Here is a 57,671-nt window from a genome sequence, read left to right as displayed (position 1 = left end):
TGTGATGAGTATGATCTGTTTCAGTTTGCCATGATGGGGAGTGCGATGGCTGGCGTGATGCAGAATAAGGCTTCCCCTTCAGTCGGATTGCTGAATGTAGGTGAGGAGGAGTTGAAGGGGACTGATCAGATTCGACGTGCGGCAGCGCTCTTCTCCAGTAGTCCGCACATTGAGTATAAGGGCTTTGTTGAAGGCAGTGATATTTTTACTGGTGATGTTGATGTAATCGTTTGTGATGGTATTTCTGGTAATACAGCATTAAAAACCAGTGAAGGTGTTGTGCGCTTTTTATTTCAGCAGATACGGCAAGCTTTTAACCGGAGTTTATATAGCCGTTTTATCAGTTTACTGGCCCGCCCTGTGCTAAAACGTTTACGGCGTTCTTTGAATCCGGAGCAATATAACGGAGCTGTACTTCTTGGCTTGCAGGGTGTTGTTGTCAAAAGTCATGGGGCTGCTGAAGCTGAGGGCTTTTATCGGGCTATTGTGCATGCGCAGCGTGCTGTAAAGGCCGATTTATGTCAAAAAGTAGCAGAAAAGATTCAGGCACAATAGTGCCTTGCGTGTTAAGTAAAGCAATAGATTAATTTAGAAATTGAGCCTCGATTTTTTTTCTGTTGTGCTATAATCGCGCGCTGTTCTGGCCTGGTGGTCAGTCTATTAAGGATTTAAAAGGGTTTCGGTAACCCGAGACTTAAATGTCCTGGTCTGAAGCCAATTAATAATAACAGTGTAAAGGGTTTGCTATGACACAGTCCCTGGCTTTTGTATTTCCTGGGCAGGGTTCTCAGGCAGTTGGCATGTTAAGTGAGCTGGCTGATCGTTACTCAGTTGTGCGTACCACGTTCGAAGAAGCTTCTCAAATTCTGGGGTATGACCTCTGGCAACTGGTTCAGGAAGGTCCCGCTGAAGCACTGAATCAGACTGATAAGACCCAGCCTGCAATTCTGACTGCCAGTGTAGCTATATGGCGTGTCTGGCAAGAGCTTGAAGGTCCGCGCCCGGATGTTGTGGCAGGACATAGTCTGGGAGAGTACAGCGCACTGGTTTGTGCTGGAGCTATCGGTTTTGCTGATGCTGTCCGTCTGGTTAAACTGCGTGGTGAGTTCATGCAGGACGCTGTGCCAGAGGGAGTAGGCGCTATGTCTGCTATTCTGGCGCTGGACGATGAAAAGATTGAAGAAGCCTGTCGATCCGCTGCTGAAGATGAAGTGGTTTCCCCTGTTAACTATAACTGTCCGGGGCAGGTTGTTATTGCCGGTAATAAAGCGGCGGTAGAGAGGGCTGGTGCTAAGTGTCAGGAGATGGGCGCTAAGAAAGTAGTTCCTCTGGCTGTCAGTGTACCTTCTCATTGTGATCTGATGCGTCCTGCCGCTGATCGTCTGGCTGCTGAGCTGGAGAAGATTGCTATCGAAGAGCCGCGTATTCCTGTGGTTCAGAATGTTGATGGTTTGCCACAGACGAATGTGGATACGATTCGTGAAAACTTACTGGCTCAGTTGTATAGCCCGGTTCGTTGGGTGAGCTGTGTTCAGTATATGCTGGATCAGGGTGTTGATACCACAGTAGAGTGTGGCCCTGGCAAAGTACTGGCGGGTTTGAATAAGAAAATTCAACGTAGCCTCAGGGTCCTGGCTGTTAATGACCCGGATGCCCTGACATCTGCTATTGATCTGGTTAAAGGCGACTGATCTTTAACCATGTCCGGAGAATGTAATGAGTATTGAAGGTAAAGTTGCTCTGGTTACCGGAGCAAGCCGTGGTATCGGTCGTGCAACGGCTTATGCACTGGGTAAAATGGGTGCTATTGTTGTTGGAACTGCAACCTCAGAAGGCGGTGCAAACAGTATTTCTGAAGGCCTGGCAGAACAGGGTATTCAGGGTAAAGGTATGGTATTGAATGTGACTTCTCAGGAGTCCGTTGATAGTGTGCTGAAAGAGATTAACGCAGAGTTTGGTGCCCCTCTGATTGTGGTTAACAATGCGGGTATTACTAAAGACAACATTCTGATGCGTATGAAAGAAGACGAATGGGATGATGTGCAGGATACCAATCTGAAGTCCGTGTTCCGTGTGTCTAAAGCTGTTCTGCGTGGTATGACTAAAGCCCGTTGGGGGCGTATTGTTAATATCAGCTCTGTTGTTGCCACTATGGGTAACATGGGGCAGACCAACTACGCTGCGGCAAAAGCCGGTATGGAAGGCTTTACCCGTGCAATGGCCCGTGAAGTGGCTTCCCGTAATATTACGGTGAACTCTGTTGCTCCGGGTTTTATTGCAACGGATATGACCGATGCTTTGCCTGAGGAGCAGCATGACATGCTTAAGAAGCAGATTCCTCTGGCTCGTCTGGGCCAGCCAGAAGAGATTGCCAATGCAGTCGCCTTCCTGGCGAGTGAAGGTGCAGGTTACATCACAGGTGAAACTCTGCAAGTTAATGGCGGCATGAATATGCGCTAAAGCTGGTTTTGAGTAATGGCTTGCGCCACTCAATAACCCTCTATAAAATACCGACCAGTTTTTTGAATTATAAGACTGTTCGGATTTGTACCCACAGGAGAATTGTTTAATTATGAGCACTATCGAAGAGCGTGTAAAAAAGATCGTAGGCGAGCAGCTGGGTGTTAAAGAAGAAGAAATCACCAATGCTTCTTCTTTCGTTGACGATCTGGGTGCAGACTCTCTGGATACTGTAGAGCTGGTTATGGCTCTGGAAGAAGAGTTTGAGACTGAAATCCCGGACGAAGAAGCTGAAAAGATTACAACCGTTCAGGAAGCAATCGATTACGTAGTTGCTCATCAGTAATCTGGGAGCGTAATCAGTCCTCAGACTGACTACAAGGAAGCCGCTTTCTGCTCTGCAGGGCGGCTTTTCTTTTTTGTCATTTCTTTTTATCGTTAAAGACTCCGGATCTTATCTGAATAACTGTTTATTCAGAAGATTGCTCTTTATCTCGTAATTGGAGGAAGCACAATGCCTCGCAGAAGGGTCGTTGTTACTGGCCTGGGTTTGGTTACGCCCCTCGGTAATAATGTAAAAGATAGCTGGGATGGTATCCTGGCCGGCAAAAGTGGTATTGGTCCTATTGAGCACTTCGATACATCGGGTTTCAGCACCCAATTTGGCGGCTCGGTAAAAGGCTTTGATATCTCTGAATATATGCCGACAAAAGATGCCCGTAAGATGGATACTTTTATCCAGTACGGTATGGCTGCGGCTATTCAGGCGGTGGCTGATTCCGGTCTTGAATGTGCAGAGGAAAATGCTGCCCGTATCGGTGTTGCGATTGGTTCCGGTATTGGTGGTCTGCCAATGATTGAGGCGAATCACAGTGTGCTGAATGAGAAAGGCCCTCGCCGTATTTCTCCTTTCTTTGTACCGGGCAGTATTATCAATATGATTTCTGGGAACCTTGCCATCCGGTTTGGTTTTCAGGGACCTAACATAGCGATCACAACAGCCTGTACAACAGGCACACATAACATCGGTTACTCTGCTCGTACTATTGCTTACGGCGATGCAGATGTCATGCTGGCCGGTGGTGCTGAAATGGCGACAACACCTCTGGGACTAGGAGGCTTTGCTGCTGCTCGCGCCTTATCGACGCGTAATGATGACCCTCAGGCAGCCAGTCGTCCATGGGATGCTGATCGTGACGGTTTTGTACTGTCTGATGGTGCCGGGGTACTGGTTTTGGAAGAGTATGAGCATGCTAAAGCCCGTGGTGCAACCATTTATGCTGAGTTGACCGGTTTTGGCATGAGTGATGATGCTTATCATATGACCTCGCCACCAGAAGACGGTCGGGGCGCTGCTGCTTCTATGGCGAATGCGATTAAAGATTCAGGTCTGAACCCTGAGCAGCTGGACTACATCAATGCGCATGGCACTTCTACGCCTGCTGGCGATGTAGCTGAAAGCCGTGCCGTAGAGAAAGTGCTGGGTGATGCCGCCAGCTCCGTTGCTGTCAGCTCGACCAAATCTATGATTGGCCACTTGTTAGGGGCTGCCGGTGCTGTAGAAGCAGTATTTTCTATACTGGCTATCCGTGATCAGGTGGCTCCGCCAACGATTAATCTGGATAATCCGGCTGAAGGCTGTGTGCTGGACTATGTGCCTCATACTGCTCGTGATATGAAAATTGATCATGCGCTGTCCAACTCCTTTGGATTTGGTGGTACGAACGGCAGTCTGCTGTTCTCCCGTATCTGATCTGATAAGGGCTTCTTTTTACAGAAGCCCTTTCTCCTTTCTCTGACTTTATAGCCTGCGGAATCTGTTGTGCCATTTCAGACCCTGATAAACGGCAAGCCTGGTGATACCTTACCTGTTACTGATCGTGGACTTGCTTACGGCGATGGTTTGTTTGAAACCTGTCGTGTCGTGGATAATCAGCTGATGTTTGCAGAATTACACTGGCGGCGATTGTCTGATTCTGCAAGCCGTCTGGGAATTGTTCTGCCTTTTGACGCCGGAGTATTCCGGCAGAGTTTGCTGAGGGTAGTGCCTGGCTCAGGACTGGCTAAGCTCATCGTAACCCGAGGTAGTGGCGGTCGGGGCTATGCTGTGCCTGAGAGGCAAGAGGTACGATGGCTGGTTCAGGGAATGCCTGTACCGGTTACACCTGCACACTACTATACTCGAGGCGTGACGGTCAGGAGCTGTAATATAAAGCTGGCCTCACAGCCAGTGCTTGCAGGAATGAAACATCTGAATCGTCTGGAACAGATCCTGGCTCGTAATGAATGGACGGACCCGGATATTTTTGAAGGTTTATTGTTCAGTCAGGACCGCCTTCTGATCGAAGGGACGGTCAGTAATCTGTTTCTGCTGAAAGGAGATATCTGGTATACACCCCGATTAGATACATCTGGTGTTGCCGGGGTGATGCGAGCCTTTATTTTGCAGTATTGTCAGCAGAATCATTTGTTTGTGGAAGAATCTGTTCTGACTGCAGACGACTTGATGCAGTCAGAGGCTGCTTTTTTATGTAATAGCGTCAGAGGTGTTATTCCAATCAGAACCTGGCTGGAAAATAATCAGATCAGGAAACAGTGGGATATTGCCGGTCAGCTGATTGAGTTAATTTCTTCTTTGCACAGGCAATCGGGCTTGCCTGATCCGGCTCAGGCTGTTTAACTCACTGAATTATCGTGATTTAAGTTCAACGAATATGGGTTATCGGATGGCATTCTTTTACAAACGCAGCGTACTAATTCTGTTGTCTGTTCTTTTGTTTCTGGCAGTATCGGCTCTGGCTGGCTTTCTTTACTGGAAGAAAATGCTGGCCGCGCCTTTGCCAATACAGAATAGTGTGATCTTTGAACTGCAAAAAGGTGCAGGTGTTAATCAGGCGCTGCGTGCACTGAAGCGTGAGGGTATTCTGGAACACCGCTGGCCCCTGAGGCTCTGGTTAAAGTTGTATCCGCAGAAGTATGTACTCAGGGCAGGTGAATACCGGATACCAAAAGGAATTAATGCTCATGCGCTGCTTGATATTCTGACATCAGGCAAGCCGGTTCAGTATCAGATCACTTTGCCCGAAGGGCTGTCATTTAAAGAAGTACTGGCTCTTCTGCAACAGCAGGCCAAACTGGATGTCAGAACTCATGATATGAAAACTGGTGATATTATGCAGGCTGCAGCGGGTAAAGATTATCGTGACTTGCATCCGGAGGGGCAGTTTTTCCCGGATACCTATCAGTTTCATAAAGGTGTCACTGACCTGCATATTCTGAAGACAGCATACAGTAAAATGCAGCAGGTGCTTAAGGAAGAATGGGATCAGGCCGATCAGAAAAAGTTACCTTATAAATCCGCTTATGACGCTCTGATAATGGCTTCGATTGTGGAAAAAGAAACCGGTGTTCCTGATGAGAGAGCCCGGATTGCCGGGGTTTTTGTTACCCGCTTGCAGAAAAAAATGCGGTTGCAAACTGATCCTACGGTGATTTATGGACTGGGAGAGCGTTTTAAGGGCAACCTGACCCGGACCCACTTGAAAGAAAAGACGGCATATAATACTTACCGTATTAATGGTCTGCCGCCAACGCCTATTGCCATGCCCGGCAGGGGGGCAATTCATGCTGCGCTGAACCCGGAAAAGGATGGGTCTTTATATTTTGTGGCCAAAGGGGATGGCAGTCATGTTTTTAGTCGTACACTGGCCGCTCATAACCGGGCAGTACGGGAATATCAGATTTATAAGCGTAAACAGAATTATCAATCGAGCCCTGACCGGGCTGAGCAGTAGTGTGCTTTCTGATTGATTATTCCGTCAATAAGGCATCTTTGGGAATCGTTTTAAGGGGCTGCTTGTTTCTGCAAGTAGTACTCCGGATAGAAGAAAAGGTTTGATCTGTGCAAAATAAAAAGGGTGTTTTTATAACACTGGAAGGTTCTGAAGGCGTTGGTAAAAGTACTAATCTTGCATTTATTCAGCACTGGCTTTCAGAGCGGGGATTGCAGCCTGTTATGACCCGTGAGCCTGGTGGCACGCCTATGGCCGAAGAGATCAGGACGTTGTTGTTGCAAAAGCGTCAGGAAACCGTTAGCGATAAAGCAGAACTTCTGCTGATGTTTGCTGCACGGGCTCAGCATCTGGATACGCATATTATTCCTTTGCTGACAGAAGGGCGCTGTGTTGTGTCTGATCGTTTTACCGATGCAACATATGCTTACCAGGGCTATGCCCGTGGAGTTGATATGAGCTGGATTACTCAGCTGGAAACTCTGGTTCAATCTGATCTCAGGCCTGATCTGACTATTCTGCTGGATCTGGATATTGAGACAGCATTTAAACGCGTGGCCCGACGTGGTGAAGCCGATCGTTTTGAACAGGAAAAAACAGATTTCTTTGATAAAGTTCGATCGGGGTATCTGGACAGGGCGCGTCAGGAGCCAGACCGCTTTGCTGTAATTGATGCCAGTCAGTCGATTGAAACTGTGCAGCACTCTATAGCCGATGTGCTGGCAGATTTTTTTGATACCAGGGCTGAACCATGACGGAGTCTCAGTCTTCTTCTTTGGTGACAGAGCCTTTACTCTGGCAGCAGCAGGAGTGGAAACGTCTGATTGAACGCTATCAGGCCGGACGTTTGCCCCATGCTTTACTTATTTCTGGTGGAGAGGGTATCGGTAAATCCCATCTGGCCCATGCTCTGACGGCTTATCTGCTTTGTCGAACGCCTTCTGATACCGCGTGTGGTGACTGTGCTTCCTGTCAGTTGCTGGCTGCCGGATCTCATCCGGATCTGGCAGAAATATCTCCTGAGTCAGCCGGTAAGCAAATTCGTATTGAGCAGATCAGAGCCTTACAGAGTTATGTTGGAAAAACCGCTCAGCAAGGTGGTTTCCGTGTCGTTATCATGCAGCCTGCTGATGCGATGAATCAGAACTCTGCCAATGCTTTGCTGAAAAATCTGGAAGAGCCAGGAGAAAATGTTCTGTTTGTTTTGCTGACACATCGCATTAGCAGTGTATTACCAACCATTCGTAGTCGCTGTCAGCAAATAGCTTTACCTGTACCGCAGCATGATCTGGCTGTGCAATGGCTGCACGATAATCTGGAAAGTCATCAGGCTCTGCATACTGAGAAATTATTGAAGATGGCAAATGGCAATCCTCTGATGGCCAGGCAGCTGGCATCAGATTCGATGCATGAGCAAAGAGATAAACTGTTCTTGCTGATGGAAAGTCTTACCCGTGGCGCTGAGCCGGTTGAGCTGGCACCTTCATTTCAGGAGGGAGACCTTCAGTGGACGCTGCGCTGGATGCAGCAATGGCTGGCTGACTGGTCATCCTGGTGTTTGTTGCAGCAGGATTCTGAGGTGCGTTTTCCGGAGATGATGCCTTTATATCGACACTGGCATAAGACAGCCAGTCTTGATGCTGCGCGGGAACTCTATCAGAGAGTAGGAGAGTTACGCTCTCAGCTGGCTTCCGGAGGCAATCCGAATATTCAGCTGGCTATAGAGGCATTACTGATTAACTGGTCCGGGAAAATGCTGGTATAGGTGGTTTCAGCAGGATAACTGATTATGATGACAAGGAGGTGTGTTGCTAATGGAGACAACAAAACAGTTGCAACCCATTACGGATGGGGCAATATCAGATAGCTTAGATCTGGAATTTAAAACCCCGGATGAGTTATTTAAATCTTATATGCCTTTTATCAATGGCGGTGGTTTATTTATCCCCTGTACTGATGAGTTTTCTGCAGGTTGCTGGTTGACTCTGCAGCTCCGGTTACCGGGAGATATTACCTTTACTCAGGTTTTCGGCAAAGTCGTCTGGATTACCCCGGCTTATGCTCAGAATCAGAAGGTACAAGGAGTAGGTATTCAGCTACCAGCGGATGCTGCTGCTTTAAATAAAAGGATAAAGGTTCTTCTTGAGGGCTTTGATCTGACTCACTGCCCGACTTATACGTTTTAACAGGATCTCTATGTATTTAATTGACTCTCACTGCCATCTGGATCGACTGGATCTGGAAGCCTGGCAGGGTGATCTTTCAAAGGCTCTGGATGCCGCTCATGAACGTGGTGTAAGTCACTTTCTTGCGGTCAGTGTTACGCTGGATGATGTGGTAGTACTGAAGGATTTTGCCCGACAGTATAGCAGTGTGTTTGCTTCGGCTGGCGTTCATCCTTTACAGGATATGGCTCATGAGCCTTCCGTTGATGACATCGTTAAACAAGCAGAAGATGACCTGATTGTTGCCGTAGGTGAAACAGGTCTGGACTATCATTATGCATCGGATAATCGGGATATTCAGCTGGAACGTTTTCGTCGCCATCTGATAGCGGCTCAGGAAGTAGACAAACCCGTCATTATCCATACCCGAGAAGCGAAAGAGGATACTCTGGAGATGCTTCGGGAGTATGGCCCTGATGCTAAAGGTGTTTTACACTGCTTTACTGAAGATCTGGATATGGCCAGAGAGGCTATCAGAATGGGGTATCTGGTATCTGTCTCAGGTATTGTGACCTTCCGCAATGCTGATCAGGTACGCCTGGTAGCGCAGTCAATACCTCTGGATTCACTGCTGGTTGAAACCGATGCACCTTATCTGGCTCCTGTGCCACATCGGGGAAAGAAATGTCAGCCAGCCCATGTCCGTGATGTGGCTGAATTTATTGCTCAGTTACGTGGTATCTCGTACGAAGAGCTGGCAATGCAGACAACAGTGAACTTTTTCCGGCTGTTTAAAGGTGCACGTCCTCAGGTGGATAGCTAAAAGCGGTTATCTTCCTCTTGCACGATATTATTTCTGGCCCGGGATAATCTGCCCAGAAGAAGAGGAAGGCATATTATAAAAGTCTTCGTCTATCTGGGGGGACGGGATATGAGCCGGGCTGAATGCTCTGGGCTCAGTTTTTTCTGGTGGTAAGTGACTGGTGTCATCTGACTGGAGAGCCTGCTTGTTTTCACCATGATTATCATACTTTTTATGTTCAGATGACCTGTATTGCCCGGTGTTTGACTGATCAGGGCTACGGGTTTCCGGGGAGATATACATTGATGCTTCTTCTCCGGATAAAACACCTTTTCCATGCCAGGGCAGCAACCGATAGTCACTGTGTTCTGAGAAATCCATAAAGGGATATTTAATAATTTCGAAGTAAGGTGAATAATCAAAATCTCTGGGGGTACAGAGCTTAGGATTGCGCCGGAATAATTGAATATCATCCTCTCCGGCTTTTTTTACCAGTGGCAGAATAGGGAACTGGATGAAGCCAAAAGCTTCTGCAATCATAGTTGAGCAAACGGTTCTGGTGGCTGTTCCGGGGTTGTGCTGAAACAGAGATGAGCGCCATCGCCTTGGCATAATCCACCAGGGAAATAAAAATCTGGCCAGATCGAGAATCTGTCTGACATCATATTCTTTTCCCAGCTGACTGATGGTGTAATGGATCATCTGCTGGCTGTCTTTGCGATTGAGTCCGCGTGGGCGGCAGATGCGGATATGGTCCTGTTTATAGCTGGCCAGATCTCTGATCACAGTCCCCAACCCCAACTCTGACTCCACAATCAACTGGGTATCAGGAGGAAAAGGGAATAGCTCATTCACGGTTTCTCTGAGTTCCGGATCTTCGATATCATGCAGTCTTCCCAGATACAGTGCCGCATGTGACCAGCTGCTTTGAGTAATCATTTTAATCACTTCGCTGACTCGGGTCCGGCCTTCTACCAGAATGACATCGCAGGGGCGTAGTTCATATCTGATGCGCTCAAAGTCGGACAGAGGGAATTCGGGAGCGGGACGAGAGTGTATCAGCCAGTTAACCAGAGGCCGGGTAACCTTTGTTACTTTCATAGCTGGCTCCTTGTAAAGGGACTGACGGTGGCAGAAAATCGATCAGATTTCCCCCTCATCTTTTTCGTGGTAACTATCAATAAGCGTATGCTATTTTTTCCATTGCTGCATGGGGCATGGAATGTGATTCAGATCAAAAAAATAACCTGGGAGTATCAGAATTAACTGAATTGTAATAATTCTGGGGGGCGACAAGAGTACACTGAAATTATGACGTAAGGGTTAAAAAAATATTTAAATGCCCGGAGGGATTCGCCATGAAAACATATCATGTGGAACAGTTTGAAGTGATTGCTCGTCCAGAGTTTAATCGTGTACTACTGCCTAAGCTGGCTCCGGAGTTTGATCTTGAAAGTGCAAAACTCTACCTGACACCGGATGGTCGTTTGAGTATCAAAGATCGTGAATGTGAGTTTATTTTCTCTGACATCAGTGAAAAAAGTCTTCAGTTTATTCGTGAAGCTGGAGGTGTTTCTGTAATGAACCCATCTTGTAAGCAGCATCCAAAGTTAGCGCATATCCCACTGACTCATTGAGCGTTTTCTGAGAGGGTCTGGTCAGGCCCTCTGCTCTGGTATTCAGATTTCCTTTCCTACTGATTTGTTTTCAAATCGTAATATCAAACAGCCTGTTTTTCCTCAGGCATTCTGAGGGAGCTGAAAGAGACTATTTTCTCTTCTCTTCTCTTCTCTTCTCTTCTCTGTTTTTGTTCTGGTCTATTCTTTACCGGATTGAATTCTGGTTCAGTCCACTGTGTTGCCTTCCTGTATTTTCTGAATAACTGTCTTATTTTTATAGTGTGACCAGGTAGAGATGATTTGATCTGTTTTTGTGACTAAAAAAATAGATCTGGTCAGAAAGTGCTGCTTTGTGGTATTATGTGCGGCGCAGCAAATGGGGTTGTATCAGCTGCTGGTTAAGCTGGCAAATCGAAAGCTCAGGCTCTCAACAGGTAGAAAATATTATGACGTTATCAGCAGTAGAAAAGCAGGCCAGAAAAGTTCAGGAGTTTCGTCAAAGAGAGATGAATATTCTTGATGCTGCTCTGGAATTATTTCTTGAGCATGGTGAAGACAGAGTCACCGTAGAAATGATTGCTGATCATGTAGGTATTGGTAAAGGAACAATATATAAGCATTTCAGAAGTAAATCTGAAATTTATTTAAGATTAATGCTGGATTATGAAAAAGATCTGGCCGATCTTTTTCAGTCACCTAAAATTTCAGAAGATAAAGAAGCTCTGTCACGAGCCTACTTTGAATTCAGAATGCAGGATCCCGGAAAGTATCTTTTATTTTCCAGGCTGGAAGATAAGCTGACGAAGTCAGCTGCTGAGCCTGAAATGCTGGAAGAACTGCATCGTTTCAGAGCGCGCAACCTGGAAAGTCTGACAGACCTGATTAAAGCAAGGGTTGATGAGAATAAGCTGGAAGATGTTCCGAGCTATTTTCATTATTGTGCTCACTGGGCGCTTGTTCATGGCGCTGCAGCCCTGTATCAGTCACGTTTTTTTCAGGAGGTTATTCAGGACAAGGATGAGTTCTTTACATTCCTGATGGAAATTGGTGTGCGCATGGGCAACAGAGGGCAGAGAGGGAGAAACAGAGAAGAGCCCTGATATGTTTTATAACGATGATTTCCCCATTCAGTATATTGATCCTGTTTACCGGCCTCCTAGTGAGGCCCGGTCTTTAATTATACCTGTAACCAATGGTTGCAGCTGGAATAAATGCTCATTTTGTGAAATGTATACTGATGAGCAGAAAAGATTTTATGTGCGTAAGGAGCATGAAATTCTTGAAGAGATAACAAAATCAGGACAGGTTTTACAGGACGTTAACCGGGTTTTCCTGGGGGATGGTGATGCTATGGTGCTTTCTTTCAGAAGGCTGAAGACTATCCTGCTTGAATTAAATAATGCTTTTCCGGATCTGAAGCGTGTCTCTGCTTACTGTTTGCCCGGGAATATAAAAAATAAAACTATCAAAGAGCTTGAGGATTTAAAAAATCTCGGTTTATCAATGCTTTATGTTGGTTTTGAGTCAGGCGATGATGAAGTATTAAAACGTATTAATAAAGGAGAAAGTTCATTGTCCATCTTTGAGGCAATGGAAAAAATTAAACAGGCGGGAATAACCAGCTCAGTGATGATTATCAATGGCCTGGGTGGAGTGGATATGTCTGAGCAGCATGCAGTTAATTCAGCGGCTCTGGTTAATAAGATACAACCCGAATACTTATCGTCGTTGGTGCTGACTTTTCATAAGGGGCCACAGCGATTCCGAAAAGAGTTTGGCACTGTATTTCAGCCATTAAATAGTGTTCAGCTATTACATGAAATGCATTCATTTATAAAAGAACTGAACTTGCGAAAAACCATCTATCGCTCAGATCATGTTTCAAACCTGTTGCCTTTAAAGGGAACTTTAGGCAAAGATAAAAACAGATTATTATCTGAAATTGAGTTGGCTGAGAAGCAGTTGGGGTATCGCTCACTGATTAACCTGAAACAAATCTGAATCTATTACTAATATTGATATAGAATTTACATTTAGCTAACTTGTATTTTAAGTTATCTGGTATTAGTATTCATGGTAAACCTGTACCCGGTACTAAGCATCTGAACAAACGCTTTTTCTGAAAACAGTCATATTCTGCTGCCACAGGCTGAAGAATATCTGAATACTTTTGTTCAGGTATGTACTATTCGAATTTCCTCCCCACATGCCGTATGAGTGAGAAATATGTTAATCAATGAATACCGCCAGAAAGAAAAATTACTTCGCCAGCTTCAGGAAGAGCTGTCGGCACTATCTGAGCGTGAAGACCTGAAAAAAGAGTTAGAATTTAAATCGGCTATTGATGAAGTTCTGGCTAAGTTTGGTAAAACAGAAGCTGATCTTCTGGAGTTATTCGCTAAATCAGAAAGTGCAGAGGCTGCGCCAGAGCAGAAAGCTCGCCGTAAGCGTACTCCATCTAAGTACAAGAATCCTGAGACCGGAGAAGTGATTGAGGTACGTGGTGGCCGTCAGAAGAATTACCAGGACTGGATTGAACAGTATGGTAAAGAGCGTGTACAGAGCTGGAAAATCGGTTAATTCCGGTACGATCTGTACAGAATTAAAAAAGCAGCGTTACGCTGCTTTTTTTTTTGCCTGCAATATCCTTTTTCATCAGATAAAATCTGCTTTATATACCTGAACTGAAGTATTCCGATACTCTATAGCTAACGGCTGGAGAGTTCGGCAACTTTGAGAAAGGACGCATTTGTTCAGGGGGTGTCTTATTACTTAATATCCTTGTGATTGAAAAGGGATATTATTCTCCGGGTCATGATAATGAATAATCAGTTCTCACCTTTGAGTCTGGCACACCAGATAGAAGCGAATACAGGAGAATCAGGCCTGCCACCTGTTGAGCAGTGGAACCCTGAATTTTGTGGTGATATTGATATGAATATTGCCCTGGATGGTCAGTGGTATTACATGGGGTCTCCTATTGGCAGAGATAGTCTTGTCAGAATGTTTTCGACAATTCTGAGAAAAGAAGGTGATAAGTATTACCTGGTTACTCCTGTAGAAAAGATTGGTATTCAGGTTGAGGATGTCCCTTTTATTATTACCCGAATTGCAGAAGAGTCTGATGGAGCTATTATTTTTCTGACCAATACGGGGGATCTGGTACCTCTGGATGCAGAGCACCCTTTGATTGTTCTTCATGGGGATAATGATGAGCCCCGTCCCTACCTGACTGTTCGTGGCGGGATGCAAGGGCGTCTGCACAGGAATTTATTTTATCAGTTGGTCAGTGCCGCAGTAGAGAACGAGGTGAATGGGACCATGCATCTCGGGGTGTTCAGTGCAGGGCAGTTCTGGTCACTGGGTGAGCTGCCTGAAGAGTGATACAGTTAACAGAACAACAAGAGAACGTTATTCAGCATCGCACTGGTCATGCCAGAGTGATGGCGGTCGCTGGCTCAGGTAAAACAACGACCCTGGTTCACCGTGTCCTGCATCTGTTAGCGCAAGGTGCGAATCCCCGACGGATTCTGGTTTTAATGTATAACAAAGCTGCCCGCGAAGATTTTGCCCGTAAGCTCCGGCTATCTGCTGCTGATAGCAGTATGGGGGGGCATCCTCTGCCTGATGTTCGGACCTTTCATTCTATTGGCCATAAGCTGTGTCAGAGTTTGCAGCGCTGGGGTGTTTTGCCTGGCAGACAATTGATTCAGGAGGGCTGGCCGTATGAAAAACTGGTCAGAGAAGCGATTCATCGATCTCTTAGTGATGCCTCGGATCAATTGCAGCGTAAAGCACTGGACAAAGACTATCTGGAAGCTTTTTTGCAGTTCACTGAGCGTGTTAAGGCCGATCTGATTCGTCCTGATGATCAGTTTCAGCGACTGAACCTTCCTGATGATCAGATCTATTTTATTGATGCCTTTGGCCATCTGGAAGAGATTATGGCCGCTCAGGGCGTTATGACGTTCTCTGATCTTATATACCGCCCCGTCATGGCTGTCATTGCTCAGCCAGAGCTGAAAACCCGTATCTCAGATCATATGGATCATATCATCGTTGATGAGTATCAGGATATTAATCCGATTCAGCAATACCTGTTGACACTGCTGAGTGGTTCCAGGGCTTCTGTTATGGTTGTTGGAGATGTTGATCAGTGTATCTATGAATGGCGCGGTGCCAGGCCCGAATTTATGCTGAGTCAGTTCAGTGCTGAATTCAGCCCCTGTCAGTCTTATTCACTGAATTATTCTTTCCGTTATGGCCATGCATTGTCTCTGTGTGCTAACCATGTCATCAGTCATAACCGTCAGCGGGATAACCAGCTTTGTTTATCCGTAGATACTCATGCGCCTACTGATATCCGGGTACTGAAGGATATTGGTGATCTGACAGCTTGCTTTAGCCAATCTGATGATTTTCAGTCTGCTGAGGTTTCTGCTGTTCTGGTCCGAAGCTGGTCATTGAGTGTACCTGTGCAGCTTCATTTTCTGAGGGAGGGTATCCCCTTCAGGTTGATGCAGCAGAGCCAGTTTGTGTTTAATCAGCCGATGATTAATCAGTTTCTGACTTATTTCAGGCTGGTATGTCAGCCGGTGAACCAGCCTGTATCATCAGACTGGCTGGTACCCTGTCTGAGTTTCCCTCCTTTATTTCTTTCTAACAGAGAGCAGCAGAATGTCGTATCTTATGTTCAGCAGCAGGGAATTGATCCGGATGCTATCTGTGATCGTCTGAATCTGAAGCCGTATGGTAAAAAACGTCTGAAGAAAAGGCTGAATTTTATTCTTCATCTTTCGAGGTTATCACCCGACCAGCCTGCAGGGCCTCTGGTCATCGATATACTGAAAGAAACGGATGCATGGGAGATGATAGATAAGGCTGCAGCTACGAGAGAGCAGTCTGAGGAAAAGAAAAAAACACTGCAGGCATTGGCTGCTTATATACGGCAACAGCGTTGTAACATCAGTCAATTTCTGGCCATGATTGATGAGCAGCAGCAGTCTGGGGGTAGCCTGGTAAACAGACGTGGTGTCACTATCAGCACGGTTCATGGTGCGAAAGGGCTTGAGTGGGATCGTGTGGTGCTGGCGGGGTTGGCTGAGGGGCATTTCCCTTGTTACCAGAATCTGGCAGATTTCAGCCTTAAAGATGAGGAGAGTGAACGTCGCTTATTTTATGTCGCGTTAACCAGGGCAAAAAAGCAGTTATTGCTGCTGACGGATAACGGATTAAATGATGATTCTAAAAAGAAACGCTCCCGTTTTCTGGGGGAGATGCAGCTTCAGGCTAGTTATAGTGTGGCTGATCTTCTATATAAAGAACATGCGGCCCAATCCTCTGTAGAAGGAGTCAAGCCAGAAAGAACAGGACATTCTGTTCAGGTTGAACGGCCTGAGTTGATACAGCAGTATCTGACGTTTTTTAACTCTGCTATTGATGTGACTGCCATAGCTAATCCTGTTGCTGTACGAACATCTTATCGGAAGCCGGGAACTGGAGTTGCTGAAGTACCATACCGTATTGGTGATCAGCTGGTGCATAAGGCCTTTGGAGAAGGTGTTTTGTTGGAGATATCCGCTGAGCAAAGTAACAGGATTACTGTAGAGTTTAAGAATGGAGATAAAAAGGTATTGCTTGCTGACAGAGCTCCACTGGATTGGCTGAATTAGTATGAACTACCTTGCTCACGCCTGGCTGGCGAGACAGCAGAGTGTTTTGTTTCGTCTGGGCAATCTGATGGCTGATCATATTAAAGGCAGAGGACTACCGGATGATCTGTGGGCAGAGCTATCGGATAACGAACAAAGTGAGCTGAGAGCCGGGGTTCTTTATCATCGCCAGATTGATTCTGTTGTTGATCATATGGCAGAAACGAAGATGCTGAAACAGGCATTCAGAACTGAGTACCGGCGCTATGCGGGTATTGTGCTGGATATGGCATGGGATCATATACTGGCCAGGCAGTGGCATAAGTACTCCGGTATAACTCTGGCAGGGTTTGCCGAAGCACAATACGAGCTGTTGCAGGATTATTCTGATCTGCAGCCTGTCCCAATGAGAAAGATGGTGCATCATATGGTGCGACATAACTGGCTGGAGTCTTATGCGATACTGATGGGGATTGAGCAGGCGCTTTCCGGACTTTCCGCCAGACTGAGATTTGATAATAAACTGGCAGAATCTGTGAGTGAAATAGCACGCCTGGATGCTGAGCTTTCAGGTTACTTCCCTGTCGTGATGGACAGGCTCCAACAGATCCCATTTTACAGGCAGGATTAATGCGTTCAGAAACCAGTAAACGTTTCCTTAATATGGCTTATCCAGTGGTCGTGATTATGCTGATTGCTGTGGTTTTGCTGGCCTGGAGTCTCTATCAGAGCCGGGTACGTCAGACAGAAATGGTGGCCCATCTTTCAGAGCAGACGATGGAAGGTGCCCTGTCTGAAATGCAGAAGTCCCTGAATTTTCTTGTCAGGGATAATGCATTCTGGGATGAAACTATTAAGTTTTATCACACCAGAGATCAGCAATGGTCTGATAGTAATATCGGACAATATCTGAATGACTCTTTTGGTCTGGCGGGGAGTTTGCTGGTTTCTGAGCGTGGTATTGAATGGTCATGGCTGACAGAAGAACATCTGATTGAAAGTGATATTGAACATGCTTTTTTAGCAGCAGATATCTGGAGTCAGCTACATAATAATTGGCAATCCATACCTCCTCTCTCTGAATCGGCTTTTATACGTATTAAGGATAAGGTGTACTCTTTTCATGGCAGTTTGCTGACACCTGAGGATGAGACGCTGGCGCCAGAAAGAGATGGCCGGATTGCCTTGGTTCTGCTCAGAGTTGTAGATGAGGTTTTTTTGCAGAACTTATCAATGTTAAAGCATATTGAAGGTATCAGGCTGGAGGTGATCAATCGCTATGACGAGCATCAGCATCGTGAGGACCCGGAGCGTTGGGCTATTGAAGCCCATTACCCGCTAATGGGTCTGAATAATGAGCTGGTTGCCATGTTGTCATGGTATCCCGCTTATCGTCTTGAGGATGTATACAGAGAAATACGCCCCTGGATTCTGGCTTTTGTTGTTATTTCAGGTTCCTGTTTTATCTGGTATGTCATCAGGGTACGTCAGACAGCGTTTGTTCTGGATCAGGAAATATCTGCCAGAAAAGAGGCTGAACGTTTGCTTGAAAAGCATAAGGCCGCTCTTGAAGAGACCGTCAGGAGTCGGACTGAAGCGTTACACAGGGCTCTTCTGAGTGAACAGAGAGCAAATGAAGAAAAAGACCGTTTTACTGCGCGTATGAGCCATGAAATGAGGACGCCTCTGAATGCTATATCGGGCTTTACGCAGTTGATGCAAATGGAACTGGATGATCCTGAAATGCTGGATTGTCTGACAGAAATTGATGTTGCGGGCAAACGATTGTTGAGCATTGTGGATCAGGTTCTGAACTTGTCTGATTCGGATCAGAAACATAAGCTTTCTCAGTATCATTCTTGCGACCTGAAACAAACCTTGCTGCCTGTTCTGGATGAGTGCTCTGACTGGTCGTCTGAACAGGGTGAAGCATTATTTGAATATGCTGAACTACCTGATTCAGTTGAACTGGCAATACCTGCTGATGTGCTGATTGAAGCATTTGCAGGGCTTATTGATAACACAAGGAAATACAGAACGTCTGAGGAATATCATGTCAGAGTGATGATTGAGGTAATGGAGACCGAAATTGAAATCAGAGTACTGGATAAAGGTCTGGGGATTCCAAAAGAAGAGGGTCTAAAGTTGTTTCAGCCTTTCAGCAGGCTGCATTTTGATTTATTACCTGACATTAAAGGTGTTGGGTTGACCTTATTTGTTACTCGAAAAATGATGCAGTCTTATGGGGCGAGTATTGACTACTGCGGCACCGGTATTGATGGTTCCGGTAGCTGCTTTGCTTTATGCCTTCCCAGGTTGATGATTTTGCCCTGATGTGTCTTTTTGTTTTTTGGTTTGTTGTTAAGAGTTGCTGTTTTGTATCTTTATTTTTCCTGGTTGGCATTGCTGCGCTATTTTATCAGGAGTTTTACGGCAAGACTCAGGGTTACTCCTGGTTATCTGCTGACTGGCTATCACTTAGAATATCAGGGATGTCTGATGTCAGAGTGCCAATTTCGGTAGCAGATAATGAATTAAGGATGCCTGGAGTATTTAAATGGAGCAGAATGATCGAAAACAGATATTGCCTGTATTGATTAAAGTTGTCTGGGGTGTAGCAACACTGGCGTTGATTTATCGTTTGGTTGCAATGGTTGATCTCTATTAGCTACCTGTAAAAGACGATAATGGTTATGCAGTTCTTTATAGTGCTGGTACGGATATAGAAATATCTTTTTTTTTTAATGCCCGGCAATTATGATTGGTTCGGGTGTATAGAAATGTGTGAGTAACAGACAGGTTTTCTTTGCATCCATAAGGATGTATTCTGTATTTATTATTGCTCTTTAAGGTAAGTCATTGAAATATGGCTGATTTCCAATCATCACAACTCTCACTGAGCATAGGCCTTCGGGATGATGCGACCTTTGCGAACTTTTTCCCGGGCGATAACGATTGGCTGCTTCAGGCGATCCATGCGCAGCTTTCTGGTCAGGGAGAGGTATTTCAGTATATTTATGGTAGTGAGGACTCCGGCAAAAGTCATCTCTTGCAGGCGGCCTGTCACCTGGCAGATGAGAAAAATCTGAGTTCTGTTTATTTGCCTCTTGATGAACTGGCACTTCTTTCTCCGGATTTGCTGGAAGGGCTGGAAAATCTGGATCTGGTTTGTATTGATGATCTGCATCTGATTGCCGGGCGTTCTAAATGGGAAACGGCTGTTTTCCATCTTTTTAATCGATTACGGGATTCTGGACGTTGCCTTATTATTTCGGCAGATGTACCTCCTGCTCAGTTGGGTATTAAGCTGCCGGATTTATCTTCCCGGCTGGCATGGGGGGTGACGCTCTCCTTGCAGAAGCTGTCTGATGAGCAAAAAAATGAAGCTCTGAAGTTAAGGGCGCGTGAAAGAGGGTTAGAGCTGGCTGATGATGTGGCTCGTTATATTCTGCATCGTGGTCCTCGAACGTTAAGAGAGCTGTTCGGTATGCTGGAGCAACTGGATCACGCTTCTTTAATGGCAAAGCGTAAGTTAACGATACCTTTTGTAAGAGAAACACTGAAATGGTAGTTTTCGGGCAATAAGGATATATACTGATAGGTAGAACAGCACTTATATATCTGTAAGGTTTACTAAGTGGACGTTAGTGGCCTTTGAAAATAAGTTAAGGAGGGCGCTATGGCCGCTGTATCTGATCAGCTCGTCGGAGCTGTTATTGCTCAGTCTAAAGAGTTGTTAATTTTGCTGGACCCGGATAGTCTGAGTTTTGTCTACAGTAATTCTGCGGCAGAGTCTTCCCTTGGGTATGAGAAAGGGGAAATCTGTGAAATTTCACCCCATGATCTTTTCCCTGAGTTTTCTGTCCCTGAGCTGACCGCTTTAATTGAGAATCTCTCTGGTTCTGAGGCGAAGCATCTGTCAATGAATACTGTTCTGGTGTCTAAGTTATCGGGTATGCGGGATTATATGCTCCAGCTTCAGTATGTTGAAGTTGAACAGAAAAAGCTGATCCTGGTTAATGGGCATGATGTTACTGAAAGAATGGCTGAAACTGACCAGATGCAGGAAATGCTGGCCAGTGTGCAGATGAATTCTATGCAGGATCCGCAAACAGAGCTAATGCAGCGGGTCTTTTTTATCCCTTATCTGATGGGTGGGCTTGAGCAGGCTGAGGAAAGAGAGCAGCCATTGGGTGTCATGTTACTGGATATTTCTAACCTGCAGGATATTAACTCTGCTTATGGTGAAGAAACTGGAAATAAGGTTCTGAAGCACATTGGGCAGATTGTAATACGTCTGGTTGATTGCCGTGAGCATGCTTGTCGTTTTTCCGGTCAGAAAATTTGTATGCTGCTGCCATCTGCTACCCGTTCTTCCGTCCAGGATCTGGTTAAACAGTTAATGCGAGCTGTTGGTCGTTTATCTTATGCGGGCTATCCTGATCTGGAAATTAAGCCCAGAATGGGGATCTGGTTTGGCAAGCATCAGGCTGATCCTGAAACGTTGCTGGGTGCTCTGGGAGTGAGCTACAAAGAGAAAAAGGCTAAGGGAGATGACCTATTGGTTTTGTTGTCGCCTGAGCTTCCGGTATCTGCGTAGGCTTCCGGGTATTAAGTCAGATTGTTTATCTGATGGATAAACAAAAAAACAGAAGGGGGGCTGCTTGCAGATCCCCCTGCTGTTTTTGAGGATTGTATTGTGAATTAGCCCAGCAGACCGATGCTATTCATAAATACAATGATAACGGCGGCGGGTGTAATGTAGCGAGTTACATTCCAGAACAGTGTCATAGGGCCATTGGCCAGGCTCAGCTCTTCAGCAACTTCTTCTTTCTTCATTACCCAGCCAACATACAGGGCCGCCAGCAGGCCAGCCAGAGGTAACATGATATTGGCAGTGACATAATCTAACAGATCAAAAATTGTCTTGCCTTCAAACGCAGGAATCATGCCGAGCGGGTGTACATCAGACCACAGATTCAGTGATAGTACGGTAGCAATACCCAGGAACCATACGGCACCTCCGGCAACCAGTGTCGCTGTCACACGGTTAAAGCCGCTGCGCTCTTCCAGCCATTCAACTGAAGGTTCCAGTAGAGAGATTGCAGAGGTCAGAGCGGCAAATACCAGCAGTACAAAGAACAGTGTTCCAATGATAGTGCCCAGAGACATGCTGCCGAATGCCAGAGGCAGGGATACGAAGATCAGGCCTGGGCCTGCGCCAGGTTCCATGCCGTTAGCAAATACAATCGGGAAGATGGCCAGGCCTGCGACCAGAGCAACAACTGTATCCATCAGGCCGACTGTGATGGAAGTGCGGCCGATGGATACATCATGGTTCAGGTATGAGCCGTAAGCCATCATAACACCGGTACCCAGGCTAAGTGTAAAGAAGGCATGGCCCAGGGCTTTCAGTACGCCCTCCTGAGTGAGTTTGGAGAAGTCTGGTGTAAGCAGAAAGCTGACCCCCTGAGCAAAGCCGGTTGTTGTCATCGCGTAAATGACCATAACAATCAGCAGTGCAAATAATGCTGGCATCAGCCAGGTTACTGCTTTTTCCAGGCCGCCTTTAACGCCTCGGGCTACAATAAACAGGGTCAGCGCCATAAACACACTGTGCCAGAACAGCAGGCTGGATGGGTCGGCCAGCATAGCGCCAAAGATACCACCAACAGCATCGCCATCTTTACCAATAAAGTCACCGGATACGGTGTAACCGACGTAGTTAATGGCCCAGCCGCCAATGACACTGTAGAAAGACAGGATAAGAAAGGCTGCCAGGGTGCCGATAGCACCAATAGATACCCATCCAGAGCTGGCATTATGTTTGCTGATCAGGTCTCTCATACTGGCAATTGGGCTTTTAGCGCCTTTACGGCCCAGCATGATTTCTGCAATCAGGATTGGCAGGCCGACAGCGGCAATACAGAGCAGATATACAAGAACGAAAGCTCCGCCGCCATTCTCTCCAGTGATATAGGGAAACTTCCAGATGTTACCCAGGCCAACCGCAGATCCTGTGGCTGCCAGCACAAAAGCCCAGCGTGACGACCAGTTCTGGTGTCCCGCAGTTGCAGTGGTCGTTGTCGTTGTATCAGACACGAGATTCTCCTCGAATTAACGCGTGAACTTATCTCCGGACCTCAAATGCTGAGGCCCGCAAAAATGAAAAAATAAAAATCAGGCTGCTTGATGGATGTTTCTGGGATTGGCAAATCTTTCTCTGGCAACTGCGTCAGCAATGATATGCGTGGATTGCTGTTCGCTGTCAGAGCGACTGAAGATTTCCATCAGAGTGTCATGGACGGATTCGATATGTTGATTGAGTGCGTCCGGATCATCATTGCCCAGGCGCTCATAACAAACATCAATAATACCGCCAGAGTTTATTGCATAGTCAGGGGCGTAAAGGATGCCTTTGTTGCGTAACGCTTCACCATGAATTGCATCATTTTCCAGCTGGTTGTTAGCTGCGCCGGCAATAACTTTTGCTTTCAGTTGCTCTATGGTGTGATTATTCAGTATGGAGCCCATGGCGCAGGGGGCAAAGACGTCGACATCAAGGCCGAAGATCTCATCTGAGGAAACGGCCGTTGCCCCCAGCTCATTCACGCAGCGTTTAACCATGTCGTCGTAGATATCCGTTACCCAAAGCTCAGCTCCGGCTTCTTTGAGGTGTTTGGCCAGTCGGAAGCCAACATTGCCTACACCCTGTACTGCTACTTTCAGGCCGCTCAGGTCATTAGTACCCAGGCGATACTGAACGGCTGATTTCAGACCGACAAATACGCCGTAAGCTGTGGATGGGGATGGATCGCCGCTGCGTAACTGGCCATCCAGGCAGTGTTTCTCATGGATGCCGGCGACATAGCTGGTCTCCTCTGCCATTATTTTCAGATCAGGTACGCTGGTGCCTGAATCTTCAGCGGTAATGTAATGACCTGATACAGACTCTATCAGACGCCCCATTGCTCTGAGTAATTCCGGGGTTTTCTGTTCTCTGGGGTTACCGATGATAACCGCCTTGCCTCCACCCAGAGGCAGGTTGGCCAGGGCTGATTTATATGTCATGCCCCTTGATAGCCTGAGTACGTCTCGCATGGCTTCGTTGTCGTTATTGTAGGGCCACATTCTACAGCCGCCCAGTGCCGGGCCGCGGTTTGTATTATGAACTGCGATAATCGCTTTCAGACCTGAGGCGGGATCAGATCCGAAAAGAACCTTTTCGTGATCGTCAAAATCAGGATGGCTAAATACGTTCATGGCGTACTCCTTTTTATTATTAAGGCTTTTGGCCTTGTTCTGTGTCAACCACTTTTGGTGGTTTCCGGACCTGCGTTATACATAACCCGGTCTGTTACATCAGGTATGGATGATGCTGAACGGATTCGCAAGCATTGACCATAGGTTGTTGTTATCTGGTCATGTCGTATACAGATGGTTGTATTTGTAACCATATTGTATGCCAACAAATATAAAATCATTATAAATCATGGTGTTATGTGTTTAAGCATTAGATGTGCCATAAGGTGATGATACTTTGGTGTTACCAGATTACACGGCTATGTTACCAGATGATATTTAGTTAATTTTGCTAAAAAAAATAGATAATCAGTTTTATAGACTGTCAATGCCAGATAAAACAGTTTTTGTACTTATCAGGTGTTTTTCGGGGTTTCAGGTGTGCGGTGTAATGAAATGGTTACACTGGTCGTGCTTTGCCTATCTGGAGGTCAGGTGTTATCAGAGGGAGGTGGCAAAATATAAATCAGGCTGCGATGATCAGGTGTTTTTTATTCTTTACACTTATTGTGGGGTGATTTATCAGGGCGTAATTCTGTTGCCTGCATATACTGAAAGCATATGAGAATGTATCAGGCTTATGGTAGCTGGAGGAGATTATGCAGAATTCAGTTGGTCGTTCTGCGCTTATTGTTCTGATTCTTGGATTGCTCCTTTCCGGAATATCAGGCATTACTGTATATCAGTTAAAGCAGGATGTGAGTCAGTCCAGGATCAGTGCCGATATGAAAGTACTTTCCCTGCAATTCAGCGAAGAACTCAGACTGGCAACAGAGGCTGTTCATGGCCTGGCAGCGGGAATGGCTACTGATTATGGCTTGCCTTTGTCAGAAGCAGAGCAGCACTTTCATTATTTATCTGAGTCAGTATTAAATCGGCATGAGAAAATTCAGAGTGTTTACTGGACCCCGATTATCAGAAGCAGTGACAGAAAATCAGCAGAGCAAAACTGGCAGGCTTATTTTCCTGACTTTCAGATTTATGAGTTAACAGACTCAGGAGTTGCTGTACCAGCTCGCCAGCGTTCAGATCATTTTCCGGTTCTGTTTGTATCTTCTGAATTAAAAGAGCGCAATAACAGAGGGTTTGATCTGGCTTCTGATTCCGTATTATTGCAGGGGATCAGAGATGCGGTTGTTTCCGGCAGGATGACTATCAGTGGACCTGTTTCTACCCGGGGGTATGGTAAAACGTCTTCTTCCGATGCTGATCGGCTGGTGCTGCTTATTCAGCCGGTCTTTGATCCCGAAGCAGAAGATAATATATCAGGGCTTCTGTCTGCATTTATTTCTGTCAGGCATTTGATGAAGGAGGTTTTGTCAGCTTCAAAACTGACAGGTTTACACGTGCAGCTGACGGATCAGAATATACTAAAAGATTCAGTAGAGGCAGATGCTTTGCTTTTTCGGCAATTACCGGCTTCTGCAAAAGTTATGGATATGGCCCAGAGTTTTCTGATTAATGTTTTACCTGGTTATCACTGGCTGCTAACGGTCACGCCATCTGAAGAGTTTATGAATGAGCGCAAAAGTGATCTGGCCTATGTTGTTACTCTTACCGTATTGATTCTGACGGCGATTGCAGCTTCCTATGTGCGTATGAGTGAACGCCGTCAACTGGACCTGGAGCAAGTATCTGACGCGCGTTATCAGGAGTTGAGGAAATCTAATAAAGAGCTGGTGAAAAAAAGTCAGACAGATGATCTGACAGGGATTGCTAACAGGCATACTTTTGATCACTCTTTTGATCAGGAATGGAAGCGGACAAGAAGAGAGCATCAGTCTTTATCTCTGGTGTTGTTTGATCTGGATGATTTTGACTCATTTAATCAGCATAAAGGCCGTTTAAGAGGGGATGAATGTTTACGAAATATCGCTGAAGCTATACGTTCTGCTGTTAATCGTCCAGGCGACTTACTGGCGCGTTATGGAGGGGATCAGTTTGTTTTGCTGCTACCAAATACGCCGGACTCCGGAGCATCCATGCTGGCCAGGCAGTGCTGTCAGTTGGTTGAATCTATAGCTATTCCTCATCATCAGTCATCAGCGGCAGAAGTGGTTACTATCAGTGCGGGAGTTTGCTCTCTCATTCCTGATGGCGGGATTGATCAGTACCAGATGATGGAATATGTGGCTCAGGCAATGAGGCAGGCGAAGCAGAAAGGAAAAAACAGGGTGGAGTCAATTGATCCGGTGTAAGTGATGATACCCTGATTTGTGAGTGATATGGCATCGTAAAAATACAGCTTCTTTAGTTCTTCTGATGAAAGAGGGTTAAAGAAGCTGCAGCAAGTATCTGAATAAGCTTTTCACTGTTAAGAGTTATGATATTTTCCGGTGACTGAAGAATACCGCAACACTTTTCAGGTATATATCACTCTGACTCAGTATTCTGGTTAGTCCGGATACGAAGACTTTCCCAGCGGGAAAACATCATGGCTGATGAGAAAAGTGCAATAGACAGTACAGACAGTGTTAGTCCGAATATTTTGTGATCAGGGATAAAGGCCTGGGTTACGCCCTGAGTGAAATAGAGCAGGCTGACAAAGCAAAGCCAGGCATGGGACCTGGGGCGACGGGTCCATACGCCTGGGATAAACAGCAGTAACGGAAGGGTCTGAAAGAGTACGATCACCCAGGTACGAGCCCCTTCAGTTGGAAAAAGAATACTATTTCCTGTCAGAAGGACAAACATACCGATAAAGCTGAATAACACCCAGATGCGGCTTTTTTCAGCAAGCTGATTGATATCTTTACCAGCTTCCAGGCGGCTCATCATTTTTTTCATTAAACGGCTCTCTGTTTGTTAAGGCTGCTCTGAAGCATGATCGGATGCAGATTCCAGTGCGCAAGCCAGGCTGGCGATACGCTTTCCCTGGGCATGGCATAAGGTTTTTTCAATGGGATCAACAGCGTTATCGCTGTTTTTTCCTGCCAGATGGCTGGCTCCATAAGGTGTCCCGCCTGATGCTGTGTTCAGCAGCTCAGTGTCGCTGTATGGAATGCCCGTGATAACCATGCCGTGATGTAATAATGGCAGCATCATGGATAACAGAGTTGATTCCTGGCCGCCATGCAGACTGGACGTTGAGGTAAACGCCCCGGCAGGTTTGTTTATCAGAACGCCATTCATCCAGAGATTGCTGGTATTCTCCAGAAAGTATTTCAGTGGTGCTGCCATCGTGCCGAAACGTGTCGGACTCCCAATGATCAGTCCTGAGCAATTCCTGAGGTCATTCTCTGTGCAATACAGGTCACCTTCTGCCGGAATACTATCAACCGTGGCCTCACAGTCCGCTGATACCGGAGGAACTGTGCGTAAACGGGCTTCGATTCCCGGAACAGATTCAACGCCATCGGCTACGTACTCTGCCATAGTGCGAGTGGCACCGTGGCGGGAGTAGTAGAGAATCAGCACATAAGGGCTGTTATTCATGGCAGGATATCCAGTACATTTTCCGGAGGACGTCCAATAGCCGCTGCGGAATCGGTTTCGGCAATAGGGCGTTCAATGAGCTTCGGTGTGGCAACCATGGCGGCAATAAGAGCCGTATCATCGCTGTCTTTGCTGAGCCCCTGTTCTTTAAATTCAGCTTCTTTGGTGCGCATCATATCGATTGGACTGACATTCAGTTTTTGCAACAGAGTATGAATTTCCGGCTCTGACAAAGGTTCGTCCAGGTAACGACGAATTGCGGGTTCAATGCCTTGTTGCTGAAGCAGTTCCAGAGTAGCGCGAGATTTAGAGCAGCGTGGATTATGATACAGAGTGACAGTAGACATCATTTATCCTTGATTCAGGTCAGTGGTAAAATTAGCCGGTATTTTAACCAGCTGAGCTTCATACGGGAACAGGAGATCGTCAGATGACGCCTATACAGGGTACTCTGGATTATTGCCAGCATTATGGAATCGGTTTTATTCGTTTTATGTTTCGCCGTTTTCAGAAAAATGAAAGTCAGAAAACAGCGGCTTATCTGACATATACCACTCTGTTTGCTATTGTACCGCTGATGACGGTGACTTACGGCATTCTTTCTGCGTTGCCCAGTGTGCAGAATGCCGGAGAGCAGTTTCAGGATCTGTTATTCAGTAACTTTGTTCCTGAAAGTGGCCAGGTTTTACAGGATTATCTGAAAGAGTTTGCTCGCCAGGCTCGCAGCCTGACCGTTGTGGGCGGTGTCTTTCTGGTTGTCACTTCTGTTCTGATGATGTCGGCGATTGAAAAGTCGTTTAATCAGATCTGGTCTGTCAGTAATAGCAGGAAGGGGGCATCCAGTTTTTTGCTTTACTGGGCTATTCTGACACTGGGACCAATACTGATAGGGGTTGGTCTGGCAGCCAGTTCTTACGTGCTATCTCATAAATATTTTCTGAGCGCAACCGATACACTGGGGCTGACCCCCTATATTTTGCAGTTTTTGCCTTTTCTGACCTCGTCACTGGCTTTCACGATGCTTTATCTTTTTGTACCAAACTGCCGTGTCAGCTGGAAGCATGCTCTGGCAGGAGGTGTTTTTACTGCGATCTGTTTTGAGCTGGCCAAACTTGTATTCAGTCAGTTTATTGCTCACTCGCCTTCCTATGAGGTGGTTTACGGTGCATTTGCAGCCGTACCTTTATTTCTGTTCTGGATTTTTATCAGCTGGAACCTGGTGTTATTGGGAGCCACTCTGGTAATGGCGCTGGATCGTTATCAGCCGGACTGGGTCTCAATCCGGCGACATGAGTTCAGTGTTGCAATCCATTTGTTGCGCTGTCTTTTTATACATTGGAAAAAAGGGCGGGTTGCGCCAGTGCATCAAGTCAGAAAAATTCTGGCTCCTCTGAGCTTTTCACAACAAAATGCTTTGCTGGGGCACCTGAAGAAGAAAGGATTGATCGTAATGAGTGATCAGCAGGAATGGCACCTGGCCAGAGATTTATCCGGATTGACGCTCTGGCAGCTGTTTCGTCTGTTTCCCTGGGCTATGCCGGTGTGCAGTGCAGATAAATCAGAGGGCACGGCAGAAGTACAGGCGTTATGGCCGGAAGCTGATGCTATTTTTCGTCGCTATGACGAACATGGTAATAAGGCTTTTAATCAGCCGGCGAATACACTGTTTTCTGCTGATGAGGCAGAAGTCTATCTTCCGGAGTCTGAAAAATAAACAGAGTTCTGGGCTTCTTCTGGCTTCATGGTAAAGTGTTGCGGCGCGGAATAATATTCTGAATGATAGTCAGATATGATCGGATGATGAATGCCAGAGAGGTGATGGTATGTCTATAATTGCTCGTAAAGCCTGTGTAACCGGACGGGTACAAGGCGTCTGGTTCAGAAAAAACACCCGTGATCAGGCGGAAAAGCTGGGGGTGACGGGTTGGGCTGTCAACGCCGATGACGGATCTGTTCAGGTACATGCTCAGGGTGACGCAGATCAGGTAGAAGCGCTGATGCAATGGCTGTGGAAAGGTTCTCCTTTATCCCGGGTGGACCATGTCCAGGTTCAGGAATGTGATTGTCTGGAGCTGGATGGGTTTACTACCGGGTGATCAGACTGCCTGATATATAAGGATGCTTTACTCTGAGGCGCCAGTACAGTAATTGTTAAGGAACAGGATGTGATGTCAGGGTATTTTTCGCAATTCAGTTTTTCCGCCAAAGCATTTTTATCTATGGGGTTCCGGCCTTTTTTCCTGCTGGGCAGTGTGTTCGCCTGTGTGCTGATGACGGGTTGGGTGCTGCAGTTAAGAGGCATCGCTTTTCCGACTTTTTATCCGGGAGTTCTCTGGCATAGTCATGAGCTGATCTTTGGTTTTACCGCAGCCATTATCAGTGGCTTTCTGCTGACGGCGGTACGTAACTGGACAGGGATCGCGACCTTATCTGGTACGGCTCTTGCCGGGCTGGTGCTGGTATGGCTGGCAGGGCGTATCCTGCCATTTACTTCCCTGCCTGCAGAAATTATTTCTGTTGTTGATCTGGCCTTTTTTCCTTTTCTGACACTGGCAATTGCCCCTCCCATCCTGAAAAGCGGCAATGTACGCAACATGGTGTTTATTTTCTTTTGCCTGCTCTTTTTTCTGATGAATCTGCTGGTGCATTTTGATCTTCATGGTTTGACCATCGGGATGGCACACCAGGGGATTTATGGTGCTCTGAATCTTGTCGTACTGATTATGCTGATCATTGGTGGGCGGGTGATTCCGTTTTTTACTGAACGTGCGCTACCTGATTGTCAGGGCAAGCGTATCCTATGGCTTGAAAAGGCTGTGGTGCCAGTTGCGGTGATGCTTTTTCTGTATGATTTATGGCAGCCCTTAAGTGATCTGGCGTCTGTATTGTCCGGTATTCTGGCGGCATTATTGTTAATGAGGCTTGGGGGATGGTTTGATAAAGCCTTACTGAAAAATCCTCTGTTGTGGATTCTGCATCTGGGGTATCTGTGTATTGCACTAGGGTTTCTACTGCGTGCAGCAGGGCCTGTAACCGGCTTGTCGCCGTTCTTATATATCCACATGTTAACGACAGGCGGTATTGGTCTGTTAACACTGGGAATGATGAGTCGGGTTGCTCTGGGGCATACTGGTCGTCCGCTGATGTTGCCTGGATTGATGAAGCTGGCCTTTACTTTTATGGTGCTGGCGGTGCTTGCCAGGGTTGTGATGATGGCTGTTGTGAATAAAGCTTTTGTGTACGATATGGCGGGCTTTTTCTGGATTATTGCTTTTGCTCTTTTCTTTATCGTTTATTTACCCGCACTGATCTCTCCCAGAGTAGATGAGCAGAGTTGAGTTTCGGCTCATTGCCCGGTCATGTATCTGATCTGTTTGCCCAGCTTGTCCATAGCCTGAAGATATTCAGGCTGATTCTGAAACATGGCAAAGTTTATCCGGATATAGTCCTGATGATCCCCCTGACTGCTGAAAAGAGGTCCGGGGGTGATGTTGATCTGCTGCTGTTGAGCCCACTGATACAGCGGCAGGCTATTCATTTTTTCCGGTAATTGAATCCAGATAAGAAACCCGCCATCTGGCGAGATATGTTTGATATTATCCGGCCAGAAGTGTGCCATTGCCTGATTGAATAGCTGTTGTCGTTGATGATACTGGCGCTTTATCTGTCGCAGGTGGCGTTTCATGAGTCCTGCTTCAAACCAGAGTCCCAGGGCTTTCTGAGTATGGGCAGGTAATCCCATTTTGCTGACAAACTGAAAGTGCTGGCACTGTTCGTGCCAGCGGCCGGCAACCAGCCAGCCGATACGTATTTTCGGGGTCAGTGTTTTTGAAACGGAGCTGCAAAAAAGTACCCGGTTATCACTATCCAGCGCTTTTAATGAGGGTAGTTGTGGGCTTTGTTCAGAAAACTCTGCAAAGACATCATCTTCAATCACTGCCAGATCATATTGTCGGGCCAGTGTCAGCAGTTCTTTGCGAGCATTGAGAGGCATGCTCTGTCCTGACGGATTGTGTACGGTGGGTTGTATGACAATTGCTTTGACTGGCCAGTGTTGTGCCTGAGCTTCTGTCAGTACTGAAGACAGAATATTGATGTCAGGGCCGCCATCAGAGCTTTGAGGGATCTCTATTACTTTTCTGTTCAGAGCTTCCAGGCATTGCAGAATACCATAGAAACAAGGGGACTGAATCAGAACAATATCTCCTTCCTTTGTTGTGCTTTGTAGTGCCAGGGTGATAGCTGCCTGGGCTCCGTTAGTGACAATAATCTCTTCAGGAGCTGTTGTAATACTCCGTTCAGCCAGTTGCAGGCTGACTTGCTGGCAAAGCACCGGATCTCCCGGAGGGGCCTGATAATGAGACAAGTAGCCGTGCTCAAGCTCAGAAAGTTCTTTTCTTATTTGTTGCTGAAGTATCCTGTACAAGCGTTTTACTCCGAAAAAGCTGGCACAGGGGTTAGCGGAACCCAGAGCAACCTGGTCGGTTCTTCCCGCTGACCGGACGATATGAATTCCCAGACTTTTATTATCAACTCTGTGTGGTCTCAGAGCATCTTTCTGCTGTTGGCTGAGTATTGCTTCTGGCCGCTTTGAGTTGTTTCTCTGCAGGTGTTGTGGCAGTGGAAAAAAGCCTGACTTTTCCCGGGCGCGGATCAGACCATCATCTTCCAGTTGTTCGTAGCTGCGTATGACGGTGCCTTTGCTGACTCCCAGCTCCTGAGCAAGGGCGCGTATTGACGGTAGTTTTCTGTCTTCCGGGTAGATCCCCTGCTTTATTCTGTCTTTAATCAGGCTGGCGATGCTAAGGTAGCGAAAGCTGCTCATCTGTACCCCTTGATATCGTATGGTTCTGTCTGTTTTATCAAAAAATTAACAGATATATAGTACAGATGATACAGAGTAACTGAATTTTTAAACAAAGTACGCTGTGAAAAAACAGGTATATTCTCAGGCCGGGCGGAGTTTTTCTGCAGGGTATGGTTCAGAGCCGGAGGGCAGACGATATGAGTGATAAAGGGGCTCAGGCTGGCGTGAACAGTCCCGCCAGTAAGCGATGGTTGCTAATTGTACCCTGGTTGTTTGTAGTGCTCTGGAGTACAGGTTTTATCGGCGCCAGGTATGGACTGCCTTACAGTGAACCTTTTACTTTCCTTAGCTGGAGAATGGCATTCAATATTCTGGTTTTCATATTGTTGCTGATGATCTTCAGAATCAGGCTACCTGGTGAACTGTCCTTATGGAAACAACAGGCAATTGCTGGATGTCTGATTCATGGAGCCTATCTTGGTGGTGTCTTTTCGGCAATAGAAACGGGTGCGCCGGCTGGCCTTACAGCTCTTATGGTTAGTCTTCAGCCTATTCTGACAGGGTTGGTGATGACTATGGCTTACGGTAGTTCCCCTGATAACAGACAATGGGCAGGGTTAATTGCGGGTATTTCTGGTGTGGCTCTGGTGCTGACCGGAGGACAGGCCGATTTACTGGGTGGAGGTTTACTCCGCTGGTCAGAAATGACATGGATTCTGATCGCTCTGGTTGGTATTACTATAGGTACCCTGTATCAGAAGCATTACTGTAAGCCTCAGCCTGTTCTTACCGCAAGTCTGATTCAGTATATCGCTTCTTTGCCTTTGATGCTGTTTATGGCTTTGGTATTGGGAGAAAGTGGGGTAGTGGAATGGCACCCTGAGCTGATTGCAGCTCTGGTATGGTCTGTGTTGATATTGTCAGTTGGTGCAGTGCTATTGCTTATGCAAATGATTCAGATGGGTGAGGCAACCAGAACCGCCAGTTACTTTTACCTGGTGCCTCCTTTTACCGCTCTGGAAGCCTGGTGGTTATTTGATGAACGTTTAACACCTGTTGCACTGGCTGGGATGTCTCTGACAGTATTTGGAGTGTATTGGGTAAATAAAACAAAGTCGCCATGAGGTCTTCATTATTTGTGTTACTGGCCTTACTTCATGCTTACCCTGCAATGACACCGTTAAATGACTGCTGAACAGAAGGATTTCCATATTCTCCCGCCGTTGGCCGGAGAATATGGCAGCTTTTTAGTTCAGGTGCTTAAATACCTCCCGGATATTTACCAGAGGCGCTGTTTCTGATCTGTGCAGAGGCCTCTGCTTTTGTCTGTTGCTATTCATAAAGCCTGTTTGGCTCCGTAGCCGAATAGAGTGTTCGTACGAAAAATAACGACTTTTCTACTCTGTAGCTGAAAGTATCAGGTGCTTTATACCCCGGGCTGCATCTCTCAGAGTATTTTGTCTGTTTCCCTGTTTATATCTCTATGGTTTTATTAGGAAAATATGATTGTGACTGTTTTGAGGAGTGAATAGGTGTATTTGTATAACAATGATTATTTATCTTAATTAGCTTAATATTGTGTGATTTACAGGTATGTAAAAATATGTAATTAGTGCATTTGTACCAGTACTAAACTGTTACCTTTATCCATTTGTTTTATAATGGCTTTTCTGATTTTATATATTCTTAGTCCTTGCTGCCATTAAAGAAGGATTATAAATAATCTTTTTCTGATGAAAATATTGGACTATTATCTTCGGCCCTGCTGAATAGCTGATTGATAGCTATAATGAATAGAGCCAGGGGTTTGAGTTATACAGAATTTACTCATTTTCAGGGTGGTTATTGAGTCAGACTGTACCCTGAAAAACTGACAGCTTGATGACAGAGGTAGCATAATGCGGCGAAATCTTCCCGTTACCGGTCAAGAGCGATTGATGGATCCGGATCGCTGTATTATTTCCACAACGGATAAAAAAGGGAAGATTACCGATTTCAACGAATACTTTGTTGATATGAGTGGTTTTTCAGGTGATGAACTAATCGGAGCGCCTCATAATCTGATTCGGCACCCGGATATGCCTCCGGCTGCATTTCAGGATCTCTGGGATGTGATTAAGCAAGGCAAACCCTGGATCGGTGTGGTGAAAAATCGATCAAAAAATGGCGATCATTACTGGGTTGATGCCTATGCAACTCCTATTTTTGAGAATGGGCAGATAACAGGTTATCAATCTGTGCGCCATGCACCGGATAGAAAGGTGGTTGAGCGGGCCGAATCTTTATATGCTGCTATTAATGCGAATAAGCACACTTCGCTCTGGGCCCGGTGCAAGGGCTTCTTCTCAACCAGTTATTTTCGACGGACCTGGGTCACTATCTGGTTAATCATGTTGCCGATGCTCGCCTTGATTGGCTGGATGTTTGATGATGCCAGCTGGCCAAAAATCATGGCATTGTTTGCAGGAGCAGGTGCTATTAGTGGCGTTGCAGCCTGGTGGCTTTCTGCGCCGATTGCCCGGTTAGCTAAACAGAGTTCTGATATTTTTTCTAATCCCGTTGCGCAGATGGTATTTACCGGGCGGTATGATGAGCTGGGGCAGCTGGAATTAACACAGAAGTTTCTCAGTCTGACAATGAAAACGGTTATTAACCGGCTGGATAATGCATCAGACCAGATTCATGGACATACCTCGGATGTAGCGGATAAAGCGGGTAAGGTTAATCGTCAGACACAGAATCAACTGGATGATATTGCTCGTGCCGCCAGCACTATGCAACAGATGACAGTGGCCACGGAACAGGTTGCTCAGAGTTGTGAAGAAGCTGCCAGTGTTGCCCGTGAAACAGATCTTGTTAGTCAGAAAGGACGTAATATTGTTGAAAGCAGTGAGCGTTCTATTCAGAAGATGGCTCAGGATGTCAGAGAATCGATGAATGTCATTCACGCCCTGGAGGAAAGTAGTCGGAATATTGAGCAGATTCTTGATGTGATTAATGGCATCGCTGAGAAAACGAACCTGTTAGCACTTAATGCGGCTATTGAAGCTGCTCGTGCCGGGGAGCAGGGGCGTGGGTTTGCAGTGGTTGCGGATGAGGTGCGTAATCTTGCACAGAGTTCGCAAAAATCAACAGGTGAAATTCAGGAGCTGCTGCAGACGTTTCAGCAGCAAACTCAGCAGGTAGCCAGTATTATGGGTTCCTGTGAAGAGCAGGCTGATGGTACTGTGGCAGAGATTAAAGAAGCTGAGATGGTATTAATGAATCTGAGTAAAACCATCTCTCAGCTGGAAGAAATGAATAGCCAGATAGCTACAGCGACCGTGCAGCAAAGTTCGGCCGCCGTAGAGATGAACCAGAGGCTGGAGCAGATTCATTCGGCTGCCAGTACAGTGACTGAGGCAAATGAAGAAGTTGTTACCGACTGTCATGCGTTGTCGGCAGAAGCGGAAGATCTGGCCAATCTGATTAAGCGTTTTGGTTCAGCTGCACGCTGATATCTTGTCCTTCAGGCCTGTGATCAACAGGCCATAAAGTGTATTGGAAGGGCAAAGGTTTATCTCTGGCATCAGAGTTCTGTTGATAGCCATTGATTGAGCTGACGATTAAACTCCGGAATATTGAGAGGTTTCGTCAGGTAGGCGCTGAATCCGGCTGATATTCCCTTATCAATATCTGATGGCATAGCATTAGCGCTGATGGCAACGATAGTAGCGCTATGTGACAGGTCATGCGCATGTATTTCACTTAATAGCTCAAAGCCTGTCATGCCTGGCAAATTAATATCCAGCAGAATCAGATCAAATGCTTGTTCTGCCAGAACTTTAAGTCCGGCTTCTGGCGTGCCGACTGTGATAAGAGAGTCATCCGGACGTTTGCTGAAGATCTTTTCAACCAGAAGGCGATTGGCAGCATTATCTTCGACATAGAGTGTTCTGGTTTTGGCTTCTATCAAAATCTGTTCGTTATTCTGAGTGCTGTCATCAGATGGGGACAATGTTGTCTCTCCTGTAATTGCAGGCATTACAAGGCTGAAGGTGCTGCCTTCTCCGGCAGCACTGGTTACTTCAATGCGCCCTTGCATCGCTTCTGCCAGCTTCTGGCAAATCACAAGTCCTATGCCTGTGCCTTGTCGAGTACTGGATTCCATGCCCAGTCGCTCAAAAGGCTGAAACAATCTTTGAACCTGCTCATCACTCATGCCGATACCGGTATCTTTAATACTGATGCAGCAGGCATCGGTCCGGGTGTGGAGGGTCACTGATACCTCGCCATGAGACTTGTTATATTTGATCGCATTGCTGACCAGGTTAAGTAAGATCTGCCTGATTCGCTTGGCATCACCATGTATCCTGTGTCTGAATGACGACTCTATATGACTGGTTAGTGTGATATTGTGGCTTTCAGCCATAGGCCTGGTCAGTGCCAGTACTTCCTGGATCATAGGCACAGGCTGGATATCCTGTATGGATAAATCAATGCGCCCCGCTTCAATCTTAGATAGATCCAGAATCTCATCAATCAGTTGTAGCAGGTGGTTGCTGGCTGTTCGTATTTCACTAAGGCTGATGATATGTTCTTCACTGAGGTCATCTTCATCCATTTCCATTAGCTGAGTATAGCCCAGAATTGCATTCAGAGGTGTTCGTAGCTCATGGCTCATACTGGCCAGAAAGGAGCTTTTAGCACGATTTGCCTGTTCCGCGCTTTCTTTTGCGTGGAGGAGTTCTTCCATCATCAGTTTTCGACCGGTAATATCCCGGTATGTACCAAGAAGGCCTGTGATTTTTCCTTCGTCGTCACGAATAGGAATTTTATTAATTTCTGCCCATAAGAAACTGGCATCACTGCGTTGAAGGTAATAGTTCTGGTTGTAAATTTCTTTACCCTGAAGGAGTACTTCGTCATCGTTGTTCTGCAATTGTTGAATGCTGTCCGGACTCAGAACTTTTCGCAGATCAAAGGTTTCACCTGCGGGCTGAATGCCATTCCCCAGATCATTTTCCAGCCACTGATTAACCCCTTGTATTTCGCTTTGACTGTTCTGCCAGTATACACCTGCCGGAATATAGTCCAGTACCAGATTCAGACGTTTTTCGATATCTTTGCGTTTTTGTATTTCTATCTGAAGCTGATGTTTTTGCCGTTCTCTATCCCGACAAGATTGCAGTGGTACAGCAAAATGCTCCAGAACAGGGCTAAAAAAGTGATCTGGTAAAACAGCTTGCCAGTCCGGTTCAGCCAGCAGCAGGAAAGCATCTGTTGTACCAACAGGGAGGAACAGAGTGTGCTGGTAACAGGTTAACAACGGACTAATTGATGATACTAAGCTGTTATCAGTCGTCCTCTGCTCTTTTGAGGGCAGTGCTTTAACCCGGTACAGGGTTTCAGGGGTGGCCTGGAAGCGATTATTTACTGCAGAATGAGTCACTCTGAACGTCGTTTCCTTTTCTGACGAACGGATCTGTGTCAGGAACAATCCCCCGTACATGCCTGTGTGCTTAATCAGGCCTTGTAACATTGTCCGGATCAGGGAGGCTTCCGAGGTTTCCGAACTCATCAGCACAGCCATTTCAAAAAGAATGGCCTGGTTCTGGTTGCTCATACTGTTTTTTCCAGGGGCATCGGATGCAGATTACACAAGGGAATCTGTGGTTGTCATAACACATTCAGCTGGTTAACAGGTCCGGGGAACGGAGCTGTTGTCAGCATTGTCTGGCTGTTCCATGCTCAGAAAAGCCATCTCTTTGCAGATTATTCTGTTCAGATATCAATAGAATAGCGGGTATGTTTATATGCTGGAAGCTTAATTGTTGATCACCGATCTGATAATGACGGTATTTGCTGATGCGACAGGTAGTATCTGGTATTTGTCGGATTGTACGGTCGGGTCAGCGCTTTATCTGCCAGTTATCGCGCCATGCTTTCATCACTTTTTCCGGGTAACTGGTGCGTCCTTTGCTGCCATTGTAGAGCGCCAGAGCCATGGGGAGGTTGTTGTCTGATTGCAGCAGATAGTGTGACAGAATCTGGCAGCCGTACTTCAGGTTCGTTTCCAGGTTAAACAGGTCATCTCCAGTCTGACCAATCTGTTGTATCCAGAATGGCATAACCTGCATCAGTCCCCGTGCTCCAACCGGAGAGACCGCATGACTTCTGAAATGGCTTTCCACTTCAATAATGGCCAGTACCAGTTCTGGCATCAGATGATTCTGTCTGGCATAGTGATGCACCTGCTGTAACAGAAAGATACGCTGTTCCGAATCGGAAATATAAGATTCAAGGCGCTGGCTCATAGTGGTAAACCAGGTTCGGGCTGTAAATGAGGAAGGAAAATCAGCGGTCAGGGCTGCTTTGGTGATGATCTGGTTGAGCCGCCGGTCTATGGTCTGATTCTGGTTGTCTGAACTGTATCCGAGGCCTGTCCACAGAAAAGTGGTGAAAGCAAAAAGATAAGTGGGGCAAATGGCTTTCTTCATGAGGAGCGGATCAGAATACAGAATAAGCAGCCGTTGAAAAAGTGACGGCTGCTTATTGTCATCTGTGCCGATTGATTGTTATCTGCAGAGGATTATTTCTGAAACTTCTGTTTCAGGAACTCAAGAACATTGTCCTGGGCAATCATAGTGTTACTTTCATCGCGACGGCCTTTATATTCCAGCTCACCGGCTTTCAGGCCGCGTTCGCCAACGACGATTCGATGCGGAATGCCTATTAGCTCCAGATCCGCAAACTTAAAGCCCGGACGCTCATCGCGGTCTTCCAGTAACACATCAAAGCCTGCCGCTTTAAGATCCTGATACAGTTTTTCACTGGTCTCTCGTACCAGTTCAGACTTGTGTGCATTCATCGGTACGATGGCTACTTCGAATGGTGCCAGAGATTCAGGCCAGATGATGCCGTTCTCGTCGTGGCCCTGTTCGATAGCAGATGCGACTACACGAGTGACACCGATACCGTAACAACCCATGATCATAGGGATTGGCTTGCCGTTTTCACCCAGAACAGTGGCATTCATCGCTTCGCTGTACTTAGTGCCCAGCTGGAAGATATGACCCACTTCGATACCGCGTTTAATAGACAAGGTGCCATTGCCATCCGGGCTAGGGTCGCCTTCTACCACGTTACGGATATCTGCGACCTGAGGCAGTTCCAGATCACGACCCCAGTTGACACCGAAGTAGTGTTTATCATCGATATTGGCACCCGCGCCAAAGTCAGAAGATACCGCTACGGTACGGTCAACGATACATGGGATTGCCAGGTTGATTGGCCCCAGTGACCCCGGACCTGCACCAACCGCTTCACGTACTTCATCTTCGGTCGCGAAGGTCAGCGGTGCTGCAACTTCAGGCAGGTTTTCTGCTTTGATCTCGTTCAGAGAGTGATCTCCACGCACAATCAGAGCGATGAAGTCTGCTTCGATCTCATCAGAGGCTCGCACGATCAGGGTTTTGATCGTTTTTTCGATATCCAGATCAAAACCTTTAACCAGAGCGTCAATCGTTTTCGTGTCTGGCGTATCTACCAGACGCATCTCTTCTGTTGGTGCATCAGGCGCATCTTTAGGTGCCAGTGCTTCCGCTTTTTCCATATTGGCTGCGTAAGTGCCTGCTTCGTTGAAAACGATATCGTCTTCACCAGACTCTGCCAGTACGTGGAATTCGTGGGAACCGCTACCACCGATCGAACCGTTATCGGCCAGTACCGGACGGTAGTTCAGGCCCAGACGGTCAAATACTCTGCAGTAGGCCGCAAACATGTCGTCGTAGGTCTGTTGCAGCGATTCCTGGTTGGAGTGGAAAGAGTAAGCATCTTTCATAATAAATTCACGGGAGCGCATTACACCAAAGCGCGGGCGAATCTCATCACGGAATTTAGTCTGGATCTGGTAGAAATTAACTGGCAGCTGTTTGTAGCTCATCAGCTCTTTACGTGCCATTTCGGTGATCACTTCTTCGTGGGTCGGACCAACACAGAAGTCACGATCGTGGCGGTCTTTAAAGCGCAGTAACTCCGGGCCATACTGTTCCCATCGGCCTGATTCCTGCCATAGTTCAGATGGCTGGGCTGAAGGCATCAGAACTTCCTGAGAGACTTTGTCCATCTCTTCACGCACGATGCGCTCAACTTTTCTCAGGGTTCGTAGTCCCAGAGGTAACCAGGTGTACAGACCAGAAGCCAGCTTTCGGATCATGCCGGCACGTAACATCAGTTGATGGCTGATCACTTCGGCATCGGATGGTGTTTCTTTGAGTGTGGAAATCAGAATCTGACTGGCTCGCATAGGAATAATCCCTGACAAATCGCTAAAGTTTCTAGAAATAATTCGGTTAATTGTATGCGTTGTCCTGCTTCTGGTACAGCTCTGATGTTCTTTTTAGCGGGCTTTATGTTATACCGGGAAAGGTTAACCCCTGGGTTCTATGATTGTCTGGCAAATCAGCAGCTTACCCTGCTCAATTTATTTCAGGAGAAACATAGTGCGTTACTTTTTCAGCCGCTTAATGATCAGTCTGATGGTTGTGATGCTACAGGCTTGTGCCGGGCCAGCGCATCAGGAACAATCTGTTGATTCTGATAAAACAGTTTCAGAAGAGAGAACTGTTGATATAGGGTCTTCTGCTGATATTACGGAAAAGAGAAATTCAGGATACAGAAAAGATATTGTCGGTCAGGTTGCTCAGCTGGGCTATGATATTGACCGGTTTTATCTGTCAATGCAGTGGCTGCCGGTTTCCCGACGTCAGTATTCTGAGTTTAAAGAAGACTACAGCCGGATAGAGCATCGGTTGCTTCAACTGCTTGCTTTGCAGCAACAAAGACCAGATGGACAGCTGAGTGTTCAGCAGACCCGATATGTGTCTGAAATCTGGAGAGAGAGCCGTAATGAACACAGGGCACTTCCTGTATTGTCTGATAAAGCGATACGGCAGAAAAAGCAGATGTTTCAGGGAATGTTTATGCAGATGCTGCGCCATGAAAGTGAGTATTCAGGGCGGAAATAAAAAAGTTACTCTAACTGATTAAAAATGTTTGCATTTTTTTTTCATAAGGTGTTTAATACGCCTCGTCGCCCGGATAGCTCAGTTGGTAGAGCAGAGGATTGAAAATCCTCGTGTCGGCAGTTCGATTCTGTCTCCGGGCACCATATTTTAAAACCCAGTCTTAATGACTGGGTTTTTTCGTTCATGGATCAGTGTATTCTGCTCAGTGGTTTATCTGTCTCTGTGCCTGGCAGACCAACCGCTGAGCGTGTCAGTTGATTAGTGCGGAGTACCCTGAAATGGATGCTCAGCCAGAAACTGTGCCAGAATCTGCTGCAATTCAATCTGATGAATATAATCTCCATGTTTCTGTGCCCTGACCATATCGTCCAGAATATACTGACTGATGATCTGTTCTCCGTGATGCTGGATAAGATAAGAACCGATACCAGAGGCAATAATCGGAGCGGTGTGCTCATGCTCTGCTATTGCCATTACTTCTCCTTCAGATAATTCACAAAGCCCTAAGGTATCTTCATACGTGACCATGCCTGATCTCCTGCCTGGGTGATGTTTGCTATTTATTGGTTATTAGCTGCTCGGGTCAGTCATACTCCGTTTATTGTTTTTTTCAGAGTACGAAATTGAGTGTAGTAGCTGTTTTTTCGCATTATCATGAAAATAATTGTACTGCTTTGAGTGCTGCTAAAGTTAGATACATGCTGCAATAGCGCTTCGCAGTGGCTGAAAAAAAGAGGCAGGTTGGAATAATTAAGAACCGGCCTGAACGGCCGGTTCTCTGGTTGTGTAAGGCTATGCCGAAGTTTTAAAGCGGGATAGCATCTGGCTGAGTTCGGTGGTTTCCTGTTCGATTTTCGATGTAGCTGATACTACGTCCTGGGTATCCTGGCGAGTTTGTTCGGCAACACCTGATATGCTGACAATTCGTTGGTCGATTTCATCAGCTACCTGGCTTTGTTGTTCCGCCGCTGTTGCTATCATGGCATTCATTGAATTAATTGTATCAATGGCACCGGCAATATGTTCCAGTGCTTCGGTGGCGGCCTGGGCTCTGTTCACGCTACTTTGTGCTAATTCTGAGCTCTGGTGCATCGAGTTTACCGCATTGCGGGATTCGGTCTGCAGGCGTTCAATAATCTGTCTGATCTCTTCTGTCGATTGCTGGGTGCGCTGTGCCAGAGTTCTGACCTCATCTGCTACTACGGCAAAGCCTCGCCCCTGCTCTCCCGCTCTGGCTGCTTCAATTGCAGCATTCAGTGCCAGCAGATTGGTCTGCTCTGCAATGCCGGTGATCACTTCCAGAACTTTGCCAATCTCTTCTGACTCTTGTTCCAGACGATTAAGCACCTGAGATGTTGAACTCAGTTGTTGCGACATTTGCCTGATTTGCTCGGCTGCAGAGTTAACCACCTTCATGCCTGTCTGAGCTTCTGCATCCGCTGTACGTGCCGCATCTGCGGCCTGAGAGGCATTCTGAGCGACTTCATGCACCGTTGCGCTCATTTCATTCATTGCCGTGGCAACCTGATCTATATCACTGTACTGTTGTCCTACTCCTCTTTCTGCATCAAGAGTTGCTTTGACAACTTTCGTGCTATGGCGGGAAGTGCGTTCGGAGGCCTGATGAGCATTTTTGACCAGATTGCTGACTTGCTGGATCATGTCGTTGTAGGAAGAAAACATTCTTCCAATCTCATTGTCTGTGTGGGTGATATTAAACTGATGGGTGAAGTCCCCCTGTCCTACCAGAGCCAGTCGCTTTTGCAAGCGGGTAATATTGTCCATAAGCTGACGTTGTCCGAACGCCCTGCCCATAATAACGAGAAAAACAATACCCAGCACGCAGATAAAGGCCACCGTCAGCTGTGTTTGTGCTGTGCTGTTTGCAGCCTGCGTCATCATGATTACGGCTTTATTCATCTCTTGTAATACTACAGGGGATTGCTGATGGATTCTTTCCATCAATGTTTTATCCGGAGCGTCCGTGTATTGTATCAGTGTGGATTTGTATTCCTGCCACAGGTCATACACTTTATCCATCTGAGTCAGAATGGCGTTGTCTGAAATCGGATTCATACCCTCAGCTGGATTGCCTTTCACAATATCCTGATGGGAGCGTTCAAACAGAGTGATTGTTTTCTGCAGTGCTGCTTTTTGCTCAATCTCTGCTGCCACCAGAAATGCTTCTTTAGCGATGCGCTGGCTGAGCATGCGTTGCCGTCCCGCAATATTAATTGTTTGCGGATTGATTGACATGCTCAGGTAAAGAGCCACTCCTGAAGCCGCTGCCAGGGTAAATATCAGTGCATAAGAGAGAAGAAATTGAGAGTTCAGGCTTTTAGCTCCGCAGGCTCTCAACAAGTTATCAATTAAAGAGGTAATGGTATTCAGCATGGGCCGTCCTTATGGAAACACCGTTCTGAGTGCAGATTCTGTCAATCTGGCAGTATTTATTATCTGGATATCAGATGTAGTTATCGTAGAAGAAGATAAGTGGTGGAACAATAAATTCTCGGATAAAGTAGCGCTGTATTGCCTGATATCCTGAGCAGGTAATATCAGAATATATTTGTAGCATATAACTCATTGAACAGGTTAATAAAGTGTTTGATTACATATGTGACATAAAAACATTAATCTTGATGAAGTGATATAAATCAAGAGGTTAATGTTTAATTAAATCTTCAGGATAATAGCCTAATGGCTGCATAGTATTCGTTATATCCCTGTGCTAAAGTCTGGACATCGTTATGTCATTAGATGACCACAACATCGATATAGCGGTGCAAACGGAGCCTGCCAGGCTCCGCTTTGCTTTACCGTATCAGATTTTGAACCGATTGATCAGTTGCTTCAGCTGGCCTGCCAGATTGTTCAGTTCGGCACTGGCCTGACTGGTTTGTTGAGAAGCCTGAGCTGTATTGCCGGACAAATCAACAATATTTATCACGTTCCGGTTAATTTCTTCTGCAACAGATGATTGCTGCTCAGCTGCACTGGCAATCTGACTGATCATGTCATTTACCTTCTGCATCGACTCCGTAATGGTATCCAGAGCGACCTGAGTTGACATGGCTTTTTCAGCGGTTTCCCGGGTTCGGGTCTGGCTGTCTTCCATCACGCTGACAGCCTGTCTGGCACCGGACTGCAGAGTTTCTATCATCTGTTCGATTTCATGAGTGCTTTCCTGAGTTCGGCTGGCCAGGGTACGTACTTCATCGGCTACCACTGCAAACCCTCTTCCCTGTTCCCCTGCACGGGCTGCTTCAATAGCTGCATTTAATGCCAGCAGATTGGTCTGCTCGGCAATACCGCCAATAACGTCAAGTACTGAAGAGATATTATCGGCCTGAGTTTCCAGTTGTTGTATTACTTCTGTCGCCCGGCTGACTTCATCGGCCAGCTTAACAGCTGTCTCTGCCGTTTCGTGGATATTCTGTTTGCCAGCATGGGCCTCATTATCTGCATCTTTTGTTGTTGCCGCAGCTTGCAGAGCACTCTGTGCAACCTGGTGGATTGTGGCAGCCATCTCATTAATCGCGGTCGCTACATGATCCGTTTCCGAGGTCTGGCGAGTGATGACTTGTGTGGTTTGTTCTGTTGTTGATGAGAGCTGAGCAGAAGCGGCAGCAACCCGTTGCGTTGAGTGATCTACTTCCTGGATGACCTGCTGAATCTGATCAACAAAGTGGTTGAATGAGCGGGCAAGCTGGCTCATTTCATCATTGCCACTGGTATCCAGACGCTGAGTCAGATCACCGTCACCCTGACTAATATTATGCATCGCTTTGTTGGCATCGGTCAGAGGGGAAATGATGCTGTTAGCAATCAGATAAAGTACCAGGATAGTAATGGTCAGGCCAATGGCTGCGATAGCGACCTGGGAGGAGGCGTTCTGCCAGAACTCAGATTTGACATCGTCCACATAGATCCCTGTGCCTATTACCCAGCCCCACGGTTTGAAGCCGGCGACATAGGATACTTTTTCTACTGGTTCCTCAAAGCCAGGTTTTGGCCAGAGGTAAGTTTCGTTACCGTAGCCCTTTGATTTAACAATATCGACAAAGCTTTTGAAGAATTGTTTGCCTGCTTTATCTTCTAGTCCGTACAGGTTTTTACCATTCAGAGCCGGTTTGATCGGATGCATCAGCATGATGGCATTGAGATCGTTGATCCAGAAATAATCTGTGTTGTTGTAGCGCAGCTTTTCAACGGCTTTCATGGCTGCTGCTTTTGCGGCAGTTTCTGTCATCTGTCCTGATTTAAATTGTTGGTAGTGATAGTCTGTCAGACTGATAACTGACTCTACCAGGTCTTTGGTTTTGAGTTGTTTTTCCCGAATCTGCATGTCATAAGAGGTTTTCAGAGAGAAGCTCATCAGGCTGATAATGCTGATTATTGCAACCAGTACGACCAGTACCATGCGAGCCTTAATACCGATAGATCGGAAGGTTTGCATCATTGAGTTTATTCCACATCAAGCACAAAGGAAGTGTTTCCGGGTATGTCATTGCATCCCGGATTTTTTTATTAGCAAAGCCTGTTAGTTTATCTCAGATCCATGAAGCTGTGGGTGCCTCTAATCCGAAAGGTGAATGCGTTATTTGTAACGTAATGTAAGGTGGATTTTGCCTGGACATTATTCATTATGCAGTTGCCAGGGGGAGGCTTTGTTCTGCGCAATGTTTTTGTAAGCAGCATCAAACTGACAGAAATATATTTCATAAAGCCACTATCAGATTTCTGGCTGGTTTAATTTTGTATTTCAGGGTGCTGAATCGACCTGTGTGTTGCATAATGTATTGATAAAGCTTGCTTTTCAGGAGATATCAATGCAGGCACCAAAGCCTTTGGCCGTTTCTCGTCTTAAGAAACGCTGTATCAAAAAAAACTTTCCTCAGGACCATACGGGCCAGATTAAAGCGCTGGATCGTTTTATCGGTCAGCAAAGAGCTGAGCAGGCTGTTCGCTTTGCTATTGCTGTTCCCAGAAAAGGGTACAATCTGTTTGCTGTTGGTGAAAACGGGCTGGGTAAAAGAACCATGCTTAAACGTTTTCTGTCCTCCCATGCCGAGCAGATGACATCACCGCATGACTGGTGTTATGTCAATAACTTTGAATCACCGCGTCATCCATGGGCGTTGCAGCTGCCAACAGGCATGGCCTTGCAGCTGAAAAAAGACATGGAGGCCCTGATTAAAGAGCTTCGTCAGGCGATCCCTGCGGCTTTTGAACAGGAGGCTTTTGCTGAAAAAGCGGAAATGATCCGGGAAGATTTCTCGGAAGAACAGGAAGCCATGCTTAAGGATGTGGCTGCAAAAGCTTCAGAGTTTCAGTTGAAGCTGGTGCTGCAGAATCCGGGCGGATACTCCTTTATGCCTGTGGATGAGGAGGAGGAACCTTATCCTGTCAAAGAGTTTAATAATCTGCCTGATGCTGAGCGGGAAAAGTTTAAAGCCGGCATTGAACTGATGGAGAAAGAGCTGCGAGCTGCGCTCAGAGAACTGGCCTTATTGGAAAAAAGCAGCCGGGAAAAACAGCAGGAGTTGAATGAAAAAATAACATTGACAGCGATTCAGCACTGGCTGGTTGAGTTGAAAGACAAGTATCAGCAACAAACTCGAGTGCTGGAATACCTGGATGCGGTGCAGAAGGATCTGGTTGAAAATGTCGAAATTTTTCTGGAAGAAGATGAAAACGCTGATGCAGTAACCCGGGCTTCGCCAGATCATAAGATACCTGCGCGTTACCAGGTGAATGTGATGAACTCCGGAGATCCTGAGCAGGGCGCTCCCTTGATCATTGAAGATATGCCGACGCATAACAATCTGGTCGGCCATGTTGAAAATATCACTTACATGGGAACCGTGGCGACTGATTTCTCGCTGATTCGCCCTGGTGCTCTGCACCGTGCGAACGGTGGTTTTCTGATTCTTGATGCTGGCAAACTGTTGCAACAGCCTTATGCCTGGGATGGCCTGAAGCTGGCATTAAGAACCGGCTGTTTACGCATTGATACTCTGGAAAAACAGTTGACGCTGTCTGGCAGTGTCAGTCTTGAGCCTGAACCGGTCGATCTGAATGTGACGGTTGCGGTACTGGGTGATGCAGAACAATATTATCTGTTGCAACAGTACGATCCTGATTTTTCTGAATTATTTAAGGTGCTGGCAGAATTTGAAAGTACCATGCCCCGTGACCGTGAAAATCAGGGGCTTTATGCCAGATTGATCAGTTCTATGGTTGCGCAGGACGGGCTGTTGAATCTCGATCGTGCCGCTATTATGGCTGTCATTGAACAGGGGGCACGAGAGGCGGGGCATCAGGATAAATTATCACTGAATGCTGCTGATCTTAATCATTTGTTAAGAGAGTCTGATTACTGGGCCAGAGCAAACCAGAAAAAAATAGTGGATGTTGCTGCTGTTCAGCAGGCTATTGATAGTCGGGAATATCGTTCGGGCCTGATTAAAGAACAGATGTTTGAATCCATACGGGATGGCGTTGTTCTGATTGACACCGAGGGAGAGAAGGTTGGTCAGGTTAACGGGTTAACGGTTCTGAGAATCGGAGAAAGTGAATTTGGTCAGCCCAGCCGTATTTCTGCCAGAGTGCATTATGGTCATGGAGAGGTACTGGACATTGAGCGCAGTGTCCAGTTAGGCGGTGCGATTCACTCCAAAGGGGTTATGATTCTGGCTGGTTATCTGAGTGCTGTTTTTGGCCGGGATGAGGCCATTCCTGTTGCTGCAAGCCTGGTCTTTGAACAGTCATATCATGGTGTCGATGGTGATAGTGCGTCTTTGGGGGAGCTGGTTGCTCTGCTCTCTGCTATGTCTGATGTGCCTGTAAAGCAGGAGCTGGCTGTCACCGGGTCAATTAACCAGTTTGGTGAAGTCCAGCCTGTGGGTGGTGTCAATGAAAAAATAGAAGGTTTCTTTGATGTTTGTGTCAGTACCGGTCTGACAGGTGACCAGGGGGTTATTATCCCGGTACAGAATATAGAAAACCTGATGCTTAAAGATGAGGTGGTTAAAGCCTGCAAAGAGGGACAATTTGCCATTTATGCTGTCGGGCATAGTGATCAGGCTGTCAAGCTGATGACCGGGATGCCTGCCGGACAGATTAATGATAAAGGGCGTTATGCCAGTAATACGCTATACGGTAAAATCCAGCTGCGACTGGCAAAGCTGCGTAAAGATGTTCATGGCGGTAAAAAAAAGAAAAAGTCTAAAAAAGGCAGCAAGCGCTCATAGAGGATATCAGTCAGAGTAATACGTTGCTCTGGCATTATCATATTCAGGCCCGGAACTACCGGGCCTCGTCATATTCAGGGTGATATTTTGCTGAGTCAGGAAAATAATTTTCCTGTTCACGGCCGCTTGTATGGCTGGTTACAGTTGTATCGCAGACTACCCATAATTCTGAGGAGAAGATTAAGGTGGAATCGGGGACTGCTATTGGATTGCTGGTTATTGCTGTTGTGATTATCACGGCTCTGGCCTGGTATGCTCTTAAATTGCAGAAAGAAGTACGCACAAGAGAGGCTGAAAAAGAGGCTGTTGTTCTCAAAGCCAGAGAAAAGACCCTGGAGAATATACATATTATTGCCCGGGCGATGCTGGAAGAGCAGGTTGAAATCATGGAAGGGTGCCTGCGTCTTCGTGTCATGATTGATATTATTGAGCCGGAATGGTTTTTGCTTGATGAAGCAAAGGTATTCGATGAAATTGCTCGTAGGGGAAATCACCTGGCAACCCATCAGGCCAGGAAAGAGCTGCCAAAGCAAGAACGAATGAAACAGGATGTCGAACGGATGTCGCTGGAAGCAGAATACCAGGATGCAGCACTGAAAGGTGCACAGTGGTTATTACAGCAGAAAGCGTAAAAAATAATTATGTTGAATGTTAGTGACAAATTAAAATCATCCCGCCCGGGTGGTGGGCTACGCAGAGGGAAAACGGCAATAGCCGGAGCGGCAACGACTGGCCTGAGTTTTACGGATCATCTGGATAGCCAGGTGGAAGAGGCTGGCCGCCCTTCTCTGAATCAGAAACTGACCCATATGCGCATTGCTCTGGATGACGCAGGTAATGTGCTGGAAAAAAATCCGACTCTGGGCAACCTGGAAGTTTATAAGACACTATTGAGTAATTTGATTGCGGCTGCCACAAGAGGGGCTTATGACGTTCAGGGAATTGGAGCAGGCTGGACGGCATCAGAAAAACATCATGTGGTTAAACTGATTGATCAGGAGGCTGAAGAGCTCTTGCAGTTAGTGATGTCCGAGCAGAGAGATAATCTGAAGATTGCAGGCAAACTGGTTCAGATTAAAGGGCTGGTGATTGACCTGACTTCCTGAAGGATTTGCCTGGAAAGTGAAGTGTTAATTAAGGCAGCTCATGTGGCTGCCTTTTGTTTTTCAGGAGGAGTATTTCAACTACTCTATGTTTCACAAGGGGCCGAGGTTTATTTCAGGCAAAAAAAAGCCCCACCATACAGGTGGGGCTGAAGTCATATGCAAGAGCTAACAGAGGGTTCTCTCAACGAGAGTCTTTCTTAGGACAATTAAGAAAGTGTTCAGAGAAAAGGCCACCTCATGGAGGTGGCAAAACGCTGGACAAACCCGTTTGCTGATTTCTAACGCGCCCGCAAACATTGAAAAGAGGCGCGACCCTATGACGTTAATACTAAAGGCTAATACGAGTTGGGTCAATTTTGATTGGTTCTATTTAATGTAAAAAAAGGCTTACGCATTGCGTTTATTCTATGATGTTATTTAAATTCAGAATATTTTAACAAATGGAATAAAGTGATTCATATTTAGGTCGGCTTGCCTGAAAAATGAAAACCTTTTAACGTAGGAAGCAGATTCCATAATAAGGCAGCATGGCAGATGAAAAAGTCAGTTAAGTTTTTCTATGATCTGGTCAGTCCATACAGTTATCTTGCCGCCGTCCAGATTGAGGAGCTTGAACAAAGAACCGAGTGTTGTGTTGTGTGGGAGCCGTTGTATTTAACAGGATTGATGCGCCTGACAGGAAATCAGCCACCTCAGGTGCTTGAGGCTCGTCGCCGGTATTTCTTTGAGCAGGATCTTTCAAGAATGGCGTGTTATCTGCAAGTGCCTTATCAGAAGCCTGAATCATTTCCGATTCAATCTGCACAGGTTATGCGTGCTTTACTGGCTCTGGATAATGAAAGGAAAGCGGAGAAGAGCCTGCTGCTTTATGAAATGCACTGGGGAGAAGGTTACAATATTTCTGATGAGATGCTTCTGAGAGAGGTTCTGGGAGACGAGGCAGTGGACTTTTCTTCGACAGAACAGGCAAAGCAATTGTTGAAACAGCAAACGGGTTTGGCCGCTGAGCTGGGGGCTTTTGGGGCTCCGACTTTCTTTGTGGATAATGCAATGTTTTTTGGTTGTGATCGTATTAGCTTACTGGAGTATTTTTTGCAGAGTGAAAATGAGTAACAATACGTAAAATTATTTGTTAAGGTTTGCCTTAACTTTATGTTTTTAAAGAAAATTTGTCGTTTTTTGTCAGATTTTCGGCTCGAATACTCAAAAGAGGCTGACTATGTTTACCGGTATTGTTCAGGGCACAGGCATTGTTGTACAGATAATAGATGACATGGGAGACTTCCGTACCCATGTTGTAGAGCTACCGGCGTCTCTGGCTGAAGGCCTGGAACCCGGAGCCAGTGTAGCGCATAATGGCTGTTGTCTGACCGTAACTAAAATTGATGGCAGACGGGTCAGCTTTGACCTGATGCGTGAAACGCTGCGCCTTACTAATCTGGGCTATCTGGAGGAAGGCGATGAAGTGAATATTGAGCGCGCTGCCAGTTATGGTGATGAAATTGGTGGTCATGCGATGTCTGGTCATATTATGTGTACCTCTGAAGTGGTAAACATTATTGATAGTGACAGTAACTGCCAGATCTGGCTTTCAATACCTGATCAGTACGGTAAATATATCTTTGAAAAAGGCTATATTGGTATTGACGGTATCAGTCTGACAATCGGAGAGCGCGATAAGAACAACTTCTGTGTCAACCTGATCCCGGAAACTCTGGAGCGAACTGTTATTGGGCACAGAGTACTGGGTAGCATGGTGAATATCGAAATAGATCCACAGACTCAGGCCATTGTTGATACCGTTGAAAGAGTGATGGCAGATCGTTTTTCTTCTCTCGGATCGACTAAGTAAGGCTTATCATCAAAAGATTGCACTAATATTGCGCATTGTCGTAGAAAATTAAGATTTTCCAGAGTTTTTACTCCTTTTACTCGATTTTTTTGCGACTTTTGACTAGTATTGCGCACCAACTACAGTTTTGGCTGTAACTCTTTTTCATGAAACCTGGAAGCCTGCTTCCGGGTTTTGTTGTTTCTGGACCTGTTCGGGGCAAACCGATGCTGGAAAAACTATTTAAGCTCAAAGAGCATAATACCAACGTAAAAACTGAAGTTGTGGCAGGTGTAACGACCTTCCTGACTATGGCCTATATCATTTTTGTTAATCCATCGCTGTTGAAAATGGCGGGAATGGATTACGGTGCAGTATTTGTCGCAACATGTCTGGCCGCTGCTATTGGCTCTCTGATTATGGGGCTATGGGCAAACTATCCGATTGCACTGGCTCCCGGAATGGGGCTGAATGCCTTCTTCACCTTTACGGTGGTACTGGAGCTGGGATACAGCTGGCAGTCGGCTCTGGGGGCGGTATTTTTCTCCGGTGTGATTTTTACAGTTCTGAGCATCTTTAAAGTCCGTGAATGGATTATCAATAGCATTCCTTTGTCTCTGCGTTTAGGTATTGCTGCAGGCATTGGTCTGTTCCTGGCGATGATCGCTCTTAAGAGTGCGGGCATTGTTGTAGATAGCCCTGCGACCTTAGTGACCCTGGGGGATCTGTCTGATCCTAAAGTGCTGCTGGCGATTCTGGGTTTCTTTATTATTGTTTCCCTGTCCTACCGTCGCGTACTGGGTTCTGTCATGATCGGCATTCTGGTTGTGACTGTGCTGTCTATGGTTCTTGGGCTGAATGAACTGCAGGGGATTATGTCTGCACCACCAAGCCTGGCACCAACCTTTATGCAGATGGACCTGGCGGGTGCTATGGAAGTGGGAATGCTGAGTATCATTTTTGCTTTCCTGTTTGTGGATCTGTTTGATACCTCAGGCACTTTGGTTGCTGTGGCTCAGCAGGGTAAACTGCTGGATGAAAATAAGCGTCTTCCTCGTCTGGGTCGCGCGCTGATGTCTGACAGTACAGCGACTATGGCAGGTGCTGCGCTGGGTACTTCAACGACGACCAGTTACATTGAGAGTACGGCGGGTATCTCTGCCGGTGGTCGTACTGGTCTGACTGCGGTTGTTGTAGCAGCTCTGTTCCTGCTGTCTCTGTTTTTCTCTCCTCTGGCAGGTTCCGTACCAGCATATGCGACGGCGGGTGCGTTGTTCTATGTTGCTGTTCTGATGACCAGCGGTCTGGCTGAAGTGGACTGGACTGACCTGACAGAAGCTGCACCGGTATTTGTTGCAGCCATTGCGATGCCTCTGACCTTTTCGATTGCTAACGGTATTGCATTTGGCTTTATTACCTATGCTGGTATTAAGCTGATGTCTGGCCGTCGTGATGATGTTTCTGTCAGCGTTCTGGTTCTGGCCGCTCTGTTTGTGCTGAAGTTTATGTTCCTGCAGGGTTAATACAATGCCTGATCGTTACTATACCGATTATCTGCGCTCAGTGATTCGCACGGTGCCAGACTGGCCCCAGAAAGGGGTTATGTTTCGGGATGTCACAACGCTGTTTCAGAATAAGAAAGCTTTCCGTCATCTGATTGATGCGTTTGTACAGCGCTATTATGATTTTGATATTGATGCGGTGGCGGGTGTTGATGCCCGGGGCTTTATTCTGGGTGCTCCGATAGCCTATGAACTGAATACCAGTTTTATTCCAGTACGTAAAAAGGGAAAGCTGCCTTTTGATACGGTGCAGGAAAGTTATGATCTGGAGTATGGTTCAGCGACCGTTGAGTTGCATACAGATGCATTTAAACCGGGCGATCGGGTCTTGCTGATTGATGATCTGATTGCCACTGGCGGAACCATGATTGCTGCAGCTAATCTGATTCAGCGTCTGGGCGCTGATGTGATTGAAGCGGCTGCTATTATTGATCTGCCTGATCTGGGTGGATCACAGAAGCTGAAAGAAAAAGGTATCGACATTTTCTCTATCTGCGAATTTGAAGGGCAGTGACCCTTCTTCTGTCGGAGCCGCAGTTTCATATCATTGTGAGTATGGGTGAAGCTTGTGTTGTTGAGATAATCTTTACCTGAAAAAAACCTGAAGCTTGCGCTTCAGGTTTTTTTTCACCTGACGGAGCATACTAATGCCGTCAGCGAATGTTTTCAGGCAGCACTGCTGTTCAGGGATTGTCGGTAAAGTACAATATCCTCAATTGTCAGAACTGGCATATTATGCTGTCTGGCAAACTGAACCACTTCCGGCAGTCTGGCCATAGTGCCATCTTCATTGGTCAGTTCACACAGTACACCGAAGGGTTTCAGACCTGCTAACTCCATCATATCAACGGTTGCTTCTGTGTGCCCTCGGCGACCCAGTACTCCCTGAGTATTCGCTTTAAGCGGGAAAACGTGCCCAGGCTTTTTCAGATCAGTCGGAGCGGCATCATCGGCAATAGCAGCCTGGATGGTTGTCACTCGATCAGCAGCAGAAACACCGGTGCTGACCCCGGTGGCGGCTTCAATGCTGACAGTGAAATTGGTGTGATTGGTGCTGGTATTATTGTTAATCATCATGGGTAGTTCCAGCTGCTGAATCCGCTCTTCGGTCAGACAAAGGCAGATAATGCCCGAGCACTCACGTATCATCAGTGCCATCTGTTGATTAGTCAGATGCTGGGCAGAATAAATCAGATCACCCTCGTTTTCCCGATCTTCATCATCCAGTACCAGAATACCCAGGCCTTGTTGCAAGGCTGTAATGGCTTTGTTTACACGCTCAGATGGTGAGCCAAACTCGGAAAGGTTATGTATTTGTGATAAATCAGACTGATTCATGGTTAATGTCTCTTGTTGAGTTGAAAGACCAGAATCAGGGCAATAAGAGTCAATCAGTGTAAAACAGATGTTTCACACTGGTATAGCAACATGAGCATGCGGTAATAGCCTGCTCTGTTATTCTCTTTCATCCGGACTATCACCGTCGGCTCTGGAGTTACACCAGATCTGCTTGACCCTGCCCGGATACTATCCGTCAGCAGGCGCTCGTGGGCTTTCTGTGTTATCAGATTTACCACCGGTGGGGAATTTCACCCCGCCCTGAGAATGCAGGACTATGGTAGTGAATAATAAAGTCCACTGTAAAGCTAAAATCACACGTTGATGAGGAATATACTGAGGAGCTATTATGAATGTGCCCGGTGGAGGGAAAGCGCATTTTGATCTGTTGGCAGATTACAATCGCTGGATGAATGGCAAGCTATATCAGGTAGTATCTGAACTGACACCAGAGCAGATATCAGAACATCGGGGAGCTTTTTTTGGTTCTGTACTGGGCACTCTGAATCATATTATGGTGGGGGATATTCTGTGGCTACAACGCTTTTCCTGCCATCCTGCCTGTACTGAATCACTGAAAGAGGTCGCATTATTGCCTCGACCTTCAGGTCTGGATCAGATTCTGTTCGAGGATTTTCAGGAATTAAAAGCCCGGCGAAGCTGGCTGGATGAACAAATCTGTAACTGGATTCAGGGTTTAACGGGTGAAGACCTTGATTATGTGCTGAGCTATCGCAACTCCCGAGGTATCCCGGCCAGCAAAAACTTCTCTGCACTGGTGCTGCACTTTTTTAATCATCAGACGCATCACCGGGGGCAAGTGTCAACTCTGTTGTCACAGCTGGACAAAGCCTCTGATGTGACAGACCTTCTGATGCTGATACCGGATAGCGATTGATCTGCAGGGCTGAAAGTCTTCTGGTAGACTACTGGCTTTATTTTGACCGGATTCAGGAAACATAATATGGCGATTGATCTGCCCGAAGACTGGCTGGCAGCATTAGGCAATGAGTTTGAACAGTCTTATATGCAGCAGCTGAAAGCATTTCTGGCTCAGGAAAAGCAGCAGAAGAAAGTGATTTATCCACATTCTTCCGACTGGTTTAGTGCGTTTAAATTTACGCCTCTGAATCAGGTCAAAGTGGTTGTTCTGGGGCAGGACCCATACCATGGTCCCGGTCAGGCTCATGGGCTATGTTTTTCTGTGCGTCCGGGGGTGAAAACGCCTCCATCTCTGGTGAATATTTATAAAGAGCTGCAGTCCGATCTGGGCTGTACACCAGTGAATCATGGTTATCTGACTCACTGGGCTCAGCAGGGGGTATTGTTGCTGAACAGCGTGCTGACAGTGGAGCAAAGTAAAGCAGGTTCTCATCAGGGGAAGGGCTGGGAGCAGTTTACTGATAAAGTGATTCACCTGATTAATGAGCAGCTGGATGGTGTCGTGTTTTTATTATGGGGCAGCTACGCGCAGAAGAAAGCGGCTTTTGTTGATCAGACAAAACATCTGGTGTTGAAGTCAGTGCACCCCTCACCGTTGTCTGCTCATAGAGGTTTTTTTGGTAACCATCAGTTCAGTCAGGCCAATCAATTTCTGCAAAGTAGAGGAAAGTCTGCTATAGACTGGCAGCTTCCCGCTGAGCCTGTTGCTGAGTCTGAATAATTCGGGGGTTCTCAAATATACATTAACAGAATGAGAGATATGGTGAATCAGAGCTGCCCCTCTTCTTTCCACTGGTTTTTGACTTCCATTATCAGCTCAAGGCGACTCAGGAAAAGAGGGACAAGGATCGGATCAAAATGCTGGCCGGCCTGATCCTGAAAGAACTGTATCGTTTTTTCGAGTGACCAGGCGGCTTTATAAGGCCGTTCAGAAGTCAGGGCATCAAATACATCGGCTATTGTTACAATTCTTCCTTCAAGGGGGATATTCTGAGCTTTTAACCCTCTTGGATAGCCTTCGCCATTCCACTTTTCGTGATGCGTATATGCAATGCTCGCAGCAAGATTCAATAAAGGGGAGTCCTGATTGCCCAAAATATTTTTACCAATGACCGGATGTTGTTTCATGATGTTCCACTCATCCTGATCCAGCTTGCCTGGTTTCAAAAGTATTTTGTCTGGTATGCCTATCTTGCCAATATCATGCATCGGAGCCGCATTACGAATTAGTTCGCAGTCATCCAGACTAAGACCTATCGCCTTAGCCAGAATATACGAGTATTCTCCCATGCGAATAACGTGATGGCCTGTTTCATTATCTTTATACTCAGCGGCATGTCCCAGGCAACGAATCACTTCAAGTCTTGCTTTATTCAGTTCTTCACTTTTTACCAGGGACAGGTGCGTTTTAACTCTGGCTTTTACGATAGATGCATTGAGCGGTTTCGTAATATAGTCCACTGCATGATGATCAAAACCAACCTTTTCATCCTGTGAGTCAGACATCGCGGTAACAAAAATAACCGGAATATGGCTGGTAGTATTATCGCTTTTCAGTCTTTTGATAACATCATAGCCTGATAAGTCAGGCATCATGATATCCAGCAAAATCAGATCGGGCTGATGTTTGCGAGCGAGCTGGCAGGCTATACTGCCTTCTTTAGCAAGATAAATTTTGTAGTATTCACCCAGAATATTCCCCAGAATGTGCAAATTAGCAGGTTCTTCGACGTTTCATGTGGATTTACCTGATTGAACCTGTACCTCTATTGGACTGCCAATCAGGTAAATCATATTGATAAAGTTCTTTGTATTTCTGTAACCCCTTGCGCGTGCACGAGCGGCCTGGAAAAGGCTGTTCATTCCTTCCAGACGGGCATTGGTTAAGTCCGAGGTGATCCGTCTCACAATACGCTCTGAGTGTCTTTTGAGGGTCTCTAATGCCTCATACATGGGACTTTGCAGAGGACTATCTCCCAGAACATCCCTGGCATGATTGATAAAGTGAGAGAGCCGCCAGCGAGCCTGTTGTGGCGTTTTTACATCCCTGATCCAGCGGAGCTTTTCTTTGATAAACCACGCTTTTCCTGTCTCTTTATCCTCAGACAGAAGCTCTGATAAAGCCGTTATCTGATGCCGGGTCAGATTCTCATGATCACTGTTTTTCAGCACGGCCCAGCGCACTCCCTTTGAGTGGGTGCCGTCTTTCCTTTCCTGCTTTCTGACCTGATCCACTGCCTTATTAAAGATCTGCACGACGTGAAACCAGTCAATGGTCACTTCGGCATTGGGCAGTGCTTCATCAACACCACTGAGAAAAGCTTTCGACATGTCGCAGACCACTTCTACGACCTGCTCTGGCTGCCCTTTATGCTGTTTTAAGAACTCGCTGAACGCTTTAACCGTGTCCTTACCACGCCCGGGTACTGCAAAGATGACAGGGCGGTCCACTCGGTCCATATCCAGGAAAATAGTGACATAGTTATGCCCACGTTTTGATGCAGTTTCATCCAGCGCGAGTTTTCTGACGGCGGATAAATCCCACTGTGTCAGATTCTGCTGAACATAGTATTCCAGCATCCGCCAGAGCCGCTTA

The 57,671-nt window shown here is 46.4% G+C and carries 54 protein-coding genes, 1 tRNA gene and 1 riboswitch (1 of these 56 running past the window's edge); of the genes, 39 read left to right on the top strand and 16 right to left on the bottom strand.

The window, feature by feature from the left end:
* The 11 genes from plsX to H4O21_RS12690 form a co-directional block, all read left to right on the top strand.
* Positions 1 to 555: the 3' portion of a phosphate acyltransferase PlsX gene (plsX, locus tag H4O21_RS12740; RefSeq protein WP_368737550.1), read on the top strand. It extends 441 nt beyond the left edge of the window; the window shows 555 of its 996 coding nt (coding positions 442-996); its start codon lies beyond the left edge, outside the window; the stop codon is at positions 553 to 555.
* Between the two features lie 191 nt (positions 556 to 746).
* Complete coding sequence (gene fabD, locus H4O21_RS12735) at positions 747 to 1,691, top strand: ACP S-malonyltransferase (protein WP_182809254.1); 945 nt, start codon at positions 747 to 749, stop codon at positions 1,689 to 1,691.
* Positions 1,692 to 1,716: 25 nt separating this feature from the next.
* Positions 1,717 to 2,460 (top strand): 3-oxoacyl-ACP reductase FabG, encoded by a 744-nt coding sequence (fabG, locus tag H4O21_RS12730; RefSeq protein ID WP_182809253.1) that lies wholly within the window; start codon positions 1,717 to 1,719, stop codon positions 2,458 to 2,460.
* A gap of 112 nt (positions 2,461 to 2,572) precedes the next feature.
* Entirely contained in the window at positions 2,573 to 2,806 is a 234-nt protein-coding gene (gene acpP, locus H4O21_RS12725) for an acyl carrier protein (RefSeq protein ID WP_182809252.1), read from the top strand.
* Between the two features lie 168 nt (positions 2,807 to 2,974).
* Complete coding sequence (fabF, locus tag H4O21_RS12720) at positions 2,975 to 4,213, top strand: beta-ketoacyl-ACP synthase II (protein WP_182809251.1); 1,239 nt, start codon at positions 2,975 to 2,977, stop codon at positions 4,211 to 4,213.
* 69 nt (positions 4,214 to 4,282) lie between these two features.
* Entirely contained in the window at positions 4,283 to 5,140 is an 858-nt protein-coding gene (pabC, locus tag H4O21_RS12715; RefSeq protein ID WP_182809250.1) for an aminodeoxychorismate lyase, read from the top strand.
* A gap of 46 nt (positions 5,141 to 5,186) precedes the next feature.
* Entirely contained in the window at positions 5,187 to 6,254 is a 1,068-nt protein-coding gene (gene mltG, locus H4O21_RS12710) for an endolytic transglycosylase MltG (protein ID WP_182809249.1), read from the top strand.
* Positions 6,255 to 6,361: 107 nt separating this feature from the next.
* Positions 6,362 to 7,006, top strand: coding sequence for a dTMP kinase (tmk, locus tag H4O21_RS12705; protein ID WP_182809248.1), 645 nt, complete (start codon positions 6,362 to 6,364; stop codon positions 7,004 to 7,006).
* Entirely contained in the window at positions 7,003 to 8,016 is a 1,014-nt protein-coding gene (locus H4O21_RS12700; RefSeq protein ID WP_182809247.1) for a DNA polymerase III subunit delta', read from the top strand. Before tmk ends, H4O21_RS12700 begins: the two co-directional genes overlap by 4 nt.
* A gap of 49 nt (positions 8,017 to 8,065) precedes the next feature.
* Positions 8,066 to 8,437, top strand: coding sequence for a PilZ domain-containing protein (locus tag H4O21_RS12695; protein ID WP_182809246.1), 372 nt, complete (start codon positions 8,066 to 8,068; stop codon positions 8,435 to 8,437).
* A gap of 10 nt (positions 8,438 to 8,447) precedes the next feature.
* On the top strand, positions 8,448 to 9,239 hold the full coding sequence (locus tag H4O21_RS12690) for a TatD family hydrolase (protein WP_182809245.1): 792 nt from the start codon (positions 8,448 to 8,450) through the stop codon (positions 9,237 to 9,239).
* Positions 9,240 to 9,266: 27 nt separating this feature from the next.
* Here the strand turns inward: H4O21_RS12690 and H4O21_RS12685 are convergent, their stop codons facing one another.
* On the bottom strand, positions 9,267 to 10,319 hold the full coding sequence (locus H4O21_RS12685; protein WP_182809244.1) for a YiiX/YebB-like N1pC/P60 family cysteine hydrolase: 1,053 nt from the start codon (positions 10,317 to 10,319) through the stop codon (positions 9,267 to 9,269).
* Positions 10,320 to 10,576: 257 nt separating this feature from the next.
* Here H4O21_RS12685 and H4O21_RS12680 point away from each other — a divergent pair, with 257 nt between their 5' ends.
* From H4O21_RS12680 to H4O21_RS12635, 10 genes are all read left to right on the top strand, one after another.
* Positions 10,577 to 10,855, top strand: a complete 279-nt coding sequence (locus tag H4O21_RS12680; RefSeq protein WP_182809243.1) for a hypothetical protein — start codon at positions 10,577 to 10,579, stop codon at positions 10,853 to 10,855.
* Between the two features lie 428 nt (positions 10,856 to 11,283).
* Positions 11,284 to 11,937 carry a TetR/AcrR family transcriptional regulator gene (locus tag H4O21_RS12675; protein WP_182809242.1) on the top strand — a complete coding sequence of 218 codons (654 nt, stop codon included), beginning with the start codon at positions 11,284 to 11,286 and terminating at the stop codon, positions 11,935 to 11,937.
* 1 nt (position 11,938) lies between these two features.
* The gene (locus H4O21_RS12670; protein WP_182809241.1) at positions 11,939 to 12,838 is read left to right on the top strand and encodes a radical SAM protein; all 900 of its coding nucleotides are present in this window, start codon (positions 11,939 to 11,941) and stop codon (positions 12,836 to 12,838) included.
* A 225-nt stretch (positions 12,839 to 13,063) separates the two neighbouring features.
* Positions 13,064 to 13,417, top strand: a complete 354-nt coding sequence (locus tag H4O21_RS12665; protein ID WP_182809240.1) for a histone-like nucleoid-structuring protein, MvaT/MvaU family — start codon at positions 13,064 to 13,066, stop codon at positions 13,415 to 13,417.
* 240 nt (positions 13,418 to 13,657) lie between these two features.
* Positions 13,658 to 14,221: a DUF1285 domain-containing protein gene (locus tag H4O21_RS12660; protein WP_182809239.1), complete on the top strand. Its 564-nt coding sequence runs from the start codon at positions 13,658 to 13,660 to the stop codon at positions 14,219 to 14,221.
* Positions 14,218 to 16,509 (top strand): ATP-dependent helicase, encoded by a 2,292-nt coding sequence (locus tag H4O21_RS26310; RefSeq protein ID WP_182809238.1) that lies wholly within the window; start codon positions 14,218 to 14,220, stop codon positions 16,507 to 16,509. Before H4O21_RS12660 ends, H4O21_RS26310 begins: the two co-directional genes overlap by 4 nt.
* A gap of 1 nt (position 16,510) precedes the next feature.
* A complete protein-coding gene (locus tag H4O21_RS12650; protein ID WP_182809237.1) occupies positions 16,511 to 17,119 on the top strand; it encodes an acyl carrier protein phosphodiesterase in 609 nt (202 codons plus the stop codon).
* The gene (locus tag H4O21_RS12645; protein ID WP_182809236.1) at positions 17,119 to 18,822 is read left to right on the top strand and encodes a sensor histidine kinase; all 1,704 of its coding nucleotides are present in this window, start codon (positions 17,119 to 17,121) and stop codon (positions 18,820 to 18,822) included. The genes H4O21_RS12650 and H4O21_RS12645 overlap by 1 nt, the downstream gene beginning before the upstream one ends.
* Positions 18,823 to 19,354: 532 nt before the next feature.
* A complete protein-coding gene (gene hda, locus H4O21_RS12640) occupies positions 19,355 to 20,059 on the top strand; it encodes a DnaA inactivator Hda (protein ID WP_182809235.1) in 705 nt (234 codons plus the stop codon).
* A 108-nt stretch (positions 20,060 to 20,167) separates the two neighbouring features.
* The gene (locus H4O21_RS12635) at positions 20,168 to 21,088 is read left to right on the top strand and encodes a sensor domain-containing diguanylate cyclase (RefSeq protein ID WP_182809234.1); all 921 of its coding nucleotides are present in this window, start codon (positions 20,168 to 20,170) and stop codon (positions 21,086 to 21,088) included.
* Positions 21,089 to 21,192: 104 nt separating this feature from the next.
* On the opposite strand, the gene H4O21_RS12630 is transcribed toward H4O21_RS12635, so the two are convergent.
* Positions 21,193 to 22,590, bottom strand: a complete 1,398-nt coding sequence (locus H4O21_RS12630; RefSeq protein WP_182809233.1) for a sodium-dependent transporter — start codon at positions 22,588 to 22,590, stop codon at positions 21,193 to 21,195.
* A gap of 78 nt (positions 22,591 to 22,668) precedes the next feature.
* The gene (locus H4O21_RS12625) at positions 22,669 to 23,751 is read right to left on the bottom strand and encodes a Glu/Leu/Phe/Val dehydrogenase dimerization domain-containing protein (protein ID WP_182809232.1); all 1,083 of its coding nucleotides are present in this window, start codon (positions 23,749 to 23,751) and stop codon (positions 22,669 to 22,671) included.
* Between the two features lie 638 nt (positions 23,752 to 24,389).
* Here H4O21_RS12625 and H4O21_RS12620 point away from each other — a divergent pair.
* Positions 24,390 to 25,988, top strand: a complete 1,599-nt coding sequence (locus H4O21_RS12620; protein ID WP_182809231.1) for a diguanylate cyclase domain-containing protein — start codon at positions 24,390 to 24,392, stop codon at positions 25,986 to 25,988.
* 175 nt (positions 25,989 to 26,163) lie between these two features.
* Here H4O21_RS12620 and H4O21_RS12615 read toward each other — a convergent pair whose 3' ends face one another.
* Genes H4O21_RS12615 through arsC form a run of 3 tightly spaced genes read right to left on the bottom strand, consistent with a single transcriptional unit; the run spans position 26,164 to position 27,575 of the window.
* Positions 26,164 to 26,577, bottom strand: coding sequence for a DUF2069 domain-containing protein (locus tag H4O21_RS12615; protein WP_182809230.1), 414 nt, complete (start codon positions 26,575 to 26,577; stop codon positions 26,164 to 26,166).
* Between the two features lie 18 nt (positions 26,578 to 26,595).
* On the bottom strand, positions 26,596 to 27,225 hold the full coding sequence (gene wrbA, locus H4O21_RS12610) for an NAD(P)H:quinone oxidoreductase (protein ID WP_182809229.1): 630 nt from the start codon (positions 27,223 to 27,225) through the stop codon (positions 26,596 to 26,598).
* Positions 27,222 to 27,575, bottom strand: coding sequence for an arsenate reductase (glutaredoxin) (gene arsC / locus H4O21_RS12605; protein WP_306667886.1), 354 nt, complete (start codon positions 27,573 to 27,575; stop codon positions 27,222 to 27,224). The genes wrbA and arsC overlap by 4 nt, the downstream gene beginning before the upstream one ends.
* 80 nt (positions 27,576 to 27,655) lie before the next feature.
* On the opposite strand from arsC, the gene H4O21_RS12600 reads away from it, so the two are divergent.
* The 3 genes from H4O21_RS12600 (at position 27,656) to H4O21_RS12590 (ending at position 30,563) form a co-directional block, all read left to right on the top strand.
* Entirely contained in the window at positions 27,656 to 28,939 is a 1,284-nt protein-coding gene (locus H4O21_RS12600) for a YihY family inner membrane protein (RefSeq protein ID WP_182809228.1), read from the top strand.
* Positions 28,940 to 29,048: 109 nt separating this feature from the next.
* Positions 29,049 to 29,321 (top strand): acylphosphatase, encoded by a 273-nt coding sequence (locus H4O21_RS12595; protein WP_182809227.1) that lies wholly within the window; start codon positions 29,049 to 29,051, stop codon positions 29,319 to 29,321.
* A gap of 72 nt (positions 29,322 to 29,393) precedes the next feature.
* Positions 29,394 to 30,563 (top strand): NnrS family protein, encoded by a 1,170-nt coding sequence (locus H4O21_RS12590; protein WP_182809226.1) that lies wholly within the window; start codon positions 29,394 to 29,396, stop codon positions 30,561 to 30,563.
* A gap of 8 nt (positions 30,564 to 30,571) precedes the next feature.
* Here the strand turns inward: H4O21_RS12590 and H4O21_RS12585 are convergent, their stop codons facing one another.
* Positions 30,572 to 32,050, bottom strand: a complete 1,479-nt coding sequence (locus H4O21_RS12585; RefSeq protein WP_182809225.1) for an aminotransferase-like domain-containing protein — start codon at positions 32,048 to 32,050, stop codon at positions 30,572 to 30,574.
* 179 nt (positions 32,051 to 32,229) lie between these two features.
* Between H4O21_RS12585 and H4O21_RS12580 the strand changes: the two genes are divergently transcribed.
* Both H4O21_RS12580 and H4O21_RS12575 read left to right on the top strand, forming a co-directional pair.
* Positions 32,230 to 33,156: a DMT family transporter gene (locus H4O21_RS12580; RefSeq protein WP_182809224.1), complete on the top strand. Its 927-nt coding sequence runs from the start codon at positions 32,230 to 32,232 to the stop codon at positions 33,154 to 33,156.
* A gap of 774 nt (positions 33,157 to 33,930) precedes the next feature.
* The gene (locus H4O21_RS12575; protein WP_182809223.1) at positions 33,931 to 35,529 is read left to right on the top strand and encodes a methyl-accepting chemotaxis protein; all 1,599 of its coding nucleotides are present in this window, start codon (positions 33,931 to 33,933) and stop codon (positions 35,527 to 35,529) included.
* A 71-nt stretch (positions 35,530 to 35,600) separates the two neighbouring features.
* Here H4O21_RS12575 and H4O21_RS12570 read toward each other — a convergent pair whose 3' ends face one another.
* From H4O21_RS12570 to H4O21_RS12560, 3 genes are all read right to left on the bottom strand, one after another.
* On the bottom strand, positions 35,601 to 37,637 hold the full coding sequence (locus tag H4O21_RS12570; RefSeq protein WP_182809222.1) for an ATP-binding response regulator: 2,037 nt from the start codon (positions 37,635 to 37,637) through the stop codon (positions 35,601 to 35,603).
* A 286-nt stretch (positions 37,638 to 37,923) separates the two neighbouring features.
* A complete protein-coding gene (locus H4O21_RS12565; protein ID WP_182809221.1) occupies positions 37,924 to 38,511 on the bottom strand; it encodes a lytic transglycosylase domain-containing protein in 588 nt (195 codons plus the stop codon).
* Positions 38,512 to 38,603: 92 nt separating this feature from the next.
* Positions 38,604 to 40,319, bottom strand: a complete 1,716-nt coding sequence (locus tag H4O21_RS12560) for a proline--tRNA ligase (protein ID WP_182809220.1) — start codon at positions 40,317 to 40,319, stop codon at positions 38,604 to 38,606.
* A gap of 196 nt (positions 40,320 to 40,515) precedes the next feature.
* Here H4O21_RS12560 and H4O21_RS12555 point away from each other — a divergent pair, with 196 nt between their 5' ends.
* Both H4O21_RS12555 and H4O21_RS12550 read left to right on the top strand, forming a co-directional pair.
* On the top strand, positions 40,516 to 41,040 hold the full coding sequence (locus tag H4O21_RS12555) for a hypothetical protein (RefSeq protein WP_182809219.1): 525 nt from the start codon (positions 40,516 to 40,518) through the stop codon (positions 41,038 to 41,040).
* Positions 41,041 to 41,107: 67 nt separating this feature from the next.
* A tRNA-Phe gene (locus H4O21_RS12550) sits at positions 41,108 to 41,183 on the top strand.
* 115 nt (positions 41,184 to 41,298) lie between these two features.
* On the opposite strand, the gene H4O21_RS12545 is transcribed toward H4O21_RS12550, so the two are convergent.
* Entirely contained in the window at positions 41,299 to 41,568 is a 270-nt protein-coding gene (locus H4O21_RS12545) for a hypothetical protein (RefSeq protein WP_182809218.1), read from the bottom strand.
* A 264-nt stretch (positions 41,569 to 41,832) separates the two neighbouring features.
* On the bottom strand, positions 41,833 to 43,434 hold the full coding sequence (locus H4O21_RS12540) for a methyl-accepting chemotaxis protein (RefSeq protein WP_182809217.1): 1,602 nt from the start codon (positions 43,432 to 43,434) through the stop codon (positions 41,833 to 41,835).
* On the opposite strand from H4O21_RS12540, the gene H4O21_RS12535 reads away from it, so the two are divergent.
* A complete protein-coding gene (locus H4O21_RS12535) occupies positions 43,433 to 43,588 on the top strand; it encodes a hypothetical protein (RefSeq protein ID WP_182809216.1) in 156 nt (51 codons plus the stop codon). The genes H4O21_RS12540 and H4O21_RS12535 overlap by 2 nt on opposite strands.
* Positions 43,589 to 43,864: 276 nt before the next feature.
* Here H4O21_RS12535 and H4O21_RS12530 read toward each other — a convergent pair whose 3' ends face one another.
* Complete coding sequence (locus H4O21_RS12530; RefSeq protein WP_182809215.1) at positions 43,865 to 45,502, bottom strand: methyl-accepting chemotaxis protein; 1,638 nt, start codon at positions 45,500 to 45,502, stop codon at positions 43,865 to 43,867.
* A 370-nt stretch (positions 45,503 to 45,872) separates the two neighbouring features.
* Between H4O21_RS12530 and H4O21_RS12525 the strand changes: the two genes are divergently transcribed.
* From H4O21_RS12525 to H4O21_RS12495, 7 genes are all read left to right on the top strand, one after another.
* Complete coding sequence (locus H4O21_RS12525; protein WP_182809214.1) at positions 45,873 to 48,296, top strand: Lon protease family protein; 2,424 nt, start codon at positions 45,873 to 45,875, stop codon at positions 48,294 to 48,296.
* Positions 48,297 to 48,481: 185 nt separating this feature from the next.
* A complete protein-coding gene (locus H4O21_RS12520) occupies positions 48,482 to 48,928 on the top strand; it encodes a DUF2489 domain-containing protein (RefSeq protein ID WP_182809213.1) in 447 nt (148 codons plus the stop codon).
* A gap of 9 nt (positions 48,929 to 48,937) precedes the next feature.
* The gene (locus H4O21_RS12515) at positions 48,938 to 49,402 is read left to right on the top strand and encodes a YaaR family protein (protein WP_182809212.1); all 465 of its coding nucleotides are present in this window, start codon (positions 48,938 to 48,940) and stop codon (positions 49,400 to 49,402) included.
* A gap of 534 nt (positions 49,403 to 49,936) precedes the next feature.
* Positions 49,937 to 50,515 (top strand): 2-hydroxychromene-2-carboxylate isomerase, encoded by a 579-nt coding sequence (locus H4O21_RS12510; RefSeq protein WP_182809211.1) that lies wholly within the window; start codon positions 49,937 to 49,939, stop codon positions 50,513 to 50,515.
* A 106-nt stretch (positions 50,516 to 50,621) separates the two neighbouring features.
* Positions 50,622 to 51,254, top strand: a complete 633-nt coding sequence (locus tag H4O21_RS12505) for a riboflavin synthase subunit alpha (RefSeq protein WP_182809210.1) — start codon at positions 50,622 to 50,624, stop codon at positions 51,252 to 51,254.
* Between the two features lie 206 nt (positions 51,255 to 51,460).
* The gene (locus tag H4O21_RS12500) at positions 51,461 to 52,756 is read left to right on the top strand and encodes an NCS2 family permease (protein ID WP_182809295.1); all 1,296 of its coding nucleotides are present in this window, start codon (positions 51,461 to 51,463) and stop codon (positions 52,754 to 52,756) included.
* Between the two features lie 4 nt (positions 52,757 to 52,760).
* Positions 52,761 to 53,309, top strand: a complete 549-nt coding sequence (locus tag H4O21_RS12495) for an adenine phosphoribosyltransferase (RefSeq protein ID WP_182809209.1) — start codon at positions 52,761 to 52,763, stop codon at positions 53,307 to 53,309.
* Positions 53,310 to 53,461: 152 nt separating this feature from the next.
* Here H4O21_RS12495 and ribB read toward each other — a convergent pair whose 3' ends face one another.
* Entirely contained in the window at positions 53,462 to 54,133 is a 672-nt protein-coding gene (gene ribB, locus H4O21_RS12490; RefSeq protein ID WP_182809208.1) for a 3,4-dihydroxy-2-butanone-4-phosphate synthase, read from the bottom strand.
* Positions 54,134 to 54,248: 115 nt separating this feature from the next.
* Positions 54,249 to 54,406: riboswitch (FMN riboswitch) on the bottom strand.
* A 76-nt stretch (positions 54,407 to 54,482) separates the two neighbouring features.
* Here ribB and H4O21_RS12485 point away from each other — a divergent pair.
* Together H4O21_RS12485 and ung are read left to right on the top strand one after the other, a co-directional pair.
* Complete coding sequence (locus tag H4O21_RS12485; protein ID WP_182809207.1) at positions 54,483 to 55,031, top strand: DinB family protein; 549 nt, start codon at positions 54,483 to 54,485, stop codon at positions 55,029 to 55,031.
* A 66-nt stretch (positions 55,032 to 55,097) separates the two neighbouring features.
* Positions 55,098 to 55,796, top strand: a complete 699-nt coding sequence (gene ung, locus H4O21_RS12480; RefSeq protein WP_182809206.1) for a uracil-DNA glycosylase — start codon at positions 55,098 to 55,100, stop codon at positions 55,794 to 55,796.
* Between the two features lie 47 nt (positions 55,797 to 55,843).
* Here the strand turns inward: ung and H4O21_RS12475 are convergent, their stop codons facing one another.
* Positions 55,844 to 56,788: an HD domain-containing phosphohydrolase gene (locus H4O21_RS12475; protein WP_182809205.1), complete on the bottom strand. Its 945-nt coding sequence runs from the start codon at positions 56,786 to 56,788 to the stop codon at positions 55,844 to 55,846.
* Between the two features lie 21 nt (positions 56,789 to 56,809).
* A partial coding sequence (locus H4O21_RS12470) for an ISL3 family transposase (protein WP_182809204.1) occupies positions 56,810 to 57,671 on the bottom strand: 862 nt, incomplete at its 5' end.

Source organism: Oceanospirillum sediminis, from assembly GCF_014164585.1.
In the GTDB taxonomy this organism is placed as follows: domain Bacteria; phylum Pseudomonadota; class Gammaproteobacteria; order Pseudomonadales; family Halomonadaceae; genus Oceanospirillum; species Oceanospirillum sediminis.
The sequence above is the reverse complement of the archived record's forward strand: the minus strand, read 5'-3'. Positions and strand labels throughout refer to the sequence as shown.

Excerpts from the sequence above, each read along its gene's own strand:
- H4O21_RS12590 (WP_182809226.1), top strand. The coding sequence starts at position 29,394 with ATGTCAGGGTATTTTTCGCAATTCAGTTTTTCCGCCAAAGCATTTTTA.
- H4O21_RS12565 (WP_182809221.1), bottom strand. The coding sequence starts at position 38,511 with ATGAAGAAAGCCATTTGCCCCACTTATCTTTTTGCTTTCACCACTTTT.
- acpP (WP_182809252.1), top strand. The coding sequence starts at position 2,573 with ATGAGCACTATCGAAGAGCGTGTAAAAAAGATCGTAGGCGAGCAGCTG.
- H4O21_RS12665 (WP_182809240.1), top strand. The coding sequence starts at position 13,064 with ATGTTAATCAATGAATACCGCCAGAAAGAAAAATTACTTCGCCAGCTT.
- H4O21_RS12615 (WP_182809230.1), bottom strand. The coding sequence starts at position 26,577 with ATGAAAAAAATGATGAGCCGCCTGGAAGCTGGTAAAGATATCAATCAG.
- H4O21_RS12620 (WP_182809231.1), top strand. The coding sequence starts at position 24,390 with ATGCAGAATTCAGTTGGTCGTTCTGCGCTTATTGTTCTGATTCTTGGA.
- H4O21_RS12635 (WP_182809234.1), top strand. The coding sequence starts at position 20,168 with ATGGCCGCTGTATCTGATCAGCTCGTCGGAGCTGTTATTGCTCAGTCT.
- H4O21_RS12540 (WP_182809217.1), bottom strand. The coding sequence starts at position 43,434 with ATGCTGAATACCATTACCTCTTTAATTGATAACTTGTTGAGAGCCTGC.
- H4O21_RS12690 (WP_182809245.1), top strand. The coding sequence starts at position 8,448 with ATGTATTTAATTGACTCTCACTGCCATCTGGATCGACTGGATCTGGAA.
- H4O21_RS12595 (WP_182809227.1), top strand. The coding sequence starts at position 29,049 with ATGTCTATAATTGCTCGTAAAGCCTGTGTAACCGGACGGGTACAAGGC.
- ribB (WP_182809208.1), bottom strand. The coding sequence starts at position 54,133 with ATGAATCAGTCTGATTTATCACAAATACATAACCTTTCCGAGTTTGGC.
- arsC (WP_306667886.1), bottom strand. The coding sequence starts at position 27,575 with ATGATGTCTACTGTCACTCTGTATCATAATCCACGCTGCTCTAAATCT.
- H4O21_RS12510 (WP_182809211.1), top strand. The coding sequence starts at position 49,937 with ATGAAAAAGTCAGTTAAGTTTTTCTATGATCTGGTCAGTCCATACAGT.
- fabD (WP_182809254.1), top strand. The coding sequence starts at position 747 with ATGACACAGTCCCTGGCTTTTGTATTTCCTGGGCAGGGTTCTCAGGCA.
- H4O21_RS12575 (WP_182809223.1), top strand. The coding sequence starts at position 33,931 with ATGCGGCGAAATCTTCCCGTTACCGGTCAAGAGCGATTGATGGATCCG.
- H4O21_RS12515 (WP_182809212.1), top strand. The coding sequence starts at position 48,938 with ATGTTGAATGTTAGTGACAAATTAAAATCATCCCGCCCGGGTGGTGGG.
- mltG (WP_182809249.1), top strand. The coding sequence starts at position 5,187 with ATGGCATTCTTTTACAAACGCAGCGTACTAATTCTGTTGTCTGTTCTT.
- fabF (WP_182809251.1), top strand. The coding sequence starts at position 2,975 with ATGCCTCGCAGAAGGGTCGTTGTTACTGGCCTGGGTTTGGTTACGCCC.
- ung (WP_182809206.1), top strand. The coding sequence starts at position 55,098 with ATGGCGATTGATCTGCCCGAAGACTGGCTGGCAGCATTAGGCAATGAG.
- hda (WP_182809235.1), top strand. The coding sequence starts at position 19,355 with ATGGCTGATTTCCAATCATCACAACTCTCACTGAGCATAGGCCTTCGG.
- fabG (WP_182809253.1), top strand. The coding sequence starts at position 1,717 with ATGAGTATTGAAGGTAAAGTTGCTCTGGTTACCGGAGCAAGCCGTGGT.
- H4O21_RS12525 (WP_182809214.1), top strand. The coding sequence starts at position 45,873 with ATGCAGGCACCAAAGCCTTTGGCCGTTTCTCGTCTTAAGAAACGCTGT.
- H4O21_RS12660 (WP_182809239.1), top strand. The coding sequence starts at position 13,658 with ATGAATAATCAGTTCTCACCTTTGAGTCTGGCACACCAGATAGAAGCG.
- H4O21_RS12650 (WP_182809237.1), top strand. The coding sequence starts at position 16,511 with ATGAACTACCTTGCTCACGCCTGGCTGGCGAGACAGCAGAGTGTTTTG.
- H4O21_RS12645 (WP_182809236.1), top strand. The coding sequence starts at position 17,119 with ATGCGTTCAGAAACCAGTAAACGTTTCCTTAATATGGCTTATCCAGTG.
- H4O21_RS12700 (WP_182809247.1), top strand. The coding sequence starts at position 7,003 with ATGACGGAGTCTCAGTCTTCTTCTTTGGTGACAGAGCCTTTACTCTGG.
- H4O21_RS12580 (WP_182809224.1), top strand. The coding sequence starts at position 32,230 with ATGAGTGATAAAGGGGCTCAGGCTGGCGTGAACAGTCCCGCCAGTAAG.
- H4O21_RS12500 (WP_182809295.1), top strand. The coding sequence starts at position 51,461 with ATGCTGGAAAAACTATTTAAGCTCAAAGAGCATAATACCAACGTAAAA.
- H4O21_RS12685 (WP_182809244.1), bottom strand. The coding sequence starts at position 10,319 with ATGAAAGTAACAAAGGTTACCCGGCCTCTGGTTAACTGGCTGATACAC.
- H4O21_RS12535 (WP_182809216.1), top strand. The coding sequence starts at position 43,433 with ATGGGCCGTCCTTATGGAAACACCGTTCTGAGTGCAGATTCTGTCAAT.
- H4O21_RS12530 (WP_182809215.1), bottom strand. The coding sequence starts at position 45,502 with ATGATGCAAACCTTCCGATCTATCGGTATTAAGGCTCGCATGGTACTG.
- H4O21_RS12695 (WP_182809246.1), top strand. The coding sequence starts at position 8,066 with ATGGAGACAACAAAACAGTTGCAACCCATTACGGATGGGGCAATATCA.
- H4O21_RS12570 (WP_182809222.1), bottom strand. The coding sequence starts at position 37,637 with ATGAGCAACCAGAACCAGGCCATTCTTTTTGAAATGGCTGTGCTGATG.
- H4O21_RS12495 (WP_182809209.1), top strand. The coding sequence starts at position 52,761 with ATGCCTGATCGTTACTATACCGATTATCTGCGCTCAGTGATTCGCACG.
- H4O21_RS12485 (WP_182809207.1), top strand. The coding sequence starts at position 54,483 with ATGAATGTGCCCGGTGGAGGGAAAGCGCATTTTGATCTGTTGGCAGAT.
- H4O21_RS12600 (WP_182809228.1), top strand. The coding sequence starts at position 27,656 with ATGACGCCTATACAGGGTACTCTGGATTATTGCCAGCATTATGGAATC.
- H4O21_RS12505 (WP_182809210.1), top strand. The coding sequence starts at position 50,622 with ATGTTTACCGGTATTGTTCAGGGCACAGGCATTGTTGTACAGATAATA.
- wrbA (WP_182809229.1), bottom strand. The coding sequence starts at position 27,225 with ATGAATAACAGCCCTTATGTGCTGATTCTCTACTACTCCCGCCACGGT.
- H4O21_RS12670 (WP_182809241.1), top strand. The coding sequence starts at position 11,939 with ATGTTTTATAACGATGATTTCCCCATTCAGTATATTGATCCTGTTTAC.
- H4O21_RS12545 (WP_182809218.1), bottom strand. The coding sequence starts at position 41,568 with ATGGTCACGTATGAAGATACCTTAGGGCTTTGTGAATTATCTGAAGGA.
- H4O21_RS12585 (WP_182809225.1), bottom strand. The coding sequence starts at position 32,050 with ATGAGCAGCTTTCGCTACCTTAGCATCGCCAGCCTGATTAAAGACAGA.
- H4O21_RS12675 (WP_182809242.1), top strand. The coding sequence starts at position 11,284 with ATGACGTTATCAGCAGTAGAAAAGCAGGCCAGAAAAGTTCAGGAGTTT.
- H4O21_RS12680 (WP_182809243.1), top strand. The coding sequence starts at position 10,577 with ATGAAAACATATCATGTGGAACAGTTTGAAGTGATTGCTCGTCCAGAG.
- H4O21_RS12560 (WP_182809220.1), bottom strand. The coding sequence starts at position 40,319 with ATGCGAGCCAGTCAGATTCTGATTTCCACACTCAAAGAAACACCATCC.
- H4O21_RS12625 (WP_182809232.1), bottom strand. The coding sequence starts at position 23,751 with ATGAACGTATTTAGCCATCCTGATTTTGACGATCACGAAAAGGTTCTT.